At 55.3% G+C, this 46,919-nt stretch carries 44 protein-coding genes; 30 read left to right on the top strand and 14 right to left on the bottom strand.

Annotated features, from left to right (window positions below; all coding sequences use genetic code 11):
- Window positions 1-38 precede the first annotated feature (38 nt).
- The 10 genes from cbiB to C162_RS17675 all read left to right on the top strand — a co-directional run bounded on the left by cbiB (window position 39) and on the right by C162_RS17675 (window position 12,005).
- Entirely contained in the window at window positions 39-1,004 is a 966-nt protein-coding gene (gene cbiB, locus C162_RS17630; RefSeq protein WP_036695990.1) for an adenosylcobinamide-phosphate synthase CbiB, read from the top strand.
- 149 nt (window positions 1,005-1,153) lie between these two features.
- Entirely contained in the window at window positions 1,154-1,801 is a 648-nt protein-coding gene (locus C162_RS17635; protein WP_235218456.1) for a histidine phosphatase family protein, read from the top strand.
- A gap of 435 nt (window positions 1,802-2,236) precedes the next feature.
- Entirely contained in the window at window positions 2,237-3,697 is a 1,461-nt protein-coding gene (locus tag C162_RS17640) for an aminotransferase-like domain-containing protein (protein ID WP_036695993.1), read from the top strand.
- A gap of 9 nt (window positions 3,698-3,706) precedes the next feature.
- Window positions 3,707-4,795 (top strand): D-alanine--D-alanine ligase, encoded by a 1,089-nt coding sequence (locus C162_RS17645; RefSeq protein WP_084648965.1) that lies wholly within the window; start codon window positions 3,707-3,709, stop codon window positions 4,793-4,795.
- Window positions 4,796-4,800: 5 nt separating this feature from the next.
- A complete protein-coding gene (locus tag C162_RS17650; protein WP_051493651.1) occupies window positions 4,801-6,048 on the top strand; it encodes an aminotransferase class I/II-fold pyridoxal phosphate-dependent enzyme in 1,248 nt (415 codons plus the stop codon).
- A gap of 748 nt (window positions 6,049-6,796) precedes the next feature.
- Complete coding sequence (gene cobT, locus C162_RS17655; RefSeq protein WP_036695996.1) at window positions 6,797-7,858, top strand: nicotinate-nucleotide--dimethylbenzimidazole phosphoribosyltransferase; 1,062 nt, start codon at window positions 6,797-6,799, stop codon at window positions 7,856-7,858.
- On the top strand, window positions 7,855-8,412 hold the full coding sequence (gene cobU, locus C162_RS17660) for a bifunctional adenosylcobinamide kinase/adenosylcobinamide-phosphate guanylyltransferase (protein ID WP_036695998.1): 558 nt from the start codon (window positions 7,855-7,857) through the stop codon (window positions 8,410-8,412). The genes cobT and cobU overlap by 4 nt, the downstream gene beginning before the upstream one ends.
- Window positions 8,409-9,221, top strand: a complete 813-nt coding sequence (cobS, locus tag C162_RS17665; protein ID WP_036696001.1) for an adenosylcobinamide-GDP ribazoletransferase — start codon at window positions 8,409-8,411, stop codon at window positions 9,219-9,221. The genes cobU and cobS overlap by 4 nt, the downstream gene beginning before the upstream one ends.
- A gap of 823 nt (window positions 9,222-10,044) precedes the next feature.
- Window positions 10,045-11,676, top strand: a complete 1,632-nt coding sequence (locus C162_RS17670) for a cobyric acid synthase (protein ID WP_051493649.1) — start codon at window positions 10,045-10,047, stop codon at window positions 11,674-11,676.
- 2 nt (window positions 11,677-11,678) lie between these two features.
- Window positions 11,679-12,005, top strand: coding sequence for a YnfA family protein (locus tag C162_RS17675; RefSeq protein WP_036696004.1), 327 nt, complete (start codon window positions 11,679-11,681; stop codon window positions 12,003-12,005).
- A 105-nt stretch (window positions 12,006-12,110) separates the two neighbouring features.
- Here C162_RS17675 and C162_RS17680 read toward each other — a convergent pair whose 3' ends face one another.
- On the bottom strand, window positions 12,111-13,799 hold the full coding sequence (locus C162_RS17680) for a methyl-accepting chemotaxis protein (RefSeq protein ID WP_036696006.1): 1,689 nt from the start codon (window positions 13,797-13,799) through the stop codon (window positions 12,111-12,113).
- A gap of 301 nt (window positions 13,800-14,100) precedes the next feature.
- On the opposite strand from C162_RS17680, the gene C162_RS17685 reads away from it, so the two are divergent.
- Complete coding sequence (locus C162_RS17685) at window positions 14,101-14,808, top strand: queuosine precursor transporter (protein ID WP_036696009.1); 708 nt, start codon at window positions 14,101-14,103, stop codon at window positions 14,806-14,808.
- A gap of 113 nt (window positions 14,809-14,921) precedes the next feature.
- Here the strand turns inward: C162_RS17685 and C162_RS17690 are convergent, their stop codons facing one another.
- On the bottom strand, window positions 14,922-16,016 hold the full coding sequence (locus tag C162_RS17690) for a M24 family metallopeptidase (protein ID WP_036696011.1): 1,095 nt from the start codon (window positions 16,014-16,016) through the stop codon (window positions 14,922-14,924).
- Between the two features lie 202 nt (window positions 16,017-16,218).
- On the opposite strand from C162_RS17690, the gene C162_RS17695 reads away from it, so the two are divergent.
- Both C162_RS17695 and C162_RS17700 read left to right on the top strand, forming a co-directional pair.
- Window positions 16,219-17,058, top strand: a complete 840-nt coding sequence (locus C162_RS17695; RefSeq protein WP_036696012.1) for an SDR family oxidoreductase — start codon at window positions 16,219-16,221, stop codon at window positions 17,056-17,058.
- A 122-nt stretch (window positions 17,059-17,180) separates the two neighbouring features.
- On the top strand, window positions 17,181-17,684 hold the full coding sequence (locus tag C162_RS17700) for a GNAT family N-acetyltransferase (RefSeq protein WP_036696014.1): 504 nt from the start codon (window positions 17,181-17,183) through the stop codon (window positions 17,682-17,684).
- A 19-nt stretch (window positions 17,685-17,703) separates the two neighbouring features.
- On the opposite strand, the gene C162_RS17705 is transcribed toward C162_RS17700, so the two are convergent.
- Window positions 17,704-18,057, bottom strand: coding sequence for a winged helix-turn-helix transcriptional regulator (locus tag C162_RS17705; RefSeq protein ID WP_036696016.1), 354 nt, complete (start codon window positions 18,055-18,057; stop codon window positions 17,704-17,706).
- Between the two features lie 90 nt (window positions 18,058-18,147).
- Between C162_RS17705 and C162_RS17710 the strand changes: the two genes are divergently transcribed.
- The 5 genes from C162_RS17710 to C162_RS17730 all read left to right on the top strand — a co-directional run bounded on the left by C162_RS17710 (window position 18,148) and on the right by C162_RS17730 (window position 23,503).
- On the top strand, window positions 18,148-18,408 hold the full coding sequence (locus C162_RS17710; protein ID WP_036696017.1) for a YqkE family protein: 261 nt from the start codon (window positions 18,148-18,150) through the stop codon (window positions 18,406-18,408).
- 392 nt (window positions 18,409-18,800) lie between these two features.
- A complete protein-coding gene (locus tag C162_RS17715) occupies window positions 18,801-20,249 on the top strand; it encodes an RtcB family protein (RefSeq protein ID WP_036696019.1) in 1,449 nt (482 codons plus the stop codon).
- A 2-nt stretch (window positions 20,250-20,251) separates the two neighbouring features.
- Window positions 20,252-21,538 carry an AAA family ATPase gene (locus tag C162_RS17720; protein ID WP_036696021.1) on the top strand — a complete coding sequence of 429 codons (1,287 nt, stop codon included), beginning with the start codon at window positions 20,252-20,254 and terminating at the stop codon, window positions 21,536-21,538.
- A gap of 266 nt (window positions 21,539-21,804) precedes the next feature.
- Window positions 21,805-22,308 (top strand): sigma-70 family RNA polymerase sigma factor, encoded by a 504-nt coding sequence (locus C162_RS17725; RefSeq protein WP_036696022.1) that lies wholly within the window; start codon window positions 21,805-21,807, stop codon window positions 22,306-22,308.
- Window positions 22,301-23,503, top strand: coding sequence for an anti-sigma factor (locus tag C162_RS17730; protein WP_036696025.1), 1,203 nt, complete (start codon window positions 22,301-22,303; stop codon window positions 23,501-23,503). Before C162_RS17725 ends, C162_RS17730 begins: the two co-directional genes overlap by 8 nt.
- A gap of 69 nt (window positions 23,504-23,572) precedes the next feature.
- Here the strand turns inward: C162_RS17730 and C162_RS17735 are convergent, their stop codons facing one another.
- Window positions 23,573-24,145 (bottom strand): imm11 family protein, encoded by a 573-nt coding sequence (locus tag C162_RS17735; protein ID WP_036696027.1) that lies wholly within the window; start codon window positions 24,143-24,145, stop codon window positions 23,573-23,575.
- A 241-nt stretch (window positions 24,146-24,386) separates the two neighbouring features.
- On the opposite strand from C162_RS17735, the gene C162_RS17740 reads away from it, so the two are divergent.
- The 3 genes from C162_RS17740 to C162_RS17750 are packed head-to-tail and all read left to right on the top strand — an operon-like array spanning window position 24,387 to window position 26,102.
- Window positions 24,387-24,893, top strand: coding sequence for a metallophosphoesterase family protein (locus tag C162_RS17740; RefSeq protein WP_036696029.1), 507 nt, complete (start codon window positions 24,387-24,389; stop codon window positions 24,891-24,893).
- A gap of 12 nt (window positions 24,894-24,905) precedes the next feature.
- Window positions 24,906-25,367, top strand: coding sequence for a GNAT family N-acetyltransferase (locus C162_RS17745; protein ID WP_036696032.1), 462 nt, complete (start codon window positions 24,906-24,908; stop codon window positions 25,365-25,367).
- Between the two features lie 21 nt (window positions 25,368-25,388).
- Window positions 25,389-26,102: an HAD family hydrolase gene (locus tag C162_RS17750; protein ID WP_036696035.1), complete on the top strand. Its 714-nt coding sequence runs from the start codon at window positions 25,389-25,391 to the stop codon at window positions 26,100-26,102.
- 94 nt (window positions 26,103-26,196) lie between these two features.
- Here C162_RS17750 and C162_RS17755 read toward each other — a convergent pair whose 3' ends face one another.
- Window positions 26,197-27,309 carry an FAD:protein FMN transferase gene (locus C162_RS17755; RefSeq protein ID WP_036696038.1) on the bottom strand — a complete coding sequence of 371 codons (1,113 nt, stop codon included), beginning with the start codon at window positions 27,307-27,309 and terminating at the stop codon, window positions 26,197-26,199.
- Between the two features lie 243 nt (window positions 27,310-27,552).
- Between C162_RS17755 and C162_RS17760 the strand changes: the two genes are divergently transcribed.
- Entirely contained in the window at window positions 27,553-28,125 is a 573-nt protein-coding gene (locus tag C162_RS17760; protein ID WP_036696040.1) for a TetR/AcrR family transcriptional regulator, read from the top strand.
- 200 nt (window positions 28,126-28,325) lie between these two features.
- A complete protein-coding gene (locus tag C162_RS17765; protein ID WP_036696042.1) occupies window positions 28,326-30,080 on the top strand; it encodes an SGNH/GDSL hydrolase family protein in 1,755 nt (584 codons plus the stop codon).
- Between the two features lie 255 nt (window positions 30,081-30,335).
- Here the strand turns inward: C162_RS17765 and C162_RS17770 are convergent, their stop codons facing one another.
- Window positions 30,336-31,268, bottom strand: coding sequence for a glycosyltransferase family 2 protein (locus C162_RS17770; protein ID WP_036696044.1), 933 nt, complete (start codon window positions 31,266-31,268; stop codon window positions 30,336-30,338).
- 233 nt (window positions 31,269-31,501) lie between these two features.
- Here C162_RS17770 and C162_RS17775 point away from each other — a divergent pair, with 233 nt between their 5' ends.
- A complete protein-coding gene (locus C162_RS17775; protein WP_036696047.1) occupies window positions 31,502-32,227 on the top strand; it encodes a DsbA family oxidoreductase in 726 nt (241 codons plus the stop codon).
- Window positions 32,228-32,852: 625 nt separating this feature from the next.
- On the opposite strand, the gene C162_RS17780 is transcribed toward C162_RS17775, so the two are convergent.
- The 5 genes from C162_RS17780 to C162_RS17800 form a co-directional block, all read right to left on the bottom strand.
- Entirely contained in the window at window positions 32,853-34,433 is a 1,581-nt protein-coding gene (locus tag C162_RS17780; RefSeq protein ID WP_036696049.1) for an oleate hydratase, read from the bottom strand.
- A gap of 161 nt (window positions 34,434-34,594) precedes the next feature.
- Window positions 34,595-35,164 carry a TetR-like C-terminal domain-containing protein gene (locus tag C162_RS17785; RefSeq protein WP_036696052.1) on the bottom strand — a complete coding sequence of 190 codons (570 nt, stop codon included), beginning with the start codon at window positions 35,162-35,164 and terminating at the stop codon, window positions 34,595-34,597.
- Between the two features lie 25 nt (window positions 35,165-35,189).
- Window positions 35,190-35,585, bottom strand: coding sequence for a hypothetical protein (locus C162_RS17790; RefSeq protein ID WP_036696054.1), 396 nt, complete (start codon window positions 35,583-35,585; stop codon window positions 35,190-35,192).
- A gap of 24 nt (window positions 35,586-35,609) precedes the next feature.
- Complete coding sequence (locus tag C162_RS17795) at window positions 35,610-36,125, bottom strand: hypothetical protein (protein ID WP_036696056.1); 516 nt, start codon at window positions 36,123-36,125, stop codon at window positions 35,610-35,612.
- A gap of 67 nt (window positions 36,126-36,192) precedes the next feature.
- Window positions 36,193-37,164, bottom strand: a complete 972-nt coding sequence (locus C162_RS17800) for an RluA family pseudouridine synthase (RefSeq protein ID WP_036696058.1) — start codon at window positions 37,162-37,164, stop codon at window positions 36,193-36,195.
- A 177-nt stretch (window positions 37,165-37,341) separates the two neighbouring features.
- Here C162_RS17800 and recQ point away from each other — a divergent pair, with 177 nt between their 5' ends.
- The 6 genes from recQ to C162_RS36950 all read left to right on the top strand — a co-directional run bounded on the left by recQ (window position 37,342) and on the right by C162_RS36950 (window position 44,073).
- Window positions 37,342-39,168 (top strand): DNA helicase RecQ, encoded by a 1,827-nt coding sequence (recQ, locus tag C162_RS17805; RefSeq protein ID WP_036696060.1) that lies wholly within the window; start codon window positions 37,342-37,344, stop codon window positions 39,166-39,168.
- A 15-nt stretch (window positions 39,169-39,183) separates the two neighbouring features.
- Window positions 39,184-41,208 carry a B12-binding domain-containing radical SAM protein gene (locus C162_RS17810; RefSeq protein WP_036696063.1) on the top strand — a complete coding sequence of 675 codons (2,025 nt, stop codon included), beginning with the start codon at window positions 39,184-39,186 and terminating at the stop codon, window positions 41,206-41,208.
- A 382-nt stretch (window positions 41,209-41,590) separates the two neighbouring features.
- Complete coding sequence (locus C162_RS17815) at window positions 41,591-42,100, top strand: GNAT family N-acetyltransferase (protein ID WP_063829034.1); 510 nt, start codon at window positions 41,591-41,593, stop codon at window positions 42,098-42,100.
- A complete protein-coding gene (locus tag C162_RS17820) occupies window positions 42,093-42,674 on the top strand; it encodes a nucleotidyltransferase family protein (protein WP_036696066.1) in 582 nt (193 codons plus the stop codon). The genes C162_RS17815 and C162_RS17820 overlap by 8 nt, the downstream gene beginning before the upstream one ends.
- 527 nt (window positions 42,675-43,201) lie before the next feature.
- The gene (locus C162_RS36945; protein WP_235218458.1) at window positions 43,202-43,426 is read left to right on the top strand and encodes a hypothetical protein; all 225 of its coding nucleotides are present in this window, start codon (window positions 43,202-43,204) and stop codon (window positions 43,424-43,426) included.
- A gap of 89 nt (window positions 43,427-43,515) precedes the next feature.
- Window positions 43,516-44,073: a hypothetical protein gene (locus tag C162_RS36950; protein ID WP_235218459.1), complete on the top strand. Its 558-nt coding sequence runs from the start codon at window positions 43,516-43,518 to the stop codon at window positions 44,071-44,073.
- Between the two features lie 295 nt (window positions 44,074-44,368).
- Here C162_RS36950 and C162_RS17830 read toward each other — a convergent pair whose 3' ends face one another.
- From C162_RS17830 to C162_RS17840, 3 genes are all read right to left on the bottom strand, one after another.
- Window positions 44,369-45,331: an alpha/beta fold hydrolase gene (locus tag C162_RS17830; protein ID WP_036696068.1), complete on the bottom strand. Its 963-nt coding sequence runs from the start codon at window positions 45,329-45,331 to the stop codon at window positions 44,369-44,371.
- Between the two features lie 85 nt (window positions 45,332-45,416).
- Entirely contained in the window at window positions 45,417-46,385 is a 969-nt protein-coding gene (locus C162_RS17835; RefSeq protein ID WP_036696069.1) for a type I phosphomannose isomerase catalytic subunit, read from the bottom strand.
- A 65-nt stretch (window positions 46,386-46,450) separates the two neighbouring features.
- Window positions 46,451-46,919 (bottom strand): tRNA (mnm(5)s(2)U34)-methyltransferase (locus tag C162_RS17840; RefSeq protein WP_036696085.1); only part of this gene is annotated, 469 nt, incomplete at its 5' end.

The following is a 46,919-nucleotide window of genomic DNA, read 5'->3' on the forward strand; positions in this document are numbered from 1 at the left end:
AACACGGACTACTATACAGAGCGGCGGGGTGATCCAAGGTGAAGCTTGCTATCATCCTGCTCTTTGCTTATATTGTGGACCGGATAGCCGGCGACCCGCGCAAGCTTCCCCATCCCGTTATTTATATGGGGAAGGCGATTAGTGCCCTGGAGCGGGGGATTCGCCGCTTCGCTGCAACGCCCAATGCTCTGAAGCGGGCAGGGATTCTTCTTCCTCTGCTGGTAGCAGGCGGCGCATGGGCGCTGACAGCGCTGGTTGTCATGCTGCTCTACCGGCTATCGCCCTGGCTGGCCGGAGCAGCCGAAGTGTGGCTGATCTCCACCACCATTGCCTCCAAAGGGCTGAAGGATGCGGGCATGGCAGTTTACGCCGAGCTGCGCTCGGGGGATCTGCCCGCCGCCCGCCGGGCGCTCGGGATGATCGTTGGCCGCGATACAGACCATCTGGATAGCCCGGAGATTGTGCGCGGTACGGTGGAGACGGTCGCGGAGAATATCGTCGATGCGATCATCTCGCCGCTGTTCTTCGCCTTACTGGGCGGCGCACCGCTGGCTATGGCTTATCGTGCAGTGAACACGCTGGATTCCATGGTCGGCTACAAGAATGATAAATACCGCGATCTCGGCTGGGCATCGGCCCGCCTGGATGATGTTGCCAACTACATACCGGCGCGGATGACTGCGCTGCTCTTAACCTTATGTGCGGCACTTCTGCGGCTGGACTGGCGCAGATGCTGGCACACGGTTCGCCGGGATGCCCGCCTGCATCCCAGCCCGAACAGCGGGTATCCCGAATCGGCAGTAGCCGGGGCGCTTGGCATCCGGCTTGGCGGTGAGAATGTATACCATGGCGTAACTTCCTTTCGCGCTTACATGGGTGATCCGCTGCGGACGATGGAGCCGGAGGATATTATTGTGACCTCGCGGATGATGATGTGGTCCTCGGCTATCTTTGTCTGCATCTGTGCAGCCGTTGCCCTGCTATGGCATGGGATCGGGGGTTGAGCAGATTGAAGAAAGTTCAAGCATTGGGTGCGGGGGAGTCTTCTCCGGCAATCCAGAAAGCTCAGAAGGTTCAGAATGCTCGAAAAACTCAGAATGCTCAGAATACACAGAATACACAGGAAACCTGGGGCAGTCAGAAGGCTCAAAAGTTGCAGAGTACACAGTCACCTCAGACCAACCCTGCGCAGCCGGAGCTGGAAGTGGTTTTAGTCCGACATGGCTATACCCAGTGGAATAAGGAACACCGTTATCTGGGCAGTACCGATTTGCCGCTTGTGCCGGGAGAGGCAGAGCGGCTTGAGAAGCTACGGACACAGCCACCGCTTGGCGGGGAGTTCCGCAGTGTCTATTGCAGTGACCTGCGCAGATGCCGGGAAACTCTAGCGGCCTTGCTTCCGCACCTGATGCCGCAGGCAGTCTATGATTCCCGGCTACGGGAGGTGGACTTCGGGGCGTGGGAGGGCTACACGTATGATCAACTTAAGGATAATCCGCTGTACCGGAGCTGGATTGACAACCCCGGGTCGGCAACGCCCCCGGAAGGGGAGGCGTGGGCGCAATTCGCTGCCCGGGTTGATCATTTCTGGATAGAGCTTCTGCGGGAGGTGCAGGCTCCCGATGCATCCCGTATATTACTGGTGACCCATGGCGGCGTCATCCGGCAGCTGCTGGCGCAGATCATTGAAGGCCAGACATTCTATACCGCAGCAGCACCGGCTCCTGGTGAGGTTACGGTCCTGCGTCTGCTGAAGGTTGGAGGAAGCTGGCAGATGGCGGCGGAGAATGCTAACGGGTGATTGCACTTTGTACATCAGAATGATCCAAAAAACGTATCCATAACTCATTCTGCTGTATTTCCTGCAACAGAATTGCAGCAATTAGCCCGATAATAGGCAAAATCCAAATTTCTAATGCACATAATGCAGCAGAATACGAAAAAGGGCCAATATACGCTTATCTGATTGTACAAAATACAATAGAACCCTCAGGGAGCGCTCAATTAGTGCCCGGGCAATACACGAAAATACCCGATAATCACAACCCGTCCGCATCCGCCCGCATCAGGTATTCCCCATTACCGGTATGCTGAGAAGACGCATGTATAAGCAATATTAGCTCCACATTCCCGCCCCTCATCCCCCACAGAACCACGTCCGGCAGAAAATCCCGGGGCGGTGGTTCTTTTTTTACGGCAAAGTCTGTGCCATGATAGCTATGGAGGCGATCGCAGGATGTTTAAGGATTTCAAGCTCATTACCGGGCGTCCGGTATCGATCCAGGTGAAGGATTATATGAAGCATCTCATCATCAAAAGCGCGCTCCAAGGCGGCCAAAAGCTCCCCTCGACACGCGAACTCAGCAGCCTGCTGAAGGTCAGCCGGAACTCGGTGATCTCGGCTTATGAGGGTCTGGAGGACGATGGCTTCGCCTATACCGTACAGGGTCAAGGCAGTTATGTCGCCCAAGGCGCGGCAGCGCAGAACGGTGCGGAAGCCGCCTCATGGACGATGGACTGGAAGGAACGGCTTAGCGGGCAGGCGCTGCTTGCAGAGGAGCTGGACATTATGAAGCGGGGGATACGCGCGGAGAAGGGCACGATTTCTTTTACCAGCATCGCCCCGGATGAGCGTCTCTTCGAGCTGGATCATGTCCGCAGAGCGTTCCTGGAGCGTATGTCCGTAGAGGGCAACGTTCTGCTGAATTATGGATATGCCAAAGGCTATAAGCCGTTAATAGACTATCTCAAGCAATATATGGAGCATAAAGGCGTGGATCTGCGCGGCAAGGATATGCTGATTACGAACGGGTTCACGGAGGGCTTCGACCTGGTGCTGTCGGCTCTCGGCAAGCGGCATGGCGCAGTGGTCTGCGAGAATCCGACGCATCATACGGCAATCAAGAATCTGAAGCTGCACGGCTTCGGAATTCACGGGGTCACGATGGAGCGGGACGGCATCCACCTCGGGGAGCTGAAGCAGGCGCTGGAGGCGCGGCCATATGACTGTGCTTATCTGGTTCCCTCCTACCATAATCCCACCGGCATCGTCATGTCCCCCGAGAAAAGACAAGGGCTAATGAAGCTGATGCAGGACTACAACGTGCCGGTGATTGAGGACGGGTTCAATGAAGAACTGCGCTATTCTGGCGCCCATGTGGCTCCGTTAATTGCGGCGGCGGGCGGCGGGAACGGCGTGGTGTATCTCGGCAGCTTTTCCAAGGTCCTGTTCCCCGGGCTGCGGGTAGGCTGGGTGCTGGCGGATGAGGAGCTGATCTATTATCTGGAGAGTGTTAAGCGGGCGCGGACCATTCATACCTCGACGCTTGACCAGTCCATTCTGTATCAATATCTGCTGGGCGGCAACCTGGAGAAATATCTCAAAAAAGCCCGGCTGGAGTATAAACGCAAATACGAGCTGACCCTGGCCTGCTGTAAGGAGCATATACCATATGCCTCCTTGTCGGGTGATGGGGGGCTGCATCTGTTCGTAACGTTCGCGGAAGGCTTCAACACAAGGAAATTGCTGGCGGCTTGCCACGCGCGGGGGGTTATTTTTACGGCGGGAGACATCTTCTTCACAGACGGTGCAGGACAGAATACGCTGCGGTTGGGCTTCTCCAGGGTGGCGGATGAGGATATTGTGCGGGGCATTGCAATCATCGGGAAGACAGCACGGACATTAATGGGAGAATGAGGTGCGGATATGCTAAGAGTAGGTGTGATTATGGGCGGGGTATCGTCCGAATATGAGGTGTCGCTGAAGACTGGCAGAGAGATGCTGAAGGCGCTTGATCCGGCAAAATACACAGGAATCCCGGTACACATTACCTCGCGTAAAGAGCTGCTGGAAGGGACGGCCGGACTGGACTTCGCTCTGCTCGCCCTGCATGGGGCCTACGGGGAAGATGGTACGGTGCAGGGAGCCCTGGAGACGCTCGGAATCCCGTATTCCGGGAGCGGGGTGCTCGCAAGCAGCTTGTGTATGGATAAAGGGCTGGCCAAGACGATCATCCGCAGCAAAAGCATTCCCACACCCGACTGGCTGTGTTGGGACAGCATGGACGACTATGCCCCGGAAGCCGTGGAACGGCTCGGTTATCCGGTGATGGTGAAGCCGAATTCCGGCGGGTCCAGCATCGGGATGACCAAGGTAAGAGGGCCAGAGGGGCTGCGGGCGGCGGTGGATAAGGCTTTTGCTAGTGCGGATGGAGGAGCGGTGCTGATTGAACAATACATCCCGGGACAGGAGATTACCTGCTCCATCCTGGGGGGAGAGTTGCTGCCGGTCATCGGGATTCAATCGCTGAGTGCAGACTGGTTCGATTATGAGGCCAAATACGAGCAGGGCGGAGCGGAGGAGCAGATTATCCGGCTGCCGGATGCGGTGCAGGAACAGGTACGGACGGCGGCGTTAACCTGCTACCGGGCGCTTAAATGCGCAGTGTATGCACGGGTGGATATGCTGCTGAAGGATGGCATCCCTTATGTGCTGGAGGTGAATACATTGCCCGGAATGACGGCAACCAGCCTGTTGCCCCAGAGTGCAGAGGCAGCCGGGATGGACTTCAGCAGCCTGCTGGATGAGATCATTACCGGGTCACTGTGTGAGCGCGGGGGCTTGAAAGGTGCATTTGGCGAGGGAGCACGGACGGATGTGGATGCAGGAGTTAAGCCGCAGGGGCAAGTCAAGGATGCGCAGCAAGCCGGTTATTCCAATCATACCCATCATGCACATCATGTCCCTCAAGCCCCTCAAGCGCAGCCTGTAGAATCTGGAGGTGTCAGGCTATGAGTACGATGAGAAGGGACAATGCTGCATTGCCTGTAGATAGAGTCAGCAGCCCTATGCACAGTCATATTATTAATCCGCGGTTACAAGAGATTCCGCCTTCGGGCATCCGGGCTTTTTTTGATCTGGCTGCGGGTAACAACGATATTATCTCACTAGGAGTAGGCGAGCCGGACTTCGCTACACCCAAGCAGGTAAGAGCAGCCTGTATCCGTGCGCTCGACCGCGGGGAGACGGGGTATACCTCGAACAGCGGACTGCCGGAGTTGCGGGAAGAAATTGCCGGCTATTTGGAGACGGGCTTCGGATTGCGCTATGATCCTGCGGATGAAATTCTGGTTACGGTGGGAAGCAGTGAAGCGGTGGATCTGGCACTGCGGGCATTCATGGCTCCCGGGGATGAGATTCTGATTCCTTCTCCGGGTTATGTCGCCTATGCTCCTATTGCCCATCTGAACGGCGGGACACTGGCGCCGGTGGAGACGAAGGTAGAGGAAGGCTTCAAGCTCACTGCCGAAGCTCTGCGTAAGGCGGTAACGCCGCGTACGAAGCTGCTGATGGTGAATTTTCCAAGCAATCCTACAGGAGCGGTTATGACTTACGAGGACTGGCTGCCGGTTGCTGAAGTGGTGAAGGAGCATGGCCTGATTGTCATTTCTGATGAGATCTATGCCGAGCTGACTTATGACAGCAAGCATGTCAGCATTGCCTCTCTGCCTGGGATGATGGAGCGGACGGTGGTGATCAGCGGATTCTCGAAGGCTTTTGCCATGACGGGCTGGCGGGTAGGCTATGCCTGCGGGAACCGCGAGCTGCTCTCGGCCATGCTGAAGATTCATCAATACACCGCCATGTGCGCACCGCTGCCGGGGCAGATTGCTGCGGTCGAAGCGCTGCGCAGTGCGCTCCCGGATATGGAGCGGATGAAGGCGTGCTTCAAAGAACGCCGCTCGCTGATCGTGGAGGGCCTGCGGTCCGCCGGATTGTCCTGCCATATGCCGCAGGGGGCCTTCTATGCCTTCGCTTCGATCAGCCGCACCGGGCTCAGTTCAGAAGAGTTCGCCATGCGCCTGCTGCAGGAGGCAGGGGTTGCCGTGGTACCGGGTCATGTGTTCGGAGCTGGAGGGGAAGGCTACATCCGCTGCTCCTACGCCGCTTCTACGGCGAAGCTGACCGAAGCGCTGGAGCGGCTGGAAGGCTTCATGAAGATGACAATGCTGCATAGTTTTGCAGGTAAAAATGTAATTGTAAGATGATTTCATATCACCTATAATCCTTAAAGGAAGAAATAGGGAGATTGAAACAGCATTCCGGCCCGCCGCCGGATCAGGAAGCCCCCTTCTTCATTTGGAGGGGGCTTTTGGGCTTGTAATGGGGTAAGGCTGGGGAGCCGGTGGGAGCTTGATGGTGCTGAAAGTTGGCGGGCAGGTAGACGGTTAGCAGCTAACTAGGTAACTGTGGCGGGATGTAGGCTGGCGGGAGGAATAAGGGGGAGAAATCCCTTTGATTGTGGTCGAAGTGGGCTGATGGGAGGAAAGAGAGGGAGAAATCCCTTTGATGGTGGCGGAAATTAGGCTGGTGAGGAAATGAGAAGGGTAAATCCTTTTGATCCTATTGTGCTGAGGTGCATAAGTGCACCTGAATTTGGCGAAATGGGGCCAGGCGATCGAATGAGGGGTATTAGTGCACTTGATTTCGGCTAACTTGGCCTACCCCGCGTTGCACCATTCCGCCAACCCTGCACACCTGCCCCCGCACCTTGCAACTTTTACACAGCATGCTCATACAGTGGACTACCTCCACAGCAGCAATTTGACTAAATTTATCCTTCTAATACAGGCAGGCTTAGACTCTTCAGTGCGCTAGTGAGCGGCATAGCCTGCAATACTTGCGGATTTAAACTTCAATGACTGATAAACAGCTTCAACGTAACCTGATCAGCAGACACAGATGTATTCTTGCAGCGGGAGTCCGCTTTCGCACTATCTAATAGGAGGCAATATCATGATCTCAGCCATTCAAGAAGTAACCGGACGGATCGCTCCGCCTGACGAAAAAGCTACACTACGCGCGGTGCTCCGCCTGAACAGTCTGACCAAGCCGCCCGGAAGCCTCGGGCGGCTGGAGGCGCTGGCTGTCCGGCTGGCCGGAATCTCCAAAGTAGAGCAGCCCTGCTACAGCAAACGAACGGTTGTGGTTATGGCCGCAGACCATGGGGTCTGCTGTGAAGGCGTCAGTGCTTTTCCGCAGGAGGTGACCATGCAGATGGCCTATAACTTCCTCAACGGCGGGGCGGCTGTGAATGTCCTGGCCCGTCAAGGCGGTGCTGAGGTACAATTCGTGGATATCGGGATCAACGGCGATATCGACCACCCGCAGCTGATTAACCGCAAGGTCCGCCGGGGCACAGACAATATGGCAGCAGGTCCGGCGATGAGCCGGGAGGATGCGCTGCGCGCGATTCTGGCCGGAGTTCATGTGGCGCAGGAGGCGGTGAAGAACGGCACGGAGATTTTTATTACCGGGGAGATGGGCATCGGGAATACGACAGCCAGTGCGGCGGTCTTGTGCGCACTCGAGGGCATTCCGGCAGAGACGGCGGCAGGACGCGGGACAGGCATTAACGATGAGCGGCTTCAGCACAAAATTTCGGTAATCGAACGTGCCCTCCAGGTAAATAACCCCGACCCCGCTGATCCGGTTGATGTGCTCGCCAAGGTCGGAGGGCTCGAGATTGCCGGGCTGGCCGGGCTGATTCTCGGTGCGGCGGCGCTGCGGATTCCGGTCATTCTGGACGGCTTCATCTCCGGTGCGGCAGCTCTGATCGCCCGGGCACTGGCACCGGAATCCACAGCGTACATGATCGCTTCCCATGTCTCTGGTGAGCAGGGGCATAAGCTGATGCTGGACCGCCTCGGTCTGGAAGCGCTGATTGATATGGGCCTGCGGCTGGGCGAAGGCACCGGGGGCGCGCTATGTCTGCATTTTATCGAAGCGGTCTGCCGGATTATGCGTGAGATGGCGACCTTCGAAAGTGCGGGCGTCTCCGGCTCGGAGAGCGTATGAGCATTCTGGTCACGGGCGGGGCACGCAGCGGTAAAAGCGGCTTCGCCGAGCGTCTGACCCGCAAGCTGGCTGACTCGCAGCGGGCGGTCTATGTGGCAACCGGACAGGCTTTTGATGCGGAGATGGAGGCGCGGATTGCATTGCACCGGCAACAGCGGCAGGCGGACGGTTTCCAGTGGGAGACGTTGGAGGAGCCGCTTAAGCTCGCAGCGCTGCTGGAGCAGCTCTCCGGCAGCGGCCAGACTGTGCTGGTGGACTGCCTGACGCTCTGGCTGTCGAATCAGCTGCTGGCTGTGGAGGAGAAGAGCGGCAGGAAGGAATTGGTAGAGGCTGCAATTGCGGAACTGGAGCAAACGGTCTCGGGCTTCGAGGGCACGCTGATTCTGGTTACGAATGAAGTGGGCGACGGCATTGTGCCGGAATATGCGCTGGGGCGGCTATACCGTGATTTAGCGGGAAGAATGAACGCCAGGCTGGCTGCCCGGTGCGGGCAGGTCTTTCTCGTGACTGCCGGAATCCCGATTGAGCTGAGAAGCCGGGAGTATCTGCTGTGAGTGCGCGGGGAAATGCCGCGGCTGCGTTTCAATTCCTGACGCGGTTTCCGGTCCGCACCAAGGAAGATTTCTCGCCGGAACTGTTGCGCGCGAGCGTGGCCTATTATCCGCTCGTCGGGGCAGCCATCGGCCTTAGCACCCTACTTGGCGCCGCCGCAGCAGGCTGGCTGCTGCCGGCCTGGCCTGCCGCTGTCGTCACCCTCATCCTGTGGGTAGGACTGACCGGCGGGCTGCACCTGGACGGCTGGATGGACAGCGCCGATGCGCTGCTCAGCTACCGCTCCAGGGAGCGGATGCTGGAGATCATGAAGGACAGCCGTGTCGGCGCTATGGGCGTGCTGGCCTGCGTGCTGCTCCTGCTGCTGAAGGCCTCGCTGCTGGCGGCATGGCTCGAAGGCGGCAGCTTCAGCCTGCTGCCGCTGCTCCTGCTGCCGCCGGTCTGGGGCCGCTGGTACATGGTGCGGGCGATGGCCCGCTATCCCCTGGCCCGCGGCAATGAAGGGCTGGCCGCCACCTTCGGCGGGCTGCCTGCCCGGCAGGAGCGGCGCGCGGGCCTGAGCGCCGTGCTGCTGACGCTGGCCGCAGCTGCTGCGCCTCTGGCGCTGGGCGCGGGCAGCGGGGCATGGCCGCTGCTGGCGGCTGCGGCCATCCTGACACCGCTGGCCGCGGCGGCCTGCGGCAGGCTCGCTGCGCGGCGGATCAACAGCCGGCTCGGCGGGCTCACCGGCGACGTCTACGGCGCGCTGGGCGAGCTGCTGGAGACGGTGGTCCTGCTTGTGCTGGTACTGCTCCAGCACAACCTGCCTTAGCGGGCCGCGAGCCACCTGCCCGCGTCCGTCTGAATAATGCGCCGTACCTACGCAGCATTTATGCGCCGCTTCGCGCTGCGCCCGTAGCGAACAATCAGTGATACATGTATTCTGTGCAACTAAAAACATTGAAACGGCAGGCTTTCTTCTTGTAACTGTAGTCTGTACAACTAAATTTACCTGAATGGGCGAAAATCCTGATATAGAGGCTGTTTAAATGCACGAAATACAGCTAAACGGAGATTCGGCGGCAGACCAAACGATTTAGTTGTACAAGCTGCGTTTAAGCCACCCTCTACACCCTAACCGGGGGACGGCGAAATTTCAGCAAGCGACGAGTTAAAGTAATGCTCACAGGTGAAAATCTGCTGAAGACTAATGCATCATCAGATTTACACTAGCGGGTGGGCATGATGAACCTTAAAAGGACTAAATATGAAATCCTTGGGCCAATCTATGCGGAAAACAGCATACAATGTGCAGGTAGGGGTGTTTGTGGCTCGAATGTATGCGGAAAACAGCATACAATGTGCAGGTAGGGGTGTTTGTGGCTCGAATGTATGCTGAAAACAACATACAATGTGTAGGTAGGGTGTGCGGGGCCCGATGTATGCGGAAAACCGAACACAATTAGCAGGTGTTGTGCCAGTGGTCCTCGTTGCGCCGTCCAGCCCATGTGCACCGCTTCGCCCGGCGCAAGAACCGGCTGTGCCGTCCAGCTCATGTGCGCCAGCCCTACACCTATACGCCGCACCACGCCCGGCGGCCAACACCTGCACCGCCGCCAAGCGCCGGGAGCAGCAAGAAAGCGAGGAAGATGAACATGGAAGATACAGCCGCATACACAGGCGCAGCCCGGGCAGCGGAAGCCGGTCAGAGTCGGCCCGGCGCTGTGCTGATGATCCAGGGGACAGCCTCCGATGTCGGCAAAAGCCTGGTCACCGCCGCCATAGGGCGGATAATGACCCGGGACGGCTACCGGACTGCCCCGTTCAAGTCGCAGAATATGGCGCTGAATTCCTATGTCACAGCGGACGGCAAGGAAATCGGCCGTGCCCAGGGGATGCAGGCGGAAGCCTTCGGCATTACGGCTACCAGCGATATGAATCCGATTCTGCTGAAGCCCTCCGGGGAGATGAGTGCGCAGATTGTTGTGCACGGGGTGCCGCATGCTGCGCTCAGCGCGAGGGAATACCGCGAGAAGTTCCTCCCGGAAGCCAAGGGTACCGTAATGGATGCACTCGGACGGCTGCGGGAGGCCTATGATATTGTGCTGATGGAAGGCGCGGGCAGTCCGGCGGAGATCAATCTCAAGAGCCGGGATATCGTCAATATGAATCTGGCCGGATGGGCAGATGCACCCGTGCTGCTGGTCGCCGACATTGACCGGGGCGGGGTCTTCGCCTTCATCGTCGGCACCCTGGAGCTGCTGGAGCCGCATGAACGCACCCGGGTCAAAGGCTTCATCATCAATAAATTCCGCGGGGATGTCTCCCTGTTACAGCCCGGACTGGACTGGCTGGAGGAGCGCACAGGCATCCCGGTACTTGGGGTGCTGCCGTTCCTGCCGCAGCTGCGGATTGAGGCGGAGGATTCCGTAGTACTGGAAGGAACGTCCGGCCGCCAGCGGGATGAGTCCGCGAAGGAGCTAGATATCGTCGTCATCCGTTATCCGCGGATCTCCAACTTCACCGACTTCGATCCGCTTCAGGAGGAGCCGGATGCTGCCGTACGTTATGTGCAGTCGGCAGATGAGCTTGGAACACCGGATGTGATTATCCTGCCGGGCACGAAAAACACCGCTGCTGACCTGCAATATCTTCGCGAGCAGGGGTTCCCGGCCGCAATCGAGCGTGCGCTGGAGCGGGGAACGCAACAGCTTGCCGGGATCTGCGGCGGGTATCAGATGCTGGGCTTGAAGCTGCTTGATCCCCATGCCGTAGAGAGTGCGGAACCGGGAGAGAGCGAGGGGCTGGGCTATCTGCCGCTCTCGACAGCGTTTCTCCAGCACAAGACTACGGTGCGGGTGAGCGGCGGGCTGGCTGCGGATCATCCCCTGCAGTTAAGCGACGCAGCCACTGGCGTAACACCGGAAACATTGCCTGTCGCCGGTTATGAGATACATATGGGAACAACCACGAACCATGACCCGTCTTCCGTGCTCAGCCTGTTTACACTGGCCGCATCGGAAGGGCAGGCAGTGCCGGAGGGCTGGGGGACCCGGGACGGCAGAGTCTGGGGCAGCTATCTGCACGGGCTGTTCCACAATGATGCTCTGCGCCGGAGCTGGCTGAACGGACTGCGTATCTCCAAGGGACTAGCACCGCTACCCGCCACCTTCTCGGCTGCTGCACTCCGTGAGCAGGAATTCGACCGGCTGGCAGATGCTGTAGAGTCCCATTTGAATATGGCTGCGGTATATGCAATTATGGGCCTGCCGGGAGGGGGAGAATAGCGATGCTGCTTGCCGTGCTGCTGTTTGTCGTAGCTGGTCTCGCTGAGATCGGCGGCGGATACCTCGTCTGGCTCTGGCTGCGGGAATCGCGCCCGGTATGGTATGGATTAGCAGGCTCGGTTATCCTGATCGCCTATGGTATAATCCCGACCCTGCAGAAATTCCCTTCGTTTGGCCGGGTATACGCCGCTTATGGCGGAGTATTCATCGTCCTGGCTGTACTGTGGGGCTGGCTGGTGGACCGCAAGACGCCGGATCTCTACGACTGGATCGGAGCCGGCATCTGCGTCATCGGGGTATCCGTCATTTTATGGGCGCCCAGGCACTGAGCAACTTTCTTCACTTTTCCCCAAAAAAAAGCAGTTCCAAAGGCCGCATCGCCTCGGGAACTGCTTTTTCTATTAGTTAATTTAGTTAAGTAGCGCTTAGCGCCCTCAAATCTTAAACTGCTGAGCGGCTTTTTGCAGCTTCACGGCCTGTTGGTAGAGGTGCTCGACGGTCAGCGCGTGGCCTTCCAGCTCCTCGTGCTGGCGTGCTGAGTTGTCGGCAAGTGTGTCTGCGTTCTGCTGCGACTTGGCGGTAATCTGCGCCGTTTCTTCTACAGAGGCACTGACTTCCTCGGTGCCTGCCGAGATCTGCTGAGTGGCGGCAGAGACGGACTGAATACTGTGATTGATGCTCTGAATGAGGATCAGCAGGTGGTTAAAAGCATTACCGGCTTCGGCCACCTTGTTCATTCCGGAAGCCACTTCCGCATTGACATGGTTCATTTCGGATACGGACTGAGTCATATCTGCCTGCAGACTCAGCAGGAATTCGCGGATCTGCTCGTTGGATTCCTTGGACTGCTCGGACAGCTTGCGCACTTCCCCGGCCACCACAGCGAATCCGCGGCCATGCTCCCCGGCACGGGCGGCCTCAATGGAAGCATTAAGCGACAGCATTTGAATCTGCTTGGTAATCTCGGTAATCCCCTGTACGACCTCCCCAATCATCAGCGAGCGTTCGTTCATCAAGCGGAACTGCTCCAGCGACTGTTCGGAGGCCTGCTCTACCTGGCGCATCTGCTCCACTGCACTCTGGGCAATATCATTGCCGCTCTGGGCCTCGGTGGAAGCCTCGCTGATCTGCTCGGTGACCTCACCGGCGGCGGAAGCAATATGCTGGATACCCATATTGATCTCATCCATGGCCCGGGAGTTATCCATGGCACTGCTGGCAATCATGGTACTGCCCTTGCCGATCTCCTCCACAGAGACCGCTGAATGTTCAGCCATCTCATTAAGGATCTGGACACGCGTTTTCAGATCATTGGAATCGGCTACTACTGTCCCGGAGGTATCCAGTACATGTCCGATCATCTCCTTCAGGCGCTCACTCATGATGCGGAAGCTCTCGGAGAGCTGTCCAACTTCATCGGTACCCTCCAGAGTCAGCGCTTCGGTGAAGTCGCCGCTTGCCAGCTTGTTGCTGTAGGCAGCAAGCTTAGTGATCGGACGGGTGATTCTGCGGCTCATGAAGCCTGCGGCAGTGACCCCTACCAGCAGTGCCAGCAGGGTAATTCCTGCGCTTGTCCATAGGATGCTGCTCATCTTGTCTTTGACGAAGTCCATATCTGCGCTTGCAGCTACAATCATGGTCGTTCCGGGAACGCCGACATAGGCACTTTTATGTATACCATGGCTATCACTATACATTTCACTAAGTCCAGTTTTTCCTTTGGAGGCTTGCTCCATGGCAGGAGATACTTCTATTACTTCATCCGGTTTGAGCTTGGCACCATGATCTGCGGTCAGGACAGTGGCCTGGCCATCCTTCAGATTGATGAGGAAGATAGTATCCACATCCAGCTTTTTACGCTTATCCTCCAGATAGAATTCGACATTGGTCCTAGCCTGCTCATTCTTGTTCAGGGTCTGCTGCGCACTGGTTGCATTCAGGTTCTTATAAGCATCCTGGGCGGCGGCACTCAGAGACTTGTCGATCTGCGGAATGACATAGCTGTTAATGGTGCCGATAGATATAAGGTAGAAGCTGATACTCAACGTAAGAGAAGTGAGTAGCAGAACGACGAACAGCAACAGCGTGAACTTGCGACTAATTGATTTTTTGAAGCCAAACATGGCATTCGCTCCTTTTTACGTGAAATGCATCTTAATCTCCATATTCTATAGAATTAACCTCCGGTTGAATAGTGAAAAATTGCTATATGCTGCATTATTTTCAGAAATACCTGAATATTTAATGACTCTATCACTATTTCGGCAAAAAGAAGCAAGGAATTGCTGCTTTTCTGAAAATTTAAAATTTCATAGCATGTTAGCTTTGTATGTGATAGAGTAGTTATGTTTTGTTTCTTGACTATTGTGATCCGCGGTTCGTAACCATCCCGCGTAACCAAAACTAGGAGGAATACCAGGTATTATGTTTAACTTGTTGTGGGGCGTTTGTTTCGTTGTCGTTAATTTTGTGTTTTTTCTGCTGTGCTACCGCTTATTCGGTAAAAAAGGGCTCTACGCCTGGGTCGGCATGGCAACCGTAGTCGCTAATATCCAGGTCGCCAAGACCATTGCAATGCCGTTCGATATCGTGATGACGCTGGGTAATACGATGTATGTCACGCTCTATATGACCAGTGACCTGCTCAATGAGCGGTACGGCCGGGCTGAAGCGCGGAGTGCTGTGTGGTTCGGCTTCTTCACGCTGCTGATGACGACCGTCATTATGCAGATGGTGCTGGTGTTCAAGCCGCAGGAGACGGACATTGCCCAATCTGCGCTGCAGACGATATTCGGCCTGATGCCGAGACTGGCGCTGGGCAGTCTGACCGCTTATTTTATCAGCCAGTTCCTGGATGTACGGCTCTACGCCTGGATCCGGAAGTATTACGGCAGCTCTAAGCAGCTATGGATCCGCTCGAATGGCAGCACGATGATCAGCTCCTTTGTCGATACGCTGATCTTCTGTACGATTGCTTTTGCCGGAACCTATGACATGAAGGTGTGGACCGAGATTCTGCTGACCACCTACCTGTCCAAGTTCATCCTCACGGCCGCCGGCACGCCGGTGCTGTATCTGGGCCGTTCCTTCAAATTTGCCGAGGAAGAGCAGAAGCCTGCTATCCGGGAGTAAGCCTTCCCATCATAAAGCCCCAGCCCCCGAAGATCCGGGTGACTGGGGCTTTTGTGTGCCGTGAAGTACAGTAGGCTCGTGCACTAACTTGAAACTTCCTGCGTTCAGCTGAATTACAGGTTAAGCACGGTCCATTCTTTAGGGAAGCTGGTCAGCGTCTGCGGACCTTCGGCGGTGACCAGCACATCGTCCTCAATACGCACACCGCCGAGACCCGGCACATAAATCCCCGGCTCTACGGTGAAGACGTTGCCGTTCTGGATAATATCCGTATTCAGTCCGTGCAGCGAAGGGTACTCATGGGTGTCCATGCCCAGTCCGTGTCCGACACGGTGCATGAAGTACTCCCCGTAACCTGCGGCGTCAATCACATCACGTGCGGCCTTGTCGACAGAACCGAAGGACGCTCCGGCCACGGAGGCGGCAATGCCCGCTTCATTGGCGGCAAGCACAGTACTATATATATCACGCAGTCTGCTGTCCGTTTCTCCCACCGCGAAGGTGCGGGTGATATCGGAAGCATAGCCACCGGCATATACACCGAGGTCGAACATTAACAGGTCGCCCGGCTGAATAAGGCGTTCGCCCGGTACGCCGTGAGGCAGGGCCGTGTTCGAACCGGACAGCACCATCGTGTCGAAGGAGGGGCCGGAGGCGCCGACTTTTTTCATCAGATACTCCAGCTCTGCTACCAGTTCAATCTCGCTGACTCCGGCTTTGACATGCGCCAGACCCTGGCGGAGAACCTCCTCCACCAGCTCGGCGGCATGCTTCATGATACGTACTTCCTCCGGGGTCTTGACCGCGCGCATGGCCCGGAGCAGATGGCCGATATCCTGATAGGAACCTGCGGCGACCGCCTCTGCGAGGAGCTCATACCGGCTGACGGAGAAGTGTTCCTTCTCGATGCCGATGCTGCCCAGAGTAACACTGCCAAAGCGTGACTTCAGCAGAGCGTACGGGTTGTCCGTGTCGCTGTGTGTCAGAATTGTCTTCACCAAGGAGGCGGCATGCGCGGCTTCGGCGTCCAGCGCCGGAACGATCAGCACCGGTTCTTCACCCCGGATCAGCAGCAGGCCCAGAAAACGTTCATGCGGGTTGCTGGCAAAGCCCGTCAGATAGTACACATGCTTAGGATCGGTTACGAGCAGGGCATCCAGGCTTGCGGCCGCCATGTCCTGCTCCAGTTGTTGCAGAGCTGCATTCATTTCAATAGTTCCCCTTTCATCTACACGCTTGAACAGCAATGTTCCTATTATAATTCATAATCCTGAAGCCTGCACATCCCGGACGAAGACTATGTTAACTCTCTGAAATGATGTAACATGAGCTTAGCGCATATACTCGGATATGGAGTAAGTTAGGCCGGTGTTTGAGCTGTGCCGGCCGGCGAGGAAGGGGAGGAAGTCCATGCAAGGCACAACCGTACTGATCACCGGTGCGAACTCCGGGATGGGACTGGCTACAACCGTAGAAATGGCCCGCAGGGGAGCAACTGTCATTATGGCCTGCCGCAGCCTTAAGCGGGGGGAAGAGGCGCTTGCCGAAGCGGTGCGGCAGAGCGGCTCCAGCCAGATCCGGCTGATGCTGTGCGATCTCGCTTCCTTCGATAGCATTCGCGCTTTTGCCGGGGAGTTCACTGCCGAATATCCGGTACTGGATGTTCTGATCAATAACGCAGGGGTGGTCGCGCTGAAGCGTGAGCTGACAGCAGATGGCTACGAGCTGGATCTGGGCGTGAATCATCTGGGGCATTTCCTGTTGACCCGCCTGCTGCTGGATAACCTCAAGGCTGCTGAGCAGGGCCGGATTGTGGTTGTGGCTTCGGGAGCCTATAAGATCGGCAAGCTCTATCTGGAGGATCATACGTTATCCCGTGGCTTCAATCCCGGCAAGGCGTACGCCCGCTCCAAGCTGGCGAATATTCTGTTCACCCGTGAGCTGGCGGAACGCTTGAAGGGAACGCAGGTGACGGTGAACAGCCTGCATCCGGGTGCAGTAGGAACGAGCATCGGCGTGAACCGGGAGACTGGCTTCGGACGCAGGGTTCTGAAGCTGATGTCCTACTTCTTCCTCACTCCAGAGCAGGGAGCGGATACAGCCATCTATCTGGCAACTGCGCCGGAGCTGGACGGGGTAAGCGGGCAATATTATTACCGCCGCAAGATCAAGGAGCTGACGCCACGGGCGGAGGATACAGAAGCGGCCGCACGATTATGGAAGTGGAGTCTGGATCAGACGGGGCTTTAGTAAAGCCGTTTCAGTAGGGTTGCTTCAGCATTGCTGAAACTGTGGAACTGCTGCGTAATAGGACCGGCTTGGAGTATAATTACGGTACGTATGCTTATACCACAATTAGGAGGAAATAGAGCATGGAATGGCAGGCTTATACCATAGAGGATGCACGAATTGAGGATTTGGATGCAATTGTGGAAATTTATAATTCGACGGTTGCCGGTAGAGTGGTAACTGCGGATATTGAACCGGTTAGCGTGGAGGAGCGGGTGGGATGGTTCCATGAGCATAGCAGCCATCACCGGCCGCTGTGGGTACTGAGACAGGGCGGCGAGATCGCGGCCTGGTTCAGCTTCCAGTCATTCTACGGACGGCCGGCTTATAATGGAACAGCAGAGATTAGCGTCTATGTAAATGAGAAATTCCGCGGCAGCGGTGCGGGAAGTATTCTGCTCGCCAAGGCAGTGGAGGAATGTCCGCGCCTTGGGCTGCAGAATCTGGTCGGGTTCGTATTCGGCCATAATGAGCCCAGCCTCGGCCTGCTGCGGAAGTTCGGCTTCAAGGAATGGGGGCTGCTGCCTGGAGTCGCAGTGCTTGACGGCATCCCGCGCGATCTGGTCATCATTGGCCGCAAGCTGTAAATATATAAATAGACAGGCCTTATTGAGGTTGCGTAGGAGGGCTGAAGGCGGAACGGCATTCCTCTTCCGTAATCCATGATTCCGACCAGACCTGAAGATCGCGAATGACGGATTCCAGCGCCCGGCCTTTGCCTGTAAGCGAATATTGGATGCGGACGGGGGTATCCGGGAACACCTCGCGCAGCACGATGCCTTCCTGCTCCAGCTCCTTCAGCCGTTCAGACAGCAGCCTGCCGCTGACAGGCAGTGAGGACTCGATTTCCCCGAAGCGCTGGGGGCCCTGGAGCAGCTGATAGATGATTAAGCCCGTCCAGCGTCTGCCGATAATATCCATGCTTTTTTGTAATCTTGGACATAACTCTGTGTATTTCATTAGGCTCACCTCTTACTGTACATTATAAACGAATTTCCCTGTACCTAAAACAAATTTGAAGGATTATAGCTGCATGAAAGGATGATTCCCATGGCAAAAAAGAAGAAGAATACACCGGCCCCGCGCCCTGCGGCAACGGATGCCCCGGCAACCCTGAAGGATATGCTGAGCGGCGAGGTGCTGGAGAAGCTAAAGGCGCAGTCCGATGCGCTCAAGGCAGAAGAACAGAACAAGAAGGAGGCTGTCCTAAAGGCAGCCGAGGATAAGCGGAAGGCGGAGCAGAAGCGGCTGGAAAATGATTTCGGCCATCTGCTGGAGAACAGCAATCAGGACTGGTCCAAATTTAAGTAAAATAATTCTTTACCAGAATAAGGGTTGACAATCTGCTGCAAGGCCATATATTATTGGGTTTATCATTTAGAGAAGGGAGGCTGATGAGTCATGATTGGAACAAATAAACGGAACAGACAGCAGGATCACCTCACAACCGCATATGTACGATCTGATCTCATCGCCTTCGTCCGGAAGACATAATATGCAGGGTATTGCTGCTGATGTCTGAACTGAATACAGGTGTGCTTTGAACGGGTGCAAGCTTCAACGGGAAGCTGCACTTAGCGCGCCGGGAGCCGCATGATCAGAACTGGTCTGCGGCTCTTTTTGTGTACCTGGAAACTCGGAATTTGCTGAACCCCTATGGAAACCTAACCAGAAACCCAACCTGAGAGGAAATGAAAATAGATATGAATAGCATGGAGCACCAAGCGGAGGAAATGTCCCGCTATAAACATGAGGTGGCCCTTCCGGGCGGCGACCTCAAAATCTACGCCAGTGAGCAATTATTCGGTACGCTGGATTACAAGGTCCTGGAGATGGCTAACAATAATCTGCAGATTCCCGGCATCGAATATATGAGTTATACGCCGGATGTGCATGTAGGCGTCGGAACCTGCATCGGTACAACCGCTGTCTGGGATGCCCAATCAGGCTATGTGTCGCCGTCCATTGTGGGCAGTGACATCGGCTGCGGGATGCGCGTGCATCTGACCAACCTGCATATGGATGATCTGCGTGAAGTGAAGCTGCGCCGCAAGCTGGTCCGCGCCATTGAGAAATATCTGCCGATGGAGGCCCAGCAGCGCGGCCACTACAGTGATATCCGGCTGGAGAATATCGTACGCAAGGGGCTGCACGGCCTGCCGAACAAATATATCCCGGACAGCTACACGCCGAAGAAATCAAGTGCGCTGTCCCATGTGGAGATCAGCAAGCTCGGCTTCGATGAAGAGATTCTGAATGAGCTGCCGGACATGGCCTGGCACCGGGGCCACCGCCAGCTTGGAACTCTTGGCGGCGGCAATCATTTTGTGGAGATTCAGGCGATTGAGATCGCAGAGGAGCAGCGGGAAGTAGCCGAAGCCTGGGGGCTGAAGGATGGGCAGATTGCCGTTATGATCCACTCCGGCTCACGGGCCTGGGGCGGTATGGTCAATCAGTTCTGCACCCCGGCGTTCGCCAAGGTCATGGGCCAGCTGGGGCTGGGCAGCGCTGATCCGCGCCTGATCTATGCACCTCTGGCGCATCCTCAGGCTCAGCGCTATGTTAATCTGATGAACTCGGCACTGAACTATGCGGTTGTGAACCGTCACCTGATTGCTTATGGAGTCCGTGAGGGCTTCCGGGATGTCTTCGGCACGAAGTGCGAGCTGCGTACCCTTTACGATCTGATGCACAATTACGCCTGGGAAGAGAAGACTTCCTCAGGCAGCAAGTTCGTCCACCGTAAGGGGGCTACCCGCGCTCTGCCGGCAGAGCATGCGGATAATCCGCGCCCTTATGCAGCGACTGGACATCCGGCGCTGATTCCCGGCTCGATGGGCACCGCATCCTATATCATGGTCGGCCAGCCCGGCGGGGAAGAGAATTATTATTCCATCTGCCATGGTGCAGGACGTATCCGTTCCCGCTCGGCCACCAAGCGGCTGGTGAGTGTCCAGGAATTCTCCCGGTCGATGAAGGTAGGAACGGAAGATGAGATTGTTGTGAACCAGCATTCCCTGGAATCTATTATTGACGAATCTCCCCAAGCCTATAAGAATGTAGATGAGATCATAGAAAGCGTTACGGGCGCCGGCCTGGCTGCCGTGGTGGCCAAGTGCAAGCCGCTCGCAGCGATAAAGGGGACGAAATAAGGATGGAGCAGGAGAACAAGAAACCGGCTGTAATCTATGAATATGATGAAGAGAGAGCCGGAATTATCAAAGGCTACGATGTGTACGCCCGTCTGGTGGACGGCATCCTTGAAGCCCTCTACACCCGGTACGGTGTCCGTTACGAGCTGTATGCCAGCGATGATCCCAACAGCGAATACTGGAAGCTGCTGGAGAACGATGTGCAGAGCGGGAATGATGGTGTGGAGCATGTGGCGCGGATTTTTGACCGTCTGGAGGACCGGACCTTCGTGTTTGATGATGAGAAGGAGCAGCCGGAGTATCATATCCATCTGTCGGTCCGCAATAATGTGCTCGCTTATCCGGCGATGGGCATTGCGCTGGCACGGGTTCCGGTGTTTCAGGAGAACGGGATCAACTTTCAGGATTATGTGTTTGCCGCATCGGATGCTCAGTTGCAGTTCTTCCTTGGCAATGTGCGCAAGCGCCAGCGGGAGCAGAATATCAACAAGGTGACGGTGTTCACCGACCGGCGCAACGGGATTTCCCGTGAGGATGAGCCGATTACGCGTGCGGTTAGGCGCGAAGAGGTGATTTTGGATGCCGGTATCAAAAAAGAGATCTACCGCTCGCTCGACCAGTTCTTCGACAGCGACCGCAGCTTCTATGTCACCTATGATATCCCGTACAAGCGGGGGATTCTGCTCTACGGGCATCCGGGCAACGGCAAGACCACTCTGGTCAAATCCATTGCCGGAAGCGTGCCGGGACCGGTGCTCTATTGGCAGATTACGGAGTACACAAGCAGTGAATCGGTGAATGAGGTATTCGAGGCTGCTGCCCGGCTGGCACCGATGGTACTCGTGATTGAGGACATCGACTCTATGCCGCAGGAGGTGCGCTCCTTCTTCCTGAACACGCTGGACGGGGCGACCTCCAAGGAGGGGATCTTCCTGATCGGCACGACCAATTACCCGGATAAAATCGACCCGGGTCTCATGAACCGCGCCGGGCGCTTCGACCGGGCCTACGAGATCAAGATGCCAAGCGAGGCACTGCGCCTTGAATATCTGCAGCTGCGCGGCTTCTCCGCCTTCGCAGGTGAGGAAGGCACGGCCACCGCTGCGCGTCTGACCGGGGATTTCTCCTTGACCCAGCTCGGCGAGCTGTATGTCAGTGCCGCACTGGAATGGCATGAGAACGGCACGGCAGATGTGGAGCTTCTGGTGCGCGGTATGCGCGGCGAGCTGGACAAGGGCCGCAAACGGGAATGGATGAAGGACGCTTCGTCCAGCATTGGATTTTATTGAGCCGCCGGGGAACAGAGGCGGAATAGCAAGTACTTGAGGGAGCCGTGAGGCTCCTTTTTGTTCGTAATGTCCAGGAAATGATGACGGGGAGGCGCATCGACCGAATGTAATCGAAAAACCGATCACATTCTAAATAAGCGTATCCATGCTACCTATGGTTCACACGTTAGAGCAAACTTGTTTAGGGTTCCAATGTATTAAGGGAATTTCCTGCAAAAGTGTAACTTTTCGCGTGCTCATACGTGGATGGAGTAAGGGGGGAGGAGATGGAGCCGAATTCGCTGGATGAACTATATGAACAATATGTTGACGACATCTACCGCTATCAGCGCTCCCTCTGCCAGGACCATCATGCGGCTGAAGATTTGATGCAGGATACCTTTTACCGGGCGTATCTGTATCTGGAGGATTGCCGGGAGGAGCGGATTAAGCCGTGGCTGTTCCGGGTTGCATATAATGCATTCGTGGATTATACGCGCAAGGAGAAGCGGAGTGTGGCGAAGGAAGGCGCTTATTTCAGCAGCCTGCCCCACCCGGAGACGACGGAAGGCACTCTGCTGAAGCAGGAACGCTGGGAGGAAGCAGCGCGGGCGCTCAGCCAGTTGCCGGAGGGGCAGCGTCATGCCCTGCTGCTGCACGATGTGCACGGGCTGAGCTATAAGGAAGCCGCTGACATTATGGAGGTAGGCTTGTCCCAATACAAGATACTCGTATTCCGCGCCAGGCAGAAGCTGCGTGAGGCGGATCGGAGGAGGAATGAGCATGAGTGAGGAATTTAAAGAGAAGCTACGCAGGTACAGTGAGGGCACCCTCCCGGAGGAAGAGCGTGAGGAGCTGGAGAGTGAGCTTGTGAAGCTTGAGGCGTATCAGCTGTATCTGGAGGAGCAGATGGAACGGGAAGAGCAGGACGGGCAGGCCACTGGGAGCTGGACCAAGACGGATACGCAAGCTCCAGGGTTCAAAAAGGCGAAGAAGAAGCGAAGAGAGAAGTCCATTATTCGCCGGGGCAAATGGAAGGCGCGGATTAACAATACACTTACTGTATTTTCGGCGTTCCTGATCTTTACGGTTATCACCAGCATCATTACAACAGTCTTCTACAACACCGGCGACCGTATGAATACCTACCGTGATGTGGTAGAATCAGCGATTGCTGTTACCCGTCCTAACACCACGGTACGGCTTTCAGCGGATGTACATTATTTTTTCCGGCTGGAGTTATCCGGGAATCTGCTGAAGCAGGTGGGCAGCGAGAGTATTCAGGTGGGCAGCTATACCCAAGATCTCCATCTGGGACTAGCTAATATTAGTAAGTTTAATTGGACGGATGAGCGGAATGGGTCTGGAAAAGTGTTCTATTATCCGTCTGCGGAGGGGACTGCCAGGGGAGGAGATGACAATAATCAGTGGAAGAGGCTTGCAAAGCTTCCTGAAGGTACGGTTGCCGAGGCGTATTTGTTACTCAGCCATTTATATACCACAGATGAGCTGCTGAAGCAGCTGGAGCCGCTGAACCTTCAACCTGTCTGGTTCGGAGCAGATACCGGGCCTTGGGAGAGGGATAACGATGTGGTCGTACACCCGCTTGGCTTCCCCTATCAGCCTATGTGGCACGCGGATGATATGAAGAGATCAGAGGTCACCAAGGAAAAAACAGGCTGGTTCAGCTCCGTATCCTCATTCAGCAGCGTGTCGCCTTCCGTTGAGTCTTACGGGAGCGGCGCGTTGCGGGATGCCAATTTCATCAAGACCCTTAAGCTGCTGCAGCAGCATCAGACACTCGCGGGCAGAGCGGCGTATATCAATCAGTTAGACACCTCTGTGGCTTATCTGGAGAAGAACGGGGTGAAGCTCTATGGGGCCGTTGTCACCGGACCGGTCAAGGAACTGCTGAAGCTGCGCGAGGCTTCATGGGTGAGTCACCTCCAGGTGGGGGAAGTGCGGCTGTGGAACTGGACGGAGTGAGGATCGCAATACAGGATAATGTCCAAGAGCCGCAGTTTACAGCGCTTCCCGGCAAGATACAAGTCAGCATCAGATGGCGATGACCTGTAGCTTCAATTTGTGCTTTTGGCATAGGGCGTAGAATTCACCAGAGATGATAGGCTGCCTCACGTACACGTGTGCCAGCAAGAAAAATTCCCGCCCGGCAATTTTGCCGGAATCGAGAACGAGCCTGGAAATTACCTTGACGGGCTTGCGCGGCGGCTGGTGCTCAGAAGCAGCGATCACCGCTTTGCGTCCGTATTCTGATCGTTCGTAATCGAAGCCGTCCACCCGGTCCGGCAGATGCGCGATCCAGTAGGTCCGTTCAACCGGGAGGCCATGATGATAGCGGACAACGGCGGGAATAAACTGCACGTTTGTGTCGGTTTGCTCCAGTAGCGCTTTGAATGCATCTGATACCACTCTTGTGCCCGTGACCGTCTCGAAATAGTCCACCTTCAAGCTGCGGACTGATGACATAAGCTCGACTTCAGCTTTTGTATCAACGGGCAGCGGGCCGTCTACAGCTATATAGTTGGTGTCCAGTTCAGGAATAAAGGTTGTGCCGCCGCTGATAAATCCGCTGCGGGGATATTGCGGTTCGAGCAAATAGTAGTCCATACGCACTATCGCTCCTTTCTGAATTAAAGGTGCGTTCATTCATTATAGGGTTCGCAAATGCAGAAGAAAAGCGCCTTGCCGGGCAAGGCGAAGCGGCGGCGGAAGCCGGGCCTCCCGCTTGCATTCCCTCTTCAGGGCATCGTACAATGATAGAACGTAAACTTGGATTTGAACATAACAATGGCTGGGAACCGCAGTTTACCGCGCTTCTTAGCCATTTTGAATAAGGAGGAGAAGGCAGATGAAGATTGGAGTTGTGTCGGATACCCATCTCTCAAGCAGGGCCAAGGGCTTGCCGTCCGTGCTTATGGAAGAATTCCGCCAGGTGGATATCATTCTGCATTTGGGAGACTGGGTGTCGCCGGAGATCTATGACATGCTGTCCGAGCTTGCCCCGGTGGAGGGGATTGCCGGAAACAACGATGGCTATGATATTATTGAGCGCTTCGGTGAGAGTAAGATTCTTACGTTAGAGGGCATGCGCATTGGAATGATTCACGGACACGCGCCATATTCCCGCAAAGGAACGGATGGGAATGCGCTGCTGGCCTTTGAAGGCCAGGATGTGGACTGCATCCTCTTTGGCCATTCCCATCAGCCGCTGATGCGCCGGGAGAACGGGATTCTGCTGTTCAATCCGGGCTCGCCTACGGACAAACGCCGGGAGAAGCAGTATTCGTTTGGTCTGATGGATATTGAGGACGGTACAATTACCGCCCGTCATGTCTTTTACGATTCCAGGGAATAAGGGGGCGTACCTTTGCTGAATTTTCGCTTTGAACGTGCGGGTCTTGAGGATGTGGAGGAGCTTGCACCGGTATTTAATGACTACCGCAGCTTTTACGGCCAAGCTGCCGACCTGGAAGCTGCCCGGGAGTTCCTGACGGCAAGACTGCAGCATGAGGAATCGGTTGTCTTCATGGCGGTTGCCGGTGAGGGTGAAGACAGGCAGGTTCATGGATTGGCGCAGTTATATCCTTCGTTCTCTTCCGTTACGCTCCAGCCGGTATGGATTCTGAATGATCTGTTCGTGACGCAGAAGCAGCGGGGACAAGGACTGGGCTCATTGCTGCTTGAAGGCGTGAAGGGCTTCGCCCAGGGGACAGGAGCCAAAGGCCTGACGCTGTCCACCATGATGGACAACACCGGTGCACAGCGTTTATACGAAGCCCATGGATATGTGCGGGACGAGAGCTTTTACAATTATTATTTATATTTCTAAAGCAGGGTTAGGAGAGTTAGTGTGACGGAGACAAATGGTAAGCTGGCTGTGTTTTTTGATCTGGATGATACGCTGTATGACCACCTGCTTCCCTTCCGGGAAGCCGTACGTGAGGTGTTGGCCCCTGAGGAGGACAAGCTGGATTACGCAGAGCTGTTCTACACGGTAAGACATCACAGTGATTTGCTGTGGCCGAAGTATCTGCGCGGGGAGATGGAGCTGGAGGAGACGCGGGTGATGCGGCTGGAGCTGGCTTTTGACGAATTTGGCTTGCCGCTCTCTCGGGAGCAGGCGGTGCAGATACAGGCCTCCTACATTGCCCGCCAATATACGATTGAGATGATTGAAGGCGTAGCGGAGCAATTGCAGCGGTTCATTAGCCAAGGGCACCCGGTAGGCATTATCACGAACGGTCCGCAGGAGCACCAGATGGGCAAGCTGCGCGGGCTGGGGATCGACCGGATCATTCCGCCGGAGATGATCTTCATCTCGGATGCGGTCGGTCTGGCAAAGCCGGACCCGGCCATCTTCGCGCATGTTAACCGTGTGACGGGAACGGTGCCGGAGAACAGCCTCTATGTGGGCGATACCTGGGCCAACGATGTGGTCGGGGCACTGGCTGCGGGCTGGCAGGTATGCTGGTACAATCCGCGCGGGCGAGAGCCGGGGACGGATCATAGGCCAAGCCATATTTTCACGAATTATAAAGAGTTCAGCGAGCTGCCGCTGGTGTGATATTCATACAGAAAAGGTGCTCTCCGTGAGTGGAAGGCACCTTTTTTGTGTATTTTACCTGGAAGCTACTTAGCCACATCAGCACCAGACTCCGTTAATTAGCGAAGCTATAAGTGGGATCGGTCAGATTCAGCCGCTTCTTCAGCTCAGAGGTGGCATAGATCTTGTTATCGTCCGTAATGAAGAAGGCCTCAACCTTCTCCGGCAGCGCTTCGAGATACTTCATGCCTTCTTCCAGGCCCATGAGGAACACACCAGTGGAAAGAGCGTCCGCATCTGTCGCATTGGGGCTCATGATAGTGATACTCTTCAGCCCGTTCTGGGAAGGGAAGCCCGTGCGGGGGTCGAGGATATGGTGGTAACGCACCCCGTCCTGCATGAAGAAGCGCTCATACACCCCGGAAGCATCAATGACCTCATCGGTAATTTTAATCGTGCCGAGCTGGGTGCCCCGGCTCTGATCGGGGTCTTGCAGGCCGATATTCCACTGGGAACCATTTGGCTTATTGCCAAGGGCGATAATGCTGCTGCCCCCGAGATTAATCATCGCGCTGTTCAGGCCCTGAGCCTTGAGATAGTCGGCGATCCGGTCAGCCGCATAGCCCTTGCCGATTCCGCCCATGTCCAGCACCATGCCTTCTTTGGCTAACTTCACCGTCTTCGCGGCTTCATCTACAATAACATCCTTATAGTTGGTCAAGCTGCGCGCCTTGTCAATCGCTGCCTGGTCCGGCACGCGCTCTCCGCCTTCGCCGATGGCCCAGAGGTCGACCAGCGGCCCGATGGTCGGATCGTAAAGCCCGTCCATTTCCTCTGCATATTTGAGGGAGAGCTTCACGATATCCAGCGTTTCGTCAGACACAGCAACAGCTTGCTTACCGGCGGCCTGATTCACTGCGTACAATTCCCCGTTCGTCTTGGTGCGGCTGAACTCAATGTCCATCCGTTCCAGCATGGCCTGAATGTCGTCCATATTCTTCTGCTTCACTGTATCGCCGAACACCTTGATATTCACGACGGTGTCATAAATATAAAATGTCTGTTCCAGGGATTTCGTATCGCCGGTTCCAGTAGCAGCAGGACTGTCTTCACTCTTGTTGTTGCCTACTGTAAGCCAGATTACCACAGCCGCAGCGATAACAACGACGAGCGCGGCCAGAATTACAACGGTTTTTTTGTTCTTAGATGTTTTTTTGATTTCAGACATATTCCACCATCCATACAATTAGTTTCGTGGTTGCATCCTTACTATCATACCCCAGAAAGAACAGCAATGGATACTCATTTGATGACATTTTGTGCGAAAGCGCGGCTTGCCGAAGGGGGAGGCTTGTGATATTTTCAAAAGATAAGGCTATACATTATCCTTCTATTTCCCGCTGAAACGGTACCGTTCCTTAAAAGGACGGCAAAGCGGTTTCCACTTGTTTACAGTAAAGGAGCATGACCTATGTCTATTGACCGTAAAGCTTTAATCCTGCAGGCTGCAACCCTGTCTTTTGTACAATTCGGCTATAAAGCTACGACGATGGATCAGGTATCCAGAATCGCCAATGTGGGCAAGGGCACGATCTATACCTTTTTCAAAACCAAGGAAGAACTGTTCGAGGAAATTCTGGGCAAGGCCACAGCTGAATTAACATCGGTGATGAGCCGTGTGGCTGCGCAGCAAACTTCCTTCGTGCATAAGCTGCTTCATCTGCTGGACTCCATTCTGGAGTTCCGCCTGGACCATGAGCTGTTCGTGAAGCTGGCGCAGGAGGTACGGGATATCGGTACGGCCCAGGCGCTCGAAGGCGTGAAGCGGATGGAGGGTTATGCGCTGGAGTTCCTGCAGCAGCAGATCGAGGAGGCCATCGGGAACGGAGAAGTGAAGGCCTGCGATGCCAGTGTGGCGGCGTTTATGATTCTGCGGATGTATCTGGCGCTGACCACGGAATGGAACAAATCCCATGAGCCGCTGGATCAGAACAAGATCAAAGAGCATATGATTCTGTTCATCTCCACCGGAATGCTGCAATAGAGACAAACTAACGAATTGTTGTAATAACTAAACAGAGTTTCAGGTTGTACGTTGAGCTGCTCCAGACCCCAGGCTATAATGAAATCGTTAATGCAGACTATTATGGCGCAGCTGAAGTCAAGAGCGGGCATGGCGGCGGATGAGAGCTGTCCTGCTCCTGATGAGTGAGAGCGCCTTCAGACAAAGTGAGGCTGATGGATATGGAAAAGTATAGCAACAGTACCGGGCTTGGCGGGCAGGAGGGTCCGGCGGCACCCCAAGATCCAGTGGAGCGCCGGGACGGCTTCTTCGTCATGTTCGAGACGGCGATTGAGGCAACCGCCCGGGCGGAGGGCAAGCCCTCGCAGGAGGTCTATCTGGAAGGCAATTATCTGATCGATAAAGCCAAATACATAGGCGGGGTTACGGATGAGCAGATGCTGGCGATGCTTAGAGACTGGACCGGCTTCCGCAAGCTGGTGCACAGCATTGGTGTATCTGTGAAGACGGGGGAGGAAGGGACAGCGGTCACTTTTCTCCTGCAGAATTGGGGCAGAACCAGCAAATATGAGACTGGCACGCAGCTGCGGGTCCCCTGCCCTGGCGATGGAACGGAAATCCTAGTGAAACTGGAGGAGACCGAATGGTCTGAGGAGGATGTGGCTCCCGGCAAATATGCCTTTGAGTTCAACAACGAGGGGGAACTGGCGACAGCGAGCATCGTTCTCTACCTTAATGACGGGTACACGGCACCTGAGCTGACAGCGGAACCTCCCGTAGACTTCGATTCGTCTGCTTATCGTGCAATGATTGCGAAGTCCCTGCTGCATGCGGGCAATAACCGGCGGCTGAAGCGGGCTATGGACAAGGCTGCAAGCGGCGAGGATGTGACGATTGCTTATATTGGCGGGTCTATCACACAGGGTGCAGGAGCCAAACCGATCCATACAGAATGCTATGCTTATCAGTCGTACTTGAGATTTAAGGAGTTATTCGGCAAGGACGGAGGAGAGAACATTCATTTCATCAAGGCCGGGGTTGGCGGGACGCCCTCCGAGCTGGGGATGATCCGCTATGAGCGGGATGTGTTGAGGGATAGTGTAGCCGCTCCTGACATCGTAGTGGTGGAATTTGCTGTGAATGATGAAGGGGACGAGACGAAGGGTAACTGCTTCGAGAGCCTCTGTCTCAAAATTCTGTCTGCCCCGAACCATCCTGCTGTCATCCTGCTGTTCAGTGTCTTCGTGAATGACTGGAACCTGCAGGACCGCCTCTCCCCGGTAGGCAGACGCTATAATCTCCCGATGGTCAGTGTCAAAGATGCAGTAACAGAGCAGTTCCGGCTGAGCAAGGCCGAAGGGAATATCATCTCCAAGCGGCAATTCTTCTACGATATTTATCACCCTACGAATGATGGGCACCGCGTAATGGCGGATTCCCTGGGCTACCTGTTCTCCGAAACCGCCCGGGCGGGGATGGATGAAGAGGGTGAGGATACGCTGACGGGTGCGCCTGTGCTCGGCAATGATTTTGCCCATGTCCGGCTGCTGGACCGCATAAGTGATCTGGGCAGCGCAGGTGCTGCGATTGCTATTGAAGCAGGCGGCTTCGACGGTACGGATGAGGAGCTGCAGCAGGTGGAGATGGATGCCAATCCGTTCGGCACTCCGCAATTCCCGCATAACTGGATGCACACGGCTGCGTCTGGTGAGGATCGCTTCAGGCTGACAATCACCAGCAAGAATCTGATCCTGGTCTTCAAGGATTCGGGCAGCCCGGATGTGGGCAAGGCGGAGGTCTATGTGGACGGCAAGCTGGTTCTGACGGCAGATCCGCATGTGAATAGCTGGACCCACTGCAACGCTGTGATTCTGTATAAGAATGAGCAGAGCGAGGAGCATGTGGTGGAGATCCGGATGGCGCCGGAGGATCAGGAGAAGTGCTTCACCATCCTGGGCTTCGGGTATACGGCCTAAGAACCAAGTAGGTAAAAGGGTGTCATCGGGGCAGCACTAAGCTGCTTCGGGGGCACCCTTTTTGCGATTTATCATTCGGATAAGGAGTAATGAGAGGTGGCGAGGGAAGTGGGGCGAATGTATGCGGAAAACCGAATACGAAGTAATGTGCTGACCAGAAGGTGTATGAACCGGATGTATGGGGCATAGGGCCTCATAACATCCTTGAACTGTTTGGTTCTGTGCACACTAGCGGTTTTTCGTGGAGTTCTGTGCCTAGTCCAGCATAAATTCCCTGTATTTATTCTTGCGGGGATTAAGCACGAACAGAATGCCGCTGGCGTAGCCGGAGACGGCATTGAAGTTCCGCTTGAGCGTAGACTTGACGGCGAGGTAAGACAAGGTCCAGAGCAGAGCTGCATAATTCTTCACGGGTGCTTTGCGCAGATTCAGCAGATAATAATGATTGACTGCGGTCGCCCGTGCGACCCGGCCTGCCTTGTCGCGCGAGCTGGGCGATTCATGATGCATGATTTTCAGCTCCGGGTTAATCACCAGCTTGCCGTATCTGCTCGCCAGATGGCACATATAGATATCGTCTGCTACTGCGTAGCTGGTCATCCAGGGGTACGGCTTCATATCCCGCAGCGCCGAGCTGCGGAAGGACATATTGCAGCCATGGAAGAAGTCCGTCTCAAAAATATTCTCCGTCTCCCCCCATAAGAGAAGAGACCCGGCCAGTGTGCTTGCCGACAGTCTGCCTGGCGAAGCCGACATTTGGCAGGTCAGCCTGCCGAGCAGCTTGCCCGATTTGCTGCTGGAGAGACCCTTGGCGATTCCGCCGACCCCGACAATGGACGGGTCTGAGGCATAGGTATCGAGCATCCGGCGGATATAGAACGAATCGTCCAGCTCCGCATCGTCATCGAAGCTGAGCAGAATCTCCCCGTCGATGAGCCCGAGGGCCTCGTAGCGGGAGAGCCAGACGCCGGGCTTGGTTTTGCGGTAATAACACAGGCTGGCATCTGGAAGACGCCCGAGCACCTCGCGGAAATACTCCAGCACCCGTTCTCCGATCTCGCCGTCGTCCACGATCAGCAGTTCGATGGAGACATCCTCCAGGCCGGTCTGCGCGCCGATGGATTCAATGCAGAGGGTCAGATCGCTGATCCGGTTACGCGTGGGAATGACTATAGACAGGTCATGCATACCGTTGACTCCTTTCGGGACTTCTTAGTTGCTCTAATTTTACCTGTCCGCCCGGGCGGACGTATATACCTCTTTCGTTTACTTTTCTCCCGGAAGCCAGCAGGGGAGAGAGTGTGCGGGGCATTTAGCGAGCAAGGATTGTTCAGAAAGTTTGTTTGTAATTTTCGGTTTTTAACTATATAATAGTAAGTGAATTGCAATACAAATACCATTACCATTCAGGAGGAATTCCCATGAGAATAGATATATGGTCTGATTATGCCTGCCCGTTCTGCTATATCGGCAAAAGACGGCTGGAGCACGCGCTGAGCCAATTCCCCGGCCGTGACCAGGTAGAGGTCGTGTTCCGCAGCTTCCAGCTGGACCCGAATGCACGCACCGATGAGACGAGAGATATCCATGAGCTGCTGGCCGGTAAATACGGCATGACCCGTGACAAGGCCAAGGAGATGAACGCACAGCTGGCCGAGCAGGCGCAGGGTGTGGGTCTGGAGTTCAATTTCGATACAATTCAGTCCACGAATACCTTTGACGCTCACCGCTTGAGCCATTATGCCGCTACTCAGGGCAAGGCTCCGCAGATGACCGAACGGCTGCTGCGTGCGTACTTCACCGATTCATTGAATCTGGGTGACCGCCAAGTGCTGGCTGAGCTGGCTGCCGAGGCCGGACTGGATCAGGCCAAAGTGGCTGAGGTGCTCGACAGTGAGGCTTATGGCGACCGGGTAGAGGCTGACATTGAAGCTGCCCGGCAGCTGAACATCACCGGCGTTCCGTTCTTCGTCTTCAATAATAAGTACGCAGTATCCGGCGCACAGCCGGGTCCGGTCTTTACTGAAGTGCTGGACACGGTATGGGCGGAGGAGCAGAAGGGTCCAGAGCTTCAGGTGGTCGGCCAGCCGAAATCCGGGGCTGCACCGTCTGATGACGGCTGCGATGACGGCTCCTGCAGCATCTGATTGTGATCAGAGGCAGGCTTGAAGTAAGCGTTGCTGCGTGCTGTGCCTGGACGAACGAGTCTGGTTACGGACTACAGTTCCGCTAATCGCGCCAAAAGGCCATTTTGGGCAGCTTGCCGGACTCTGAGGACGCTATGCAGAGGTTTTTTAAGCAAAATTGCAGGATATTCGGCACTTAAGCGCACTTGTGTCCGCAACGCTGCCGCAAAAGATGATTTGGTACAAATAAGCGCACTGGAGTCCGCCGCTGGAGTCTGTGTAACGTGATCCATCCAGTCAGGAGGCTTCGGCTAATCGGAAAAGGCTGTAAAATATGGAATTCCCGCCGTCACTGGACCTTCTTAGCAAGGTTGCAACAAATGGACGCACGAAACCCCCGCCGCATGAAATTCATGCAGCAGGGGTTTTTGTTGCTTACAGAGACCACAGGCCTGGCGCGGGAAACCGAACACAATCGCAGCTACGTGGGCAAGTGGTCCAAATGTATGCGGAAAACCGAACATATTTGGACCGCCGCGGCTGTACATGTGTGAATCCGGCTGCCAGTCCGCGCGCCCAGCCCGCCGTCCTCAGAGGGCGGGCTCAACGTCCGGGCGGGCAACACCGCAGTAGCTGGATCAGGCCGTTACCGGAATGAGGTTATTAGACTGGAGAACAGTGTGCGGACATCGTTCTGGTACGCATTGATCGGCTCTACCGGGCGGTTCACGCCGAACAAGGTGTAGACGGCGATACGGGCGGCACGGACTGAATATTCTTCCGTGAAAACGATATCGTCCGGGATCTCGCAGTATTGGCTGATAAAGGCCAGGTTGGTGGAGCCTTCAGGCACTACCTGCGGCCGGTCGCTATTCAGGCGCGGCATGAACTGGGAGGTGATATATGGCATCATGCAAGGAATACAGTTGGCGGTAGCCATGATCTCTTCCTTATGCGCCTCGAAGTGCAGATGTCCGATCAGCTCCTCCATAATTTCTTCGCCGGTACAGTCGCACATTTTTTTGTATACATAATCGCCGACCTTGTCCGGGTACAGGCCATATCCCCAGAAGACTTTGACATGCTCCGGCTGGTTGCGGAAATGTGGCTGGAAGGCCAGCACGACCGACATGAACCAACTGGAATCCTTGAACGTTACGAGTGCGCCGGTACCGGCCCGGTTGCGGGTGAACTTCTCCATCAGGTCGAAGAACTTCGAGTCCTGGAAGGTCACCGTGAAGGATTCCCATTTGGATTCATCCACATGATCGTCGAAGGAAGAAGGATTACCGAGACCTGGCTTCTTCGCGGCGATCGTCTCCCACAGCTTCCATGAGCTGCCCTTACCGTTCATCCCGGGAGCGGAGGTCATTGATCCGAGGCTGGAGCCTTCGGTCATCGAGCCGTTCGTCACAATGACCCGGTCACCTTCATTGACAGTAATGACATCCTCCACGCCATCGCGGACGACCTTCATCGCGGTTACTGTAATGCCGTCGCCATCTTTGAATTCCAGATCGGTTACCGTACATTTCAAGGTGAAATCTACGCCCAGCGGCTCCAGATATTGATGCAGCGGCAGAATAATCGAATCATATTGGTTGTATGGGGTGCGGGTTACGCCTTCAAGCGTTTGAATTCTAGGGAACTCGTGCATGAAGCGGAGCATATACCGCTTGAACTCAACCGCACTATGCCAAGGCTGGAAAGCAAAGGTGGTTGCCCACATGTACCAGAAGTTCGTCGTGAAGAAATGCGGTCCGAACCAGTCGTTAATCCGCAAGGTGCCCAGGGCTGGCTCCGGCGTAATGACCAGCTTGCCCATGGCCAGGCGGTCTGCCATATCGAAGCCCATTGAGGTGACATCCAGAACCTCACCCTTGCTGTTGATTAGCCGTGCCTGGCCGCGGGTTGGATTGGACTCGTCAAATTGAACGATTTCTTCCCGCAGCGTCATCCCCGGCTGGTCAATGGACGGAATGGTACTTAATAGCTCCCACAGGTTCTCATAGGTCTCATCGTTCAGCATGCGGCCGCCGCGAATGACATATCCATGCTCTGCATCGCCGGCTCCGTCATTGCTGCCGCCAAGGATCTTCATCTCTTCAATAATGTGAATGTTCTGTCCGGGAAAATTGCAGTCTCTAACCAGATAGGCCGCACCCGCAAGGGATGCAATGCCACCGCCTACGAAATATACCTGCTCGTTACCGTACTCTTTTTTCACTGATTACCGCCTCCATAGATTTGCTTGAATACTGGACCTGAACCGAGTGTAATCCAGTCCCGCCCTGGAGGGTATCATCAAAGCGTATGATCTGTATAAAATTTGGACATATGGAACAAAGTGTAACGTTTTTGGGCAAAAAAAAAGCCGTAACCCTGAGGTTACGACAAAATGTTCTCATATTTATACAGCGCCTTCAGGAAGTTCCCTTCGATCAGGACGCTCAGCTTCTCAATCATCGGCCCCGGCGGCTCCTGCATCCCGTCCTGCATCCACTGAATGATCAGTCCGGTGAAGGCCAGTGTGTAAAAGTTGGCGATGAACTGCTTATCCGGCGTCCCGACATTCAGCCCGGCGGCCAACTCGTTGATGACGCCCATGACGAGATCACTCGTCACCTCATACAGATACGCATCCAGATGCCTCCGTCCGAGGGAGTCCAAGGTGTTGCAGCAGAAGGCCTTATTGTTCTCGATGTAGCAGAATATCCGGTAGAATCCGTCGGTCCACGTGCTGTAGCTGCGGTACTGGGCAATGCTCTCGACAGCCTCCGTCTTGTAGATCCAGCCCAGCAAATCATAGATATCCTGAAAATGATAATAAAAGGTCTGCCGGTTCACGCCGCAATCCTCAACCAGATGCCGGACGGAGATTTTGTTCAGCGGAAGATGGGCCATCAGGTCCTTGAGTGAGCGTGCGAGCGCATTTTTGGTCAGCAGGGAATTGGACATAAGGGTCATCAGCTCCTAACAGGAATCAGCGTTTGCGCCAATAGTGTATCAGCAGGCGGCCGCCCTCGGCGATAAGACCCAGAGCGAAGCCGCCTGCTGTAAACAGGCCGAAGGACAGAAAGCCTGCAAGATCCTCGAAGCCCGACATTTCACGGTAAGTGTACATGTACATCAGGAAGAGTCCCGCCACAGTTCCAGCGCTTGAGAAAATCCACACAAGCTGCGCACCCAACCAGCCGAATCCGTTGACTATACCGGAGATTACAATGGCAAGGAGGGCCCAGCGTAGGGCAAGAATAAAGTTGAAAGGCTCACCTAACCACAGATACCGGTGCAGAATCAGCAATAGCCATAGCAGCAGCGCGTAACCGGCAGACCATGCCAGCCAGCGGCCCGTCCGGGCAGGAGGCAGGAAATTCATTATCAGCTCACCCCATGTATAGCGTTATACCTCTTCCAGTTCTTCGGCGCTCTGCAGCAGGAACTTCAAGAGGTTCGGAAGGTCTTCCATTTGCTCTTCGGTAATTTGCCGTTTGAATTGCAGTTCAACACAGTTATTGTACGTATCGCCCGTCTGTCCATAGCGGAAGCTGAGCGATTGCACAGGCTGAAATTCAGGTCTCCAGATTCGGGTCAGAATCTCTTCAATCGTGGGGCACTGCTCATTCACATCTTCAATCTCCAGATAAAAGCGTAAGAAAAGACTGCATCCCGGATCGCTGCCCGGCGTCTCCAGAATCTCATCGCCAAGGTCCTTCACTGTAGACTGGAGCAGAATCTCGGACGTCACATTCAGGCCTCCGGTCAGCTTGAACGCGAGGCTGAATTCACGCGACATCAGCGCGAGATTGAGCAGATCAGACCGGTCTGTTACAACTAGAACCCCATCCAGATTGTCGTAGTCATAGATCTGGTTCTCCAGGGCGATTTTGATATTGTCAAAAACAGTAGGGTGGAACAAGAGCGGCACCTTCTATCGTTTCTCTATATTATATTATGATCTGCTGTCGGCACTCACAGCTTAGGGATTAGTTCGTAGGTGCCGGTGCTGTGTATTTCAGAAAAGTCTTCGGAATCGCGCTCTCAAACGTCAGAATGTCGCCTGTGGTCGGATGAACGAATGAGAGCACACGGGCATGCAGACCGAGACGGCCGACTGCCTTAGTCTCTGCGCCGTACTTCTTGTCCCCGGCAATCGGATGGCCGATGTCGGACATGTGAACACGGATCTGATTCTTCCGTCCGGTCTCCAGATGCACCTCCAGCAGGGAGAAGTGGCGGTTCGCCTGGATCAGCTTATAACGGGTTACGGCATGCAGCCCGTCTCCCTCATGCGGACTGGAGTACATCTTCAGCGTGGAGGTCTCCTTCAGCCAGGAGCTGATCGTGCCCTCGGATCTCTTAACGGCGCCTTCCACCAGAGCCACGTAGGAGCGTTCCTTGACGGTCTCCTTCCAGCTGTTCTGGAGGGACTGCTGAATCGCCTCGCTTTTGGCAAACATCATGACGCCCGAGGTATCACGGTCCAGCCGGTGCACCACATAGACGCGGTTCTTCGGATTGCTCAGGCGGACATGCTCCATCAGCTGGCGGTAAGCCGTCAGTTCATTATCTTCTCCAGTTGCGATGGACAGGAGCCCCGCATCCTTCTGAATCACGATAATATCGTCATCCTCATGGACAATGGTCAGTCCCAGCATCTCCTTGGCTTCAGCAGGCTTCTCCTGGTCAATCGTCACGGTCTGGCCTGGATGGAGCAGATGGTTATGCTTGGTCACCGGTTTGCCGTTCACAGCAACCTGTCCGCGGGAGAGCATGGATTTGATTGAGTTGCGCCCCTTATTCGTAATCGTCTTCAGCAGAAAAACAAGCAGCTCCGCAGGTTCGGCTACCGTATAGGATTTGGGTGCAGCTGCCGGCTTGGCCGGGGCTCCGGATCTTGTTCCCTGTTTATGGTTAGAGGTTCTGTTCCCCTGATTTCTGGTTCTTCTTGTATTCATGACCGCATTCTCCGTCCTTTAATAGGTTACTCCTCAATATACCATGGGCCGTGAAGAAATACTACGGAAGGGATGGGGTCCCGGCAGGAGAGCGATGATATCTGCTTCAGGCGGTTGCTTGGCAGCCGGTTGCCCGGTAAACTAAAAGGTAGAAAGCCTTAAGGAGTTTGAATAGACATGGAGATGCAAGGATCATTAATGGAGCAGGCTCAGGCCGAGCTGCAAAAATATTACGGTTATCCCGATTTCCGGGACGGCCAGAAAAAAATTGTGAACAATCTGCTGGAAGGCCGCGATACGCTTGGCATTCTGCCTACCGGAGGCGGTAAGTCCATCTGCTATCAGGTTCCGGCGCTGCTGCATCCGGGGCTTACCCTGGTCGTCTCCCCGCTGATCTCCCTGATGAAGGATCAGGTGGATGCTCTTACGACAGCAGGGATTCCCGCTGCTTATATCAACAGCACCCTGAGCGGCAAAGAAGTGAATGAGCGCATCCGTGCGGCCCGCCGCGGCGACTTGAAGCTGCTCTATGTAGCTCCCGAGCGTCTGGAGCTGGACTGGTTCCGCCTGGAGATGGCGGGACTGAATATCTCCTGCGTAGCTGTCGATGAGGCGCACTGCGTCTCGCAGTGGGGCCATGACTTCCGCACCAGTTATCTGGCGGTCTCCCCGTTCGTGGAGCAGCTGCCGCAGCGTCCGATTCTGGCGGCCTTCACCGCTACGGCTACCCCGGAGGTTATGGAGGATATGGTCCGGCTGCTACGCCTGCGCGAGCCGGGCGTCTTCATGACCGGACTTGGCCGTGACAACCTGGCGATGTCCGTGCTGCGCGGAGAGAACAAGCGAGAGTTCGTGCTGGATTACGCGGCTCAGCATGCCCATCAGCCTGGCATCGTGTATGCCGCCACCCGCAAGGAGGTGGATGATCTCTACCAGCGCCTCCAGGCCGCAGGCATCACGGCGGGGCGCTATCATGCCGGAATGAACGACCAGGAGCGGGCGGACAGCCAGGAAGGCTTCCTGTATGACGATATCCGTGTCATGGTCGCTACGAATGCCTTCGGGATGGGGATCGACAAGTCTAACGTGCGTTATGTCATTCATTACAATATGCCGAAGAACATGGAGGCCTATGTTCAGGAGGCGGGCCGTGCCGGGCGTGACGGGGAGCCGAGCGATTGTATCCTGCTGTTCAGTGCGCAGGATATCATGACCCAGAAATTCCTGATTGAGCAGAACCCGCAGGACCCGGAACGCAAAGCCAACGAATACCGCAAGCTCCAGCAGATGATTGAATACTGCTATACCACCCGCTGCCTGCGCAGTGCACAGCTCGACTATTTCGGCGAGAGCCATGACGATGATCACTGCGGGATCTGCAGCTCCTGTACTGATGAGCGTGAGCTGGTGGATATCACCGTAGAAGCGCAGAAGATCTTCTCCTGCATCCACCGGATGCGGGAGCGTTACGGCGTGGCGCTGGTCTCATCCGTGCTGAAGGGCTCGCGTAACCAGAAGGTGCTGCAATACGGCTTCGAGCAGCTGCCAACTCACGGCGCTATGTCCAGCCGCAGTGAGAAGGAGATTACCGAGATCATCAATATGCTGATCTCGGAAGGATATCTGGCCTTGTCCGAAGGCCAGTATCCGGTGGTCCGGCTGCAGCCGCTGGCAGCAGAGGTGCTGCGCGGCCAGCGCCAGGTGCATCAGCGCGTAGCCCGCACGCTGGTCACCTCCGGCACGCGGGACCGCAGCCGCTCGCGTGATACTTCACCGTCTGCGGTCAATGAGACGGTGTTCGAACAGCTGCGCCTGATCCGCCGCGAGCTGGCGGGGCGCGAGCATGTGCCGTCGTACATCATTTTCAATGATGCGACGCTGCGTGAGATGAGCGTGGTCTGTCCGCAGACGGAATCGGAGATGCTGAGGGTGAAGGGTGTCGGTGAAGTGAAGTACCGGAAGTACGGCAAGGCCTTCCTGGAGTTTTTTCAAAATGACATGTAAAGAAGGTTATAAGGCATGAGAATCATCCTGGCCACATTAAATGCCAAATATATTCATACGTCGCTTGCGATCCGGTTGCTGAAGGCGTATAGCGAGCATGAGTTCAAGGATATCCTTTTGGCGGAATATACCATCAAAGATCCCGCGATGAATATCGTGTCTGACCTTTTTCAGAAGCAGCCGGATGTGATCGGCTTCTCCTGTTATATCTGGAACATCGAGGAGACCATCAAGCTGGTCGGAATTCTCAAGCAGGTCATGCCGGAGGTCAAGATTGTGCTGGGCGGGCCGGAGGTATCCTATGAGCCGCTCTACTGGATGAAGCGGGAGGCCGGAGTAGACTTCGTCGTGAACGGTGACGGGGAAGAGACCTTCCACCATCTGCTGCAGGAGATCCGGGATGAACATAAGTACCATTTCGTATATGGTGCGGCTTACCGCAAGGGTGAAGAGCTGATCGTCAATCCTCCCCGTCCCAAAAGCGATCTCAACACTCTGCCGACCCCGCACCGCTTCGCGGAGGATCTGCCGGAGCTGAGCAAGCGTATCGTTTATTTTGAGACGAGCCGGGGCTGTCCCTTCAACTGCCAATTCTGCCTGTCCAGCATTGAGGTGGGCGTGCGTTATTATGATATCGAACGGGTGAAGTCCGATCTGCTCTATCTGATTGAGGGCGGGGCCAAGGTGATCAAGTTCCTGGACCGCACATTCAATATCAACCGCAATTATGCGATGGAGATGTTCCAGTTCCTGATCGACAATCATCAGGGCTGCGTGTTCCAGTTCGAGATTACCGCTGATATTATGCGTCCCGAGGTGCTGGATTTCCTGGCGCAAAACGCCCCGCCGGGCGTCTTCCGCTTCGAGATCGGCGTTCAGTCGACGAATGATGAGACCAATGAGCTGGTCAAGCGCCGCCAGAACTTCACCAAGCTGTCGCGCACTGTGATGAAGATTAAGGCCAGCGGCAACATCGACCAGCATCTTGATCTGATCGCCGGACTGCCGATGGAGGATTACGCCACCTTCCGCAAGACCTTCAATGACGTCTTCGCCATGGAGCCGGAGGAGCTGCAATTAGGTTTCCTCAAAATGCTGCGCGGTACCGGGCTGCGCGCCCAGGCTGCCAAATATGACTATACGTATATGGAGCATGCACCATACGAAATTCTCAGCAGCCATGTTATGCCGTTCGCCGATATTATCCGGCTCAAGCGGCTGGAGGATGTGCTGGAGAAGTACTGGAACAGCCAGCGGCTGGCTCATTCGGTCAAGTATTTGATCCGACATGTGTTCCCGTCTCCGTTCGACTTCTTCCAGGAGTTCGGGGACTACTGGGAAGAACGGGGCTGGCAGAAGATCGGGCATCAGTTGGAGGATCTGTTCACCCGGCTGCAGGACTTCCTGACGGACCGGGGCACGGCCTCCATGGACATTGTCACCGGCCTGATGAAGCTGGACTACTTCCTCGCCCACAAGTACAAGCCCCGCAAGATCTGGTGGGACGATGTGCTTGATAAAGCGGAGTGGGCGAAGCACCTGAAGCAGATCGCCAGTCAGCCGGAGCTGATCTCGGCCAAGCTGGCGGAAGCCGGACTTAGCGAGCGGGAGCTCCAGAAGTTCATCGTGCTCGATGAGCTGCCGTTCCGCCTTGCGCCGGTGCTGGAATCGATCAGCGGGCTTCGCTATGACGGGGAGCTTGGCGCTGAGGCGGGTGCCGAAGCGGGTGCTGATGCCGGGAACGGGAACGGGAACGGGAACGGGAACGGGAACGGGAACGGGAACGGGAACGGGAACGGCCGGGAGATACACGCGGCGGTTACAGCATCGGCCCCGGCAGAACGCGGGGGAGCTGGAGCGGGCGGCGTGGCCGCTACTGAGGCAGATCTTCTGCCTACTGTGGCAGCAGTGGCTGGTGGTGTGCCAGCGGCGGTCCTTAACGATCCGCACCCTGGGGCAAGCGATGGCCGCACGCTGCTGGTCATTCTGTATCAGCAGGACGAGAGCCAGCGGGCGCAGTATTACGCTTTGCCTTTGTAGGTTAGGGACCCTGGTTGCACCGGACATGGGCTGATGTGTGCGAAAAACCGACCACATTCAGCGCTGCGTGGGTGCGTGGACCAAATGTAATCGAAAAACCGACCACATTCGGCGTCGCGCAGGCACGTGGACCAAATGTAATCGAAAAACCGATTACATTCAGCGCTGAGTGGGCACGTGGGCCAAATGTAATCGAAAAACCGACCACATTCGGCGTCGCGCGGGCACGTGGTCCAAATGTAATCAAAAAACTGAATACAATGAGCGAGATTACAGGTGCGTGTTCCGATAACCTGCGCAAACTGAACTTTTGCGGAAAGAAGGACTTCTGAGTTAGTTACCTACGGGGGGAATACAGTTGAGTCAGGGGCAGCACATATCATTGTTTAGGTACGGTGACGAGTATGGGGAGCAATTCAAGGACCAGTTACTTGGCTTTAAGCTTCCAGCGGAGCAGTTGCAGTTCACTGGACTGCCGGAGGAGACGCTTCAGGATATCAAGGAGGATACCGGTAAGGAGGGAGTGGTCATTGCCTGCGGAGAACAGGCGGTGGGCTTCTTCATCCTCCACACTGGTGAGGGCATAGCCGATTTCTTTCCTGACTATGCCGATGCAGTTCTGCTGCGCGCTTTCCTGATGGACCATGCCAGCCAGGGCCGTGGGTTCGCTAAAGCAGCAATGTTGCTGCTGCCGGATCTTGTCCGCCGCCACTACCCTGAAGCCCGGCAAATTGTGCTGGCTGTGAATGAATGCAATACCGCCGCCAGTCAGCTATATCTTGGGGCCGGATTTCAGGATCATGGTCTGCGGCGGAGCGGAAGCAAAGGAACACAGCTGATTTTGCAATATCGGCTATCCTCTGAGCCTGTTGAGGCTTCTGCTGATGCATGAGGGGGATGTACTGCATAACCGTCTTATGGAGCTATTCACCCGAGATACACTGCTAATGGATATTTTCAAGCGTGCCCAAGGTCTGGCTCCAGTTCCTTACTACATTGGCGCAGGATGCCTGGTGCAAACAATATGGAATGAATTTACCGGACGGTCGCCGGGATACGGAATCAGTGACATCGATATTATCTACTATGATGCAGCTGATCTGAGTTATGCTGCTGAGGATAAGGTGGTTGCGAAGGGCAGAGAGCTTTTTGACGGCGTTCCCCTTCCGGTCGATCTCAAGAATCAGGCCCGCGTTCATCTGTGGTATCCGCAGAAGTTCGGTGTGGAAATCCCACCCTACCTCTCCCTGGAAGCAGCAATCGACAGTTGGCCGACTACAGTGACCTCGCTGGGAGCAAGGCTTGAGCTGAATGGTGAATGGAAGATTTATGCCCCATTTGGTCTGGAGGATTTATTTCATTTAATTCTACGGCCCAACAAAGCACTGATCAGCGAGAAGATCTACGAAGCGAAGACGCAGAAATGGAAGTCCAAATGGCCGGAGCTTACAGTGGTTCCTTGGTAGAATATATGTAAAGTTGGGGGGGATATAAGTGACGCAATTTTATCTTATCCGCCATGGTGAACCACAGTAGGATGTTAATGGCAGCCTGACTTAACCTCTGAATATGATTCATTGGAGCGGCTTGCAGAGCTAGCGAGCGATTATGATGCTCATCGTGGAGTCTATCCTCCCGGTGAAACTAAGCTTTGGGAATCTAAGGAATTGCTGAGGAACCGTGTGGGTGAACACCTAATTGTATTTATCCTTCTCCAGTGTTACGATCAATAAAGAGATGCCAGTAAAGGAGCATAAACACCATCATGTGGATTACTTTGTAAGTGTGAATGAACTGAAGGACGAGCCGGTAATAGTGGGGATCACTATGCTATTAGGCATGTCTTTCTGTCAACTTACAGGGTATGCAGGGTGAATGGTTCGTATACCGACTTCTGCGGATACCTAGGGGTATCCTTTTTTGTTGCCGGAAATAGCATCTATATGGCTCTTTACCTGCCTATCCTCCTAATGAGTGAACGGGGGAACGATATATGAAACAACCGAAATTAGTCTTAGTCGAGGGTTTACCCGGCTATGGGAAGTCCACAACGGCACAGCTGGTTTACGAAATTCTTACGGAGATGAATGTGAGCGCTCAGCTTGTCCTGGAAGGGAATCTGGATCATCCCGCTGATTATGATGGAGTTGCTTGCCTTACCAAGCAGAATATGATGAGCTGTCGAGAATCTGCGGCGGGAATTCGGGGGAAGTATTAAGCGCGCACACTACCTGTCAAGACAACAATTATCTGGTCGGATACCGGAAAATAATAAATGCTTACGGTCCTCTCCTTCCGAAGGAATGGATGGACAGATTGACCCGAAAGGATGTATATGAACTGCCGCTGGCTCAGCACAGGAAGCTGATTACAGCAAGGTGGAGGCAGTTTACGGAGAGTGCCTTACGGGGGCCGGATACGTATGTGTTTGATTGCTGTTTTATTCAGAATCCTGTGACTATGGGGATGATCAGGCACGATGCAGCCGAAGCTGAGGAGTACATGATAAGCTACATTCAGGAGCTGGAGGCCATTATTAAGCCATTGAACCCGCTACTGTTTGTTATTGAACAGGACGATCTGGAGCAGGCTTTCCGCAAAGCTGTCCACGGGAGACCCCTGGAGTGGTCGGATGGGTTCATCGAGTATTACACCTCACAGGGATATGGCCTGAGACAGGGATTCCAGGGCTTAGAAGGTACGCTGGAGGTACTTAAGAGCAGAAGCAAGCTGGAAGATAACATATACAACCTGTTAAGCTTGAATAAGACAAAAGTAAATAATTCTGCGTATGCGCTGGGGGTCTATAAGCAAGTTTTGAAGGATAGGCTGGTCGCCTGGCGTAATCACTCTGCAGGTTCTTAACCTGCACAATCCAAAGAGAGGCATCCCGTACCTGACGGAGTGCCTCTCTTTGGTTAAGATATAGAATTTCTATGTTTCACACGACAACTTATCCTTCTATTTCCCGCTGAAACGGTACCGCCCTTTAAAAGGCGGTGCTTACAACTGAATACAATGGCTGGTACAAGGCATATGGACCAAATGTATGTGGAAAACAGCATACATTACGCTCGCAAGCAGGCACACGGCCCAAATATATGTGAAAAACAGCATACATTGTGTTCTATGCCATTGAACCTGGTGGGGACTGTAAAAATTAATCCGCCGTAGGCTGAAGCCACATGGATTCGGCAGGCAGGTGGCGGGCGAGCCAGTCCAGCACATCGGCCGTGACCTCATCCCGGTTGACCTCGTTCAGCATCTCATGCCGGCCTCCCGGATATAGCTTGCATTCTACATCCTGAAGCCCCTGCTTCCGATATAACTCAGCCAGACGCTTCACCCCTTGACCATTCGATCCCACAGGGTCCTTCTCACCCGCGAACAGGTAGACCGGCTTGTCGCTGCATAAGTGCTGAAGAGTGGACCTGGTATGAAGCTCCCGCAGCATATGGAAGAAATCACGGAAGAAGCGGGTAGTGCAGATCGCCCCGCAGTACGGGTCGGCAATGAAGTGGTCCACCTCCTCCGGGTCGCTGCTGAGCCAGTCAAAAGCTGTCCGGACCGGAGAAAAGGAGCGGTTATACGTACCGAAGACCATTCCGTTCAGCAACACGCTGCGGTGGTGATCTCCCTGGAGCCTTAACTGCACCTTCGACAGGGACTCCGCCAGCCGCAGCATACTCCGGGGACCGTTGGTGCCGCTGAGGATGAAGCCGCTATAGATCTCGTGGCCTTCCTCGCACATCAGCTTCTGAGCCAGAAATGAGCCCATGCTGTGCGCGAACAGGAAGATGGGCACATGCTCATGCCGGGAGCAGGCGAGCTCTGCAAGCTCAAGGAGATTGCGCCGCATCCAGTAGAAGCCGTTCTCCCCGCTGTCGCCGAGCAGGTTGACTCTGCCGGCAGTAAGGCCATGTCCCCGGTGGTCATTGGCATATACGGCATAACCGGCTGCGGTGAGCGCCGAAGCGAACCGGGCATACCGCGCAGCCGTCTCACACATACCGTGTGCGATCTGCACAATCCCCCGGATCTCCGTTCCCGCGTCCGGCAGCCATTCATAGACATGGATTTTGACATCTAAGGGATCAGTCATGGTAAAAGTGTTCTCAGTCATCGCCTGTCCTCCTGAAAGTGAAATTCAGCATTCTTAGCGTAAAGAGTACCTGTTGCTTCTGATCCAAGTAACGCAGTCCGGCTGGTTAAGGCAGATAAGAGCGCAGCACTGTAGATTGTCCTTCAATGCTGTAAGCGCCGAGGCTGGACGGAAGCAGATAGCATTCGCCCGCTGCATATGGCTGGGAGCCGCCCTCCCAGATCAAATGGCCGCTGCCCTCGCAGATTACCAGAATGGTGAAGCTGTCATCCGTGGTGGCGAGCTGCCATTCGCCGGACACCAGTCCTTTTTCCACGATAAAATAAGGCGAGGAGGCAATTCTAAGCCATTCCCCGGCCACAGCACCATCTGTCTTCATCGAAGTCGCGCCTGCTCCCTCATAGGCAGTCACATTCAGGGAATCCTCGATATGCAGCTCGCGCGGCTTCCCGTCCAGACCCGGACGGTCATAATCGTAAATCCGGTATGTAGTGTCAGAGTTCTGCTGGATCTCTGCTACAACGACTCCTGCACACAATGCATGTACAGTCCCGGCAGGGATATAGAAGGAGTCACCGGCAGCTACAGTCACTTCCTGCAGGCTGTCCATAACCGTTCCATTCTCCAGCGCGTCCTTCAGCATCTCGCGGGTGACGCCTTCCTTCAGGCCGTAGATGATTTTGGCGCCCGGCTTGGCGTCCAGCACGTACCACATTTCGGTTTTGCCCAGCTCTCCCTTGGGAAGTCCGGCATAATCATCCGTAGGGTGAACCTGTACGGAGAGGTTATCGTTGCAATCCAGCAGCTTGATCAGCAGTGGGAATCTTCCGCCTTCTTCCGTAATTCCCTTGCTGCCGAACCACTCGTGCCCGAACTGCTCACGGATGGCATCAAGGCCTTGTCCGGCAAGTTCGCCGTTGACTACAGAGGAGGTGCCGTTCGGATGATCGGCAATCATCCAGCCTTCGCCGATATGGCCTTGCGGCAGATCCAGGCCGAATTTCTCCAGCGCCCGGCCTCCCCAGACACGTTCTTTGAACTCCGGCTGAAATTTCAGAGGATATGGTTTCGTCATTACAACATCTTCCTTCCTGATAATAAGATGATCTTCAGTTACAAGGGGCTCACTGTCTTCAGGTGTTAGCCCCTTTGTCTCTTCTCTACAGCTACAACATATGGTGCAGACTCGCGCTGAAGCTGCCGGTACACGATGGTCTGCGCGTCCTGCTGGGCCAGTCCGGCGGCCCAGGCTTCGACAGCGGCGGCTTCGCTGCCGCCGCCTTCGTGGCCGGGATACAGCACGGCCGTGATGATCCCGCCCGGGCGAAGCAGCGCAAGCGCCGCCTCCAGCGCGGCCAGCGTGCTCTGCGGCTCGGTGATGATGGTCTTATCGGCATCGCCTGCAGGCAGATAGCCGAGGTTGAACATCACCGCCGCAACCGTTCCGCGCCAGGCTGGCGGAACGGCTTCAGCCATGGCTGCATGGCTCTGCAGCAGCAGCGTCACGGGAGCCAGCGCAGCCGGCGCTTCCTCCCGGGCCAGCCGCAGGCGCTCGCCGGCAAGAGCCAGCGCCTGCGGCTGGATGTCGAACCCGTACACCCCGCCGCGC

The sequence above is a fragment of the Paenibacillus sp. FSL R7-269 genome (assembly GCF_000517865.1).
Lineage (GTDB): Bacteria > Bacillota > Bacilli > Paenibacillales > Paenibacillaceae > Paenibacillus_AQ.

Coding starts and splice junctions, on each gene's coding strand:
- C162_RS17670 (WP_051493649.1), top strand. CDS start 10,045: ATGGAAGATACAGCCGCATACACAGGCGCAGCCCGGGCAGCGGAAGCC.
- C162_RS17730 (WP_036696025.1), top strand. CDS start 22,301: ATGAGTGAGGAATTTAAAGAGAAGCTACGCAGGTACAGTGAGGGCACC.
- C162_RS17715 (WP_036696019.1), top strand. CDS start 18,801: ATGAATAGCATGGAGCACCAAGCGGAGGAAATGTCCCGCTATAAACAT.
- C162_RS17800 (WP_036696058.1), bottom strand. CDS start 37,164: ATGAATACAAGAAGAACCAGAAATCAGGGGAACAGAACCTCTAACCAT.
- C162_RS17735 (WP_036696027.1), bottom strand. CDS start 24,145: ATGGACTACTATTTGCTCGAACCGCAATATCCCCGCAGCGGATTTATC.
- C162_RS17765 (WP_036696042.1), top strand. CDS start 28,326: ATGGAAAAGTATAGCAACAGTACCGGGCTTGGCGGGCAGGAGGGTCCG.
- C162_RS17705 (WP_036696016.1), bottom strand. CDS start 18,057: ATGAAATACACAGAGTTATGTCCAAGATTACAAAAAAGCATGGATATT.
- C162_RS17640 (WP_036695993.1), top strand. CDS start 2,237: ATGTTTAAGGATTTCAAGCTCATTACCGGGCGTCCGGTATCGATCCAG.
- C162_RS17710 (WP_036696017.1), top strand. CDS start 18,148: ATGGCAAAAAAGAAGAAGAATACACCGGCCCCGCGCCCTGCGGCAACG.
- C162_RS17685 (WP_036696009.1), top strand. CDS start 14,101: ATGTTTAACTTGTTGTGGGGCGTTTGTTTCGTTGTCGTTAATTTTGTG.
- C162_RS17695 (WP_036696012.1), top strand. CDS start 16,219: ATGCAAGGCACAACCGTACTGATCACCGGTGCGAACTCCGGGATGGGA.
- C162_RS17720 (WP_036696021.1), top strand. CDS start 20,252: ATGGAGCAGGAGAACAAGAAACCGGCTGTAATCTATGAATATGATGAA.
- C162_RS17690 (WP_036696011.1), bottom strand. CDS start 16,016: ATGAATGCAGCTCTGCAACAACTGGAGCAGGACATGGCGGCCGCAAGC.
- recQ (WP_036696060.1), top strand. CDS start 37,342: ATGGAGATGCAAGGATCATTAATGGAGCAGGCTCAGGCCGAGCTGCAA.
- C162_RS17760 (WP_036696040.1), top strand. CDS start 27,553: ATGTCTATTGACCGTAAAGCTTTAATCCTGCAGGCTGCAACCCTGTCT.
- C162_RS17820 (WP_036696066.1), top strand. CDS start 42,093: ATGCATGAGGGGGATGTACTGCATAACCGTCTTATGGAGCTATTCACC.
- C162_RS17810 (WP_036696063.1), top strand. CDS start 39,184: ATGAGAATCATCCTGGCCACATTAAATGCCAAATATATTCATACGTCG.
- cobU (WP_036695998.1), top strand. CDS start 7,855: ATGAGCATTCTGGTCACGGGCGGGGCACGCAGCGGTAAAAGCGGCTTC.
- C162_RS17675 (WP_036696004.1), top strand. CDS start 11,679: ATGCTGCTTGCCGTGCTGCTGTTTGTCGTAGCTGGTCTCGCTGAGATC.
- C162_RS17680 (WP_036696006.1), bottom strand. CDS start 13,799: ATGTTTGGCTTCAAAAAATCAATTAGTCGCAAGTTCACGCTGTTGCTG.
- C162_RS17645 (WP_084648965.1), top strand. CDS start 3,707: ATGCTAAGAGTAGGTGTGATTATGGGCGGGGTATCGTCCGAATATGAG.
- C162_RS17650 (WP_051493651.1), top strand. CDS start 4,801: ATGAGAAGGGACAATGCTGCATTGCCTGTAGATAGAGTCAGCAGCCCT.
- C162_RS17725 (WP_036696022.1), top strand. CDS start 21,805: ATGGAGCCGAATTCGCTGGATGAACTATATGAACAATATGTTGACGAC.
- C162_RS17785 (WP_036696052.1), bottom strand. CDS start 35,164: ATGTCCAATTCCCTGCTGACCAAAAATGCGCTCGCACGCTCACTCAAG.
- C162_RS17830 (WP_036696068.1), bottom strand. CDS start 45,331: ATGACTGAGAACACTTTTACCATGACTGATCCCTTAGATGTCAAAATC.
- cobT (WP_036695996.1), top strand. CDS start 6,797: ATGATCTCAGCCATTCAAGAAGTAACCGGACGGATCGCTCCGCCTGAC.
- C162_RS17700 (WP_036696014.1), top strand. CDS start 17,181: ATGGAATGGCAGGCTTATACCATAGAGGATGCACGAATTGAGGATTTG.
- C162_RS17790 (WP_036696054.1), bottom strand. CDS start 35,585: ATGAATTTCCTGCCTCCTGCCCGGACGGGCCGCTGGCTGGCATGGTCT.
- C162_RS17775 (WP_036696047.1), top strand. CDS start 31,502: ATGAGAATAGATATATGGTCTGATTATGCCTGCCCGTTCTGCTATATC.
- C162_RS36950 (WP_235218459.1), top strand. CDS start 43,516: ATGGACAGATTGACCCGAAAGGATGTATATGAACTGCCGCTGGCTCAG.
- C162_RS17740 (WP_036696029.1), top strand. CDS start 24,387: ATGAAGATTGGAGTTGTGTCGGATACCCATCTCTCAAGCAGGGCCAAG.
- C162_RS17835 (WP_036696069.1), bottom strand. CDS start 46,385: ATGACGAAACCATATCCTCTGAAATTTCAGCCGGAGTTCAAAGAACGT.
- C162_RS36945 (WP_235218458.1), top strand. CDS start 43,202: ATGAAACAACCGAAATTAGTCTTAGTCGAGGGTTTACCCGGCTATGGG.
- C162_RS17770 (WP_036696044.1), bottom strand. CDS start 31,268: ATGCATGACCTGTCTATAGTCATTCCCACGCGTAACCGGATCAGCGAT.
- C162_RS17755 (WP_036696038.1), bottom strand. CDS start 27,309: ATGTCTGAAATCAAAAAAACATCTAAGAACAAAAAAACCGTTGTAATT.